Origin of the sequence: Exiguobacterium sp. s101, from assembly GCF_018617835.1 — a bacterium.
GTDB classification, from domain to species: Bacteria; Bacillota; Bacilli; order Exiguobacteriales; family Exiguobacteriaceae; genus Exiguobacterium; species Exiguobacterium marinum.
This window is the reverse complement of the sequence record NZ_JACSKX010000002.1, coordinates 1-57,671: the sequence shown is the minus strand read 5'-3', so window position 1 is coordinate 57,671 and position 57,671 is coordinate 1. Positions and strand designations below refer to the sequence as shown.

Genomic DNA, 57,671 nt, shown 5'->3' with positions numbered 1-57,671 from the left:
CGTATGCGATGACCGCGGTGCGTATATCCGTGGTACGTCGCCAACCCACCTCCAATCGCTCAAACAAAAAATCTCCCCGCCCCACATGCCCGATCGGACATGAAGGACGAGGAGATTCCCCGTGTTGCCACCTTCGTTGAAAGACGCCTTGTCTTCCCACTCATCGCGAACCATCATTCGCTGTCCCCGATAACGGGAGGACCCGTCAGAGCCTACATGTCGGTCTGAACGCTCAAAAGCCCATTCACGCAAGGCACGACACCGGTTCGCATCGACCACCGGCTTTCTGAAGACGTCCCTTCGCGCTACTCTTCTTTCTCATCGCGAGTTCGTATGAATGTTATCGTTACTTTAATGGGATAAAGATGCATTGTCAAGCATCATTTGACCGAAGGGTGCTCCACCTGACGTTTGCCGATGAACGTGAACGTGATCCCCAACGCCAGGAGGGGAAGGAGCCACCACTTTGTAAAGAAGAAGAGGGTGCCTCGATACATGAACCACTCTAGGACCCAATAGGCGAAAAGCGTGGTCAAGGGAGCGATAGACAAACGCTTCAGGCGCAGTGCGATGGCGACCCCTAGTCCGATTGTAAGCGTTGGGACAATCACGAGTTGCCATAGGAACGGGTCGATATAGTGAAACATGGAGAGTCCTCCTTAAAACGATTTGTATCCTAGGAAGTACGGATGCCACATCGGGTCATGGATCGAGTTGATTTGAAGCATCTCGCCCCCGGCATGGATGAAGAGCTCATCATCGAGCATGATGCCGATGTGCGATGGACCGGATTTATACGTGCCGGCGAAGAAGACGATGTCCCCGCGACGACCACTTGTTTCTTGTCCGTGTCCTGATAGATGTTGATTGCGGCGAGCGCATAGCGGCGGCCTGTCTTCGTGTAGCGCGGCATCTTGTCTGCGAGCACGTCGCGTTTCATATAGACGTAGACGCCGTCCTTGAAGAGGCGGGCAGTGTCTCCGATGGTGCCATAGACGCTCATCTGTTCGCCACGGACGAGGGAGCCGATGATCTTACCGGCAGCATCGAGCGTATCCGTTTCTGTCTGGGTGTAACGTGTGACGGCATATCGGACGTCGTCAGTTTGAACGAATCCGTTCTATGTATCGACCGTGACGGACGTATGCGTCTCGGTCACGTCATGGATCTCGACCCGTCTCGGCTCATCCGTCACGAGCAGGACGATTGATTCCTCCGGGTAGGCATAGAGGGTCATGCCGGCACGAAGCATGGCATCTGACCCGACCGCTTGAGTGGGGAGTGTCCAAGAGAATGTAAAGAGTAAGAGCAAACTGAAGATTCGTTTCAACATTTCCACCTCGATTCATGAAATTTACATTTTTTAGTATATATGTAGTCGATGTGAAATAGGTTGCATATTTCGATAAGAGGGAAATGATTGAGTCATTCGATGTTCTGCATTCCACTCGTTCGTTTGCGATTATCTGTGCTATGATGGACGGGGAAAGGAAGGGACAACTATGGAGACACTCAACATGAAACAACTTTCTGACGACCGGTCGGCCCATCAAGTGGCCGGCGATCTCGACGCGATGCGGACGCTCATGCACGACTCGTTCCGATATGTCGATTCGAGCGGGCGTCAGTTCGATAAAGAGACGTTCTTGGACCAGTACGTCGACCCGACGGCGATTCAATGGATCGCACAGGAGACGGTGACGTTCGACGAGACGGTACGCGGCGACCTCGCCGTCGCCCAACTCTTGCTCGAGGAGAAGTTCATCCTCGGCACGAACGCCTACGAAGGTCGCTTCTGGATGCTTCATCTTTATACGAAAGAAGATGGCGTCTGGTTATGGCAAGGCGGACAAGCGACGATGATCAACGAAGGATAATAAGCGTTTAGACACTCCAAATCGATGGAGTGTTTTTTTATAAAATGAAGGAAATGTGAATTTGAAAAATATATGACTATTTTAGAAAAATTATGTACCCTTTTGAAAAAGGACAGATTATAATAATTTTGTAAACGATTGTCATTATTCCTGAGGAGGACCCAAATTCATTATGAAACAACCAAAATATGCAGCTCTTTTCTTAGCGACTACGCTCGCATTCGGAGGAATCGTTCCTTCAACAGCCGTCAACGCGGAGACGACTGAAGACGTCACAGCACCTGACGCCCCTGTGTTATCAGCACCACTCCACACGTCGAACTCACTCACGATCACAGGTGAGGTCGCAGCGAAAGCGGAGATCATGATCAACAGTAAGACGTACGTCCGTACGATTTTAGAAGGTGGCGAGGCCGTCTTCAAGATGTCTCCACAGTCGGTCGGCAAAGTGATTGATGTCCGTCTCGTCGACCTGAGCGGCAACATCAGTGAGACGACGCGTGCGATCGTCGCTGAAGACCCGGAAGCACGTCCTGATGCACCGGTCATCAAACCGTTGACGGAGACATCGCGCGAAGTGCGTGTCGTCGGGGAGCCGGGACAATACGTCGAGCTCATGATCGGCGACAAGACGTATAAAGGGAAGTTCGATGCGAACGGTCTCTATCGTCGTGGGATTGTAGCTCAACCTGCTTACTCGTGGCTCTCGGCGAAGACGGTCACGACGAAAGGTGCGACGAGCGACATGTCAAAACGTAGCGTCTACAAAGACCGGTACGCACCGAAACCGGCAACGTTGACAAAATCGGTGACGGCATCGATGCGTGGCGTTTACGGTAAGGCAGAACCATATTCGACGGCCATCGTCACAATCGGCAGCAAAACGTACACGGCACCGGTCATGTCACACGGTGGGTTCATCGTCCCAATCCCTGCTCAAAAGATGGGACAGAAGATGTCACTCGTCATCCGCGACGGTGCAGGCAACGTCAGTAAACCAAAAGCAATCACGGTGCAACACGCACTCTATCACAACTTCCATCGTGTCTATATTGAAGGCATGAAGTTGACGCTCCATAAAGAAGCATTCCGTTCAAGTGGTGACACGCGCTACGCCGAGACATTCGCACCGGCCTTTCTCGGTCATCCATCTAAATCAAACCTGAACTTCCTGCTCAACTACTTTGCGGAAGATGGGGAAATCGCAGGGTTTGAGAAGATGACACTCCGCGTTGGGCGCGCGACATACTCACAAAATATCTCAGAAGATGATGTGACGTACGAAATGTATGATGACGGTTCGATTGAAGAGTCGTTCCTATTCGACCCGAGCACGAAACTCATCAACTTCGTCGACAAGTACGTCCGTCCGGAAAATCGGATCGTCGTCACAATCGAAGGTAGCGAATACGATGTAGAGTTCAACTTATCAGGTGCGGAAAAACGCGCCTTCATCCAATCGCTTCAATACGCAGGTTACTAATAAGGGACCGGTGGAAACACCGGTCTTTTGTATGCGAAGATCTCTCTCCTTATAGTAAGAAAGACGATTCGACGAATAGATTGAAACAATGTCGAAACATTTTTGTTACATTTTTGAAACATGAACCGATAAATACCGTAGAACGATGTGGGGCACATGCTCCAGAACATATGAAAGAGGGGAAAACATGAAAGCACGATTCAAGCAACTCGTGGCGATGGTGACGGTTCTCGTCCTCGTCCTTTCGTTCCTGCCGCCAGCACTCGCTGACAGCGGAAACGGAATGACCGATGCCACATTACTCACTCCGGGGGAAGCGGTCGAATTCACGACCGGCACGGACCCGGTCAACACGTATTGGTTCAAGATGGAACGAGAGACGTCCGCGATGACACATATGGAAGTCACGTTCGAATCTTCGAAGCTCGCGAACATCAGCGTCTACCCGAGCGCCGACATGGCGGCGAAGGATGAGACGTTCGACCGTTACCGCGCGAGCGCGACGAAGGAAGAGGAAGAACAGACGGCCAAGATCGACTTCCCGTTCGCATGGGAAGGTCCATACTACATCAAGGTCGAGTATATGCCGATGGAACTCGGCGAAGAGATGATGGACATGCCGACAGAAGAGGTACCGGAAGGCGAAGAGCCACCGGCACCAGACCTCTCGATGTTCGCGTCAGACATCAAGCTCGTCGTCAACCCGGTCAAACTCCCGGTCAAATACGAGCAGGTCGGCGGAGACATGTGTGCCGTCGAATCGATCGTCCAACCGGCACCGGAACGTGACTCGATGCTCAAGCTCATCCGTCGCGTCCAAAGTGAAGTACTCGGCACGTCACAGGAAGGTCGCGATTTGTCGGCCCTTTACTACCGTGCTTCACCGTATATCGTCAAGGCGATCACGTTTGACGGTGAGAAGCGCAAAGCTGCCTTCACCGACTTGAAGACGCTCCGTCCGTTGCTGACGGCACTCGTCGACAAGAAGGCGTATACACTCAAAACCCAGGACGCCTCGGCGATCAACCGTCTCCACGCCTTGGTCGACGCAAGCGTACCGACCGCGTTGCAAGGCGAAATCGGCGAGATCGCGACAGCGCTCGAGATGGACTCGCTCGCCGGGACTCCGGTGACGGACCTCTTTGGCAAAATCGGGATGACGATTCAAACGGACGGCAGTGACGCACCGCGTTACATCGTCAAATACAAATCGTCACCAAGCACGTCGATTGGCAAGATGAACGCGATGAGCGACGTCTCGGCCGAGCGCATCGCCATCGGGAAGCCGTCTGACTACTTCGCGCTCGTCGATGTGGAAGAAGCGTCGACGAAGATGCAGGCACAGGCGAAGTCGACGCTCGAGTCGGACCGTAACGTCGAGTATATCGAACCGGTCCAGACGTATGAGTCGTTCGCGACCGACGTCAGCCTCGACTACCAATGGGCGATTAACGAGAAGTCGGTCCTCGAGCCGTTCGCGAATGCAGGGATCGGTCTTGACAAGTATGAGGCATTGAACTTGCCGAAGCGGTCGATCAAAGTGGCCGTCCTCGACACAGGGGTCGACCATCGTCTCCTTGACCTAAAAGGCAAGGTCGATGTCGCAAACGCGAAAAACTTCGTCGACCCGAACGGGGAAGGCGACGCGATCGATGACCACGGTCACGGGACACACGTCGCCGGCGTCATCGGCGCGACACGTGACAACGGCGTCTCGATGCGCGGGATCGTCCCGAACGTCTCGATCCTGCCGGTGAAAGTGCTCGATGCGGGCGGTTCTGGCGACACGGACCAAATCGCACTCGGGATCAAGTATGCGGTCGACGCAGGGGCGAAAGTCATCAATATGAGCCTCGGCGGCAACGAAAGCCGTACGCTCGGTTACATGTTGAAGTATGCGTATGACCGTGGCGTCGTCATCGTGGCGGCGACAGGGAACGATGCGCAGTCTCGCGTGTCGTACCCGGCATCATCGAAATATACGATCTCAGTCGGCGCGACGAACGCCTTCGGAATCGTCTCGGATTATTCGAACTACGGTATCGGGGTTGATGTTGTCGCACCGGGCTCGAAAGTAGCGAGTCTCGTACCGGACGGGAACGTCGTCTATATGGACGGGACGAGCATGGCGACGCCACACGTCGCTGCAGCCGTCGCGCTCCTCAAGTCGTATCACCCAGATCTTTCGGTTGAAGACGTACGGACGCTCTTGCAGCGGACGGCGGACCCGATCGCCTTCTCGGGTGGGGACGCACCGTACGACCCACGCATGAGTGACGGGTTCGAGTATGTGTTAGAAGAATTGGGGATGACGCTCCCGGCGTACTACAACCCGGTAAGCGGATTCGGGAAGGCGAACGTCTATCGCGCCGAGTCGATGCTCAAATTGAACGCCTCTGGCGCGAAAGCACAGGACAACTCGTCGACGTTCAAGGCGAAAGTCGCGTCGGGGACAAGTGTGCGCGTGTATAAAGGAGAGAAGTTGATCGGACGAGGGACGTCGAAACAGACGATGGCGGCCTTCTCGATTCAACCGCAAAAAGCAGGGACGCTCCTTCGCGTCGTCTATACGAACGGGAAGTATGAGACGAGCGAACGTGTCGTCGTGAAAGCCGGCGCACGTCCAGGGCAACCGACGGTGAACATGCTCCGTTCTGGTGCGAAGTCGGTCACGGGTCGAGGTGAAGCCGGGATGCGTGTCGTCGTCCGCAACAGTAAGTATCAATTATTAGGACGCGGGACAGTCCTTCCGAACGGTACGTTCTCTGTGAAGACACGTGCGCTCAAAAAGAGTGAGACGATCAACGTCCACATCGAGGACTTGAAAGGTCGCCCGGGCAAGATGACGAAGGTGACTGTACGATAAGACTGTATGATAGAAGAGAGACGGGTATGCCGAGTGATCGGGATACCCGTTTTTGGTTTTTCGAGGAAATGAGCAAAATAAAAAGGGGATGAACCCCTTTTTGTCAGTAGGCGATTGTCTCGCCTCTTTGGGTGTAAGAGAGATAGACGTTCGAAGCGTTGACGAAGTCGATATCTTGTTTGGTGTAAGGGGTATCGAGCTCGATCCATCCTTCCTCGACTTGATACAAGATCACTGCATGCGTGACTCCGTCCCCGATGATGGCGTTGTCGATTCCGGCCAAGTCGTAGACGAGCGACTTAACTTGTGCACCCGCATCGCAGTCTGTTTTGCGACGGAATAAGTCATCGTAGGCAGACTTGACGCGGTCATCCCCGACGACAGCGTCTGCTTCGTATTTAGAGCTCAAATGAATATAGAAGCGATGGACCCGGTTCATTTTTTCATAAGTTTTGAACGAGATGTCGCCACGAAAGACATGTTCTAATGACATCTCGGCACTCAAGAGACCCGCATTGTCGCGTGAACGAAACGATGGGTCGTTCGGTCTTTCGTCCCTCTCTCGCCGTCTAAGACGCGATAGACGTATTCATTAAGACCGAACTCGGGCGAATCATACTTCGCATCAAATTCCGCCTTCACCCGTTTGTATACCGCATCATACTCGGCTTGCGTATCGACACCATACGTATGACTCCCATAGACTGTCCGAGAGATTTGTTTGTTTGAAGGTGGCGTACTTATATATTTAGAAGGTAGCCAACCGGTCTTCCCGCCGACGCGTACGCGAGACCACTTGCCATATTCCCCGGTCTTGACGGCGCGATCTCCGAAGCGGACCATTGTGATCTGTTTTCCTTTCGTGGACCACGTCGAGAACAAGGAAGTCGTTTGTTTCACGAGATGAGTGTCAGTCGAGGAAGGTACGGCTGGCATGAGCGCATCTGACGGGACCTATCCCGTTCTTCCTTTATACGTGATCTTCGTCCAACTGCCGGACGTCGCATTTTGATAGACGGTCGTACCGAACGTGAGCGGGAAGACGACCTTCGCCTACTTCGACCGTGAGGCGTACACTTTCGTATACTCTGTGGTCACCCGTTCAGCCGTCCCGGTCGTCGATGCTGGTTTGGCTTGAACAGTTAGATTGGTTACGAGAACGAACTCGATCGGTGAGAGGACGAGGCAACCGATCAATCCGAACGAGATGGATGCTTTCAGTAGTTGTCGCATAGTCAAATCTCCTTTAAGACTTCATTGATTTCAGTATAGGGCAATCTATGACGACACATCTGTTACGTTTCAGACGAAAAGGGAACGGTTTTTCAGTTTCTCGTGACGGGATCAGCGATACATGAATCGAACCAGTTCAAAAATTATGGATAGGCAAATAGTCCTCGCAGCCATAATCAATCCGAACTAGCCATCTGTCATCCTGTAGTTGGAATAAGGAATGATATTTTGGATAACTTTGGTTTTTTGAAAGAGGTCAATGATTTTTAATTTGGAAATATGTATGGATTAGAATGTACTTTAAAAATCGATATTGTAAATTAAATACTATAGGCAATTAATGGTATAAAAATGGTTTTCAACGAGTATTCTTGTCTAAATCGCATAAAATCAACAAAAATCGACTCCTTTCGACATTTACAAAATAGGTAAATCTAAAAATGAATTAAACTAAAATCTCCAAAATTCAAAAACGTTACCAATTTTGCGAAAAAAAACGCTTGTGTCGCTTGGGAGTGTTATGTATATTATGGATGTAAGGTTTTCCAAGAACAGTCTTGGTAAATTGTTCAAGATGATTCTTGAAAAGACTTCTACCGGGGGAGAACGCCTGGTCTACAGAAGAGTCGGTTACATAAACATTAGCACTTTATTCATTGTTATGGATACATGGCTCCGAACGAGATCGGTTGGGCAAGGACGGTAGAAAAACCTATCTACCTAAGGGAGGATTTTCATCAGATGGCTAAGAAGAAACAATTCGTTACTGCAGCGGCAGCGTTCGCAGTAGCAGCATCAGCAGTAGCGCCTGCAATTACGGCAGACGCAGCAATGAAGACAGTACGTCTTTCATCAGATTATGTACGCGTAGGGGACCTCGACGCGACACTTGACAAAGAGTACAAAGGCAGCGAGATCTACTGGTACAAATCTTCAGTAGACATGAACAAACTTGGTGTATTCCAAACTGCTAAAGGTTTTGTTAAAGGCCAAGGCATCCGTGTTGAGAAGCGCGTCCGCGTCTTGAACCACGCACAAGAAATCAAACCAGAATCTGAATTCGTATTCGAGCAAGGCGTACCTGTTTCAGGGATCCGCGTTCAACCTGTACTCTTCGCTGACGGTAACGAATATGCGAAACCACTCTCAGTAGCTGGATTCAACACAGATAAAGTTGGGGAGTTCGAAGGAACACTCACTTACGCTAACCGCGCTTACGGCGTTGTTACAAAAACAGTTAAATACAAAGTAGTTGCTACGAAAGTAGAGCTTTCTGAAGTGAAGCACGAAGTGAAAGACGACATGTTGTCTGTCTCTGCTGACGTGAAGAACCTTAAAGACGGCGAAAAAGTTGAACTCGTAATCTTCCCAGGAAAAGACGAGTCGAAAGCACTTCCAGCGATCGAAGCTGAAATCAAAGACGGTAAAGTCATGGCTTCTGCTAAAGACATCCCAGCTGGTACGCACTCATTCATCCTTCGCTCTGGCGATGTGAAGACTGCAGCTATGGACTTCACTGTTGAAGCACTTGAGCTCAAAGAACTCAAAGCAGCTACTTCAAAAACACTCGAAGTTAAATTCAACAAAGCGGTTGATACTTCTAAAGCAGCATTCGCATTGACTAAAGATGGATTCAAATCAAACATTGCAGCAATCACTTGGAACGAAGATAAGACTGTTGCAACACTTGAATTGACAAGCAAAATCACAAAAGGTGAATATGCACTTTCTGTAACAGGTGCTTCAGACAAAGCGCTTACAGCTTCTGTTAAAACTGAAGATGAAAAAGTAGCTGGTCTTGAAATCCTTTCAGACATCGCGCCAATCACTTCTGATACAACAGCTAAAGTTGGATTCAAGATTGAAAACCAATATGGTGAGGACATCACGAAACTTAACGCTGCTGGGTTGACTGTTTCTGCAGCAGGAGCTGATGATGCAGAAGCTAATGCAGATGGTTCAATCACATTAGAGGGCGTTGAAAAAGATGACAAAGTCGTTATCACATTAATCAACGGAGCAACTGCTACGACAACAACGAAAACAGTAACAGTTTCCGCTGAATCAATGGCTGCTGATGTTGAAATCGGTGCTCTTTACAACAAAGATGGTAAGACACTTACTGAAGGTCAAGATGTAACTAAAGATAAGTTCTTGTTACCAGTTGTTGTTAAAGATCAATATGGTAAAGAAATCAAAGATGTTAAGCGTCTTAACGGCGAAAACGCTGAAATCATTTTGACTAACACTAACAAAGGTGTAGTTGAATTTGGTGAATTTGCACTCGAAACAATCAATGGTAAAGAAGTAGTAGTATTACCTGTTTCGAAAGCAGCAGCATTTGGAGAAGCTAGCTTAATCTTGATTGCGAAATCAAATGGTAAGAACGCTCAAACTTCAGTTAAAGTTGCAGAGGGCTTCCGTACTGATGCTGTTACTCTTGGAGCACCAACTTCAATCGTAACTGCTGGTAAGGATGTATACTTCCCACTCACAGTTTTTGATAAGCAAGGAAATGCAGTAACTGATCTTAAGCTTGTAGGAACTGATGCACCATACGGTGTTAAAGTATCTAGCGGAACTGTAGTACTTAAAGACGGCGCACTCTTCGTCAAAGTGGCTGGTAAAGTCGGCAACGCAAATAATGTTGTTGAAGGACAACCAGTGACAGTTGTTGTTACATCATCAACTAGCAAAGTTGCTACTCAGACTGTTATCGCTAAAGAAGCTATCAAACCACGTGTGATCACAGGGTTGTCTTCTAAAGTAAGCACAGCTATCCGTAACCAAGCAGATGCGAAAGTTGAATTAACTGCTAAAGACTTCATCGTTGAAGATCAATACGGTCAAATTATTCCTGCTGATGAAGTTGGAGCTTATCTTGCAGCAAACGAATTAGACATTAAAGCGACTATTGATGCAGACGCACCATTCTCTGTAGATTCTGACAATGATTCAATCGGAGATGCAAGCGAGAAATTGACAATTGCTTACAAAGCAGGTGAAACGAAAGTTGCTTCAAATGTAACATTCGCATTTGTTGGTAAACCTGAGAGCGCATTCTCTAAAAAATTCACAGTTGTTAAAGACAGTGAGTTCGCTTCATACAAAGTATCTGATGTTGCTCCAATCTACCTTAACAAAGGTGCGAATGCAGAAGCGACTTCAATTCCTGCAGGATACGAGCGCTCAATTGAAGTAAAAGCTGTTACTGCTTCTGGTGGAGAAGTGAAGTTGATTGCTGGAACAGACTATACAGTTAAGTCTTCAGTTCTTGCATTGACGAGTGGTTCGGACAATGTTATTGATGCTGATGATGCTGATGCAGTAACTTTCGCAGCTAACGCTACAACTGCTACTGCTAAAGTAACGATCACTATCAACGCAACTGGTGAAGAAATCGTTAAAGAAATTACTTTCTCTAACGTTGCTCCTAAAGTTGAAAAAGTTAATGTTGTTGCAAACGGTGATGCAAATGCCTTTATTTCAGGTGATGAGTTAGACGCATTCTCAGCTGTTGAATTTGCTGGACCTAATGAATTCAATCTTGATGAATTCTTTAACCTTGCGGACGTAGTCGTAACTGACCAATATGGTCAAATGGCTCAAGTCGAAGACGAAGACAAAGTTACTGGAGAATCTGCGGCTCTCAAAGCGGTTGTTGATGGATTGACTTCAACACTTACTTTGTCTAAAGTATCTGGTGATGTATCATTCTTCTCAAACGGTACTGAAAAAGCTTACGCAACAGGCGACGCAGAGGCGGCATTTAATGCTCGTTACAACTTGAACGGTTACTCAGCTTCACCAATCAAGATCACTGCAACTGAAGAGTTTGACGTTGAAACTCCTTAATAAAATTAAACGAAACGTTGTCCGCTAACTCGAGGTCTATCTGACCTCGAGGATCCGGACGGGAGTATTCCTAACTATCATGTTGAATTGAATGGTGTGATTCCATTCCTCATCCAACAGTCAACGATGAGTGTCTAATCCTCCTGGGTCCAATCACACGCTGATACGTGTGAGGGGCTAAGTCAGGTGAAGTCGTACTCGAAGCAGTCGAGGCGGGACTCTTTAAAAAGTAACTATGATCAGGTCAACGAATCCATGTAGGCAGAATGAATCGATCGTCTTCGCGAATCGCTAGGAGTTCGAAGATGATTCTCCCGAATGCAATGTCGGGTTGAGGAAAGTGCGAATTGACTGTTAATCGCTTTCTTGCTCATATCTGAATAGTGGAGGTCTACGGTTACTAAAAATAGGGATAAACATGATGGAACGTTTGAAGTCTTTACGAACGAGGTGAATCAGCACCCGTGACGTCGTAAAGATGGCAGCAGGTTCATAGTAGCGTCGATCACTAGCCGTTTGTACTTATGTGGTAACACATAGGGAGGGTAAAACTGGTGGGAGCGAAGGAACCTAGTCAGTCAGAAACAGTTGCTTATTTCCCCAAAAATGAGAAAACTGATTGATGACGACACAAATTAGTAGTCACTCTGATGATCTCTTAGACCACCTCTTTCCAAATTGGAGAGAGGTGGTTTTATTGTGGTTAAAATTTTAGAATTAAAGGGAAATTAAAATACCAATAAAATACATAAATTAGGACTTGTATCTATAAGAAAATATTGGTAGATTAGATTTAGGGGAAATAAGCAATTTAAACTATGATTGACGGCACGCCGTATGCGCTGAAAGGCGCACGTATGGTGTAGGCCCGAACCGAAATCTGAGTCTATTGACTCGGTATAAGACGGGAATAGCGTAGTATATGTATCTTCGTTAGAAACATTTAATGCTGCTGTCTCTAATTCAGCAGTTAAAAAAATTGTGATTAATAATAACATTCAAGGTAATTTAAATGTTACGCGTAAAGTGGACATTGACTTGAATGGGCGGACAATCACAGGCAACGTTTCGTTTGATACAGAGGAAAGCGGAACGATCACTCTTTCAAAAGGCACAATTACTGGTAATCTTACTGTAGATACGCCAAGCGTGAGCTTTACCAACTCAGCAACTGTAAACGGTACAACTACGATTACTGATGTAGCAGACAACACGTTTACAAACAACGGTCTCCTCAACATCGTTATTATTCAGGATGCAACAGGAACGCCACGTTTCATCAACGGTCAAAACAGCCAGATTCAAAACCTTGTGATTGACACTGTGCAACCTGTGAACCTCCAAGGTGGATTCACAAAAGTTACTGTGAAACAAAATACACAATTGAACTTGGCTAACGGTTCGGTAATCAATGATTTAAACACGGATGCAAACGTTCAAGCATCAGTTTCTGGTGGGACTGTAGAAACTACTACTGGTGAAGGTAAAGCTGTGGTTGATACAGAAGCAATGGAGAAAATCAATTCAACATCTGATAAAGATGAATTAAAAGAAGTGATTGAAACATCTGCTCAGGCATTACAATTAGATTTGACGTCTTATGACAAATTGTATAATTCAGATGTGCTTGGTGATAAAGGTCAGGGTGATCGCCAAATGGCAGTCATCACAGACATCCTTGCGAACCGTAATGAAGAAGAACCTTGGACAATTGCTCGTTTCAAAGAGTTGTTCAATGCAGCTGTCGAAAACCGTACTGCTACTCAAGATGCTTTGGTCTCTGTGAACAGTGCAGAAAAGGTAGAGGATCTTAATGTTAATGACTTCATCGGTAAAGTTGCAATTGCCTATGAAAAAAACCAAGAGATTCTTCCATTAGTCAGTGGAAACAATAATTCTAAAGACGTTGTAATTGGTTTGAAACAAGCGATTGCTGATTTTAAAAAAATCCAAGATCCTAATACCGAAAATGAGATTTTGATAACAGTATTTAACGAAGGTAAAGACTATACGTCATGGAACCAAATGGCTCAAGCTTTCTTTAAAGCGATGCCACCTGTACAATCGGCGGAATGAGTAACCTATCTTTAATCGGTATCAGCAATATTGCTGATACCGGTTTTTATATGTTTAAAAATGGATTAATACCCTTTATTTGTTATAGTGAATATGGGGAAATAAGCAAGGACTGACGGCACGCCGTATGCGCTGAAAGGCGCACGTGCGGTGTAGGTCCAAATCGAAATTTGAGTCTTTTGACTCGATATAAGATGGGAATAGCGCAGCAATCCAAGCTATTAATGCAGCAGCAACGAAATCGGAGATGGTCAGTGCGTTAGAAACAAACGCAACGGGTTTAGGAATCAATGTTTCAGCAGATTCTTATGCGAGTCTCGATACAGGTAAGAAACAATCTGTAGCTAACTTTGTACTCGAGCGCAAAGGTGCGGGGTATCAAGCTGAATCAGTTGTACGTCATACGTTCAACGCAGGTCTCGCTTATGAAACGGCAAAAGTTACGTTCTCAACTAAGTTAAAATCTGACGTTACTTCAACCGATGTCGAAACAATGAAAGCAGCTTATCAGGCAGTCGTGACATTTGATGGTACGTCGTCGTCTGTCATCACAGCGAATGTAGCAGTGTTGGACAAGGTCATTGGTGCTGGAAATGAAGCGGCATTGGCTAAATTGAATGAGTTTGCTGATCTAAATGGTCAAGTGTCTCCTTCGGATAATACTTACACGATCAACGTGGATAGTTTGACGAAATTCTTAGAAGAGTTCGATCAGTATCTCACTTCATCACAAATTTAATTTCTTTATGCGACTCTAGCTCTTGCTAGAGTCGTTTTTGCGTATTCAGGAACAGACAAGTGATAACGGATTTGAAAATCTACAATCAAGATAAGTCCTAGAATTTGAGAAAATCATTCTCTTTTTTCTATAAAATGTAAAATGGGTATTGCTAATTTATGTATACTAATAACGGGTAAATAAGCAAGGACTGACGGCACGCCGTATGCGCTGAAAGGCGCACGTGCGGTGTAGGCCTGACTCGAAAGCCGTTATGTGGTATAAGGCAGGAATAGCGTAGTGAAAACGACTTCGGTCGCAACACTCACTCAATTAAACGATGCGCTCCAAGATACTACTGTACAGCGAATTCGTTTGTTGAACGATATTGTAGGTAATCTTTCACTCACACGTAAGGTCGATTTAGCATTAAACGGATTCAAGGTGACTGGCAATGTGGGGATCAACCATAATGAAGCCGGTACGGTTACGATTGGAGCTGGGACGATTGAAGGTGATTTGACCGTCAACACTCCAAATGCGACAGTGATTAACAAAGCGAACGTGACAGGTACAGTTTTGATTAAAGATGTAGCAGAAAGTACGTTTGACAACAGTGGATATTTAGCTGAGCTTCGGTTAGAAGATACGAATGGAGCACGGATTATTAACCGTCAGGCTGAATTGGTAAAAGTAATAACAATTGATACATCGGCTTCCGTAAATCTCGAAGGAGAATTTGACGAGGTGAATGTATTGAAACAAGCATTTCTCACGTTCGGTCCGCAATCCAAAATCGAGACCATTTCAGCGGCTGACGATGTGATGGTTCAAGTCGTCAAACCAGAAGATGTAGTCATTAACCATGTGCCAGTGAAATTCAATCCTATCGTTCTCTCGCAAAATGAACTTGCGATTCAAAAAGATATTCGACAATTGTTAAGAGAAATTGAAATTTTGTTAAATGATGATTTATCTAAAGATGATGTTGTGGAGAATATTTTCGAAAAGTTTCAGAGTGTGAACACGCTATTAATGTCACTAAATAGTGACGAGGTAGGAGAAAAAGACGATTCGTTTGAGTATAAACGTTTAGCACTGGCCTACTGGAATATGAATAATGAGTTCCAGAAACAATTACCTACTCCACAAGCTTTAGAAGACGCTATGAAGACGTTCGTTCCAATCATTCAAAACGCTGAGAATGAGATTGGTGCGTATATTTCTCTACCTACTGAGCCTGAAGGAATTTACTTCTACATTTCGTCAGAGGATATTCAAGGCAACAAATATATGATTCCTGACCGTCCCGACAAAAACGGCGAGGTTCGACATGTCGTGATAACATACACGTTCCAAACAAATTATAAACATCTGTCCAAGACGATTATTTTGCATATTCCACATGGAGATGAAGCAATCACATACGAGTATGCAAAGGAAGGTCAACATTTTCCACAATATGATTACATCACAAGTTCGAAATTTGAGTTTGGTATGCTAAACTCGTATCACATTATGTTTGAAGAAGGTTCTACTGTTCAAGAATTACTCGATTCACCACTCTTCAATTCTTCTGAACCTAAAATGAAACTGACTCCATTCCAATATGTGCGCGAGGATGTGTTGATTACCGAAGCATATCAGGCAGTCTTTAACTCTAAATTCAACAGTCGTATGTTGATTGTTGAGAAAACAGACGCTATTTCAGAAGAAACCGTAGGATATATCCCAGTTGAGGATGGCGGGGTCATGATAGACTTAAAGAATAATATATTATTTGTAAAAGGTGATCTACTTACATCGAAAGTCTCAAAAGCTATCGAAGAAGCATATCCTACTATGTATCCGAATGAAGTATACGGGAATTTAAATTTTGCGAACCTGCTTGCTGCAGATGAGATTCTGAAAACAGATATGCAACTCGCAGTCATAGGTGATTACAATTCACTTGGCATGTATCTCCTACGCTTAAAACAGGACGGAGAGAGATGAATTATAAAACTCGCTACTCTGATTCGATTAGAACTCTTTAAATAATTACACTATTAAAGATTGATAGAACATTAGGAAACTGAGTCTACCTAGGCTCAGTTTCTTTTTGTAAATCATTAAAAGGATTTAAGCTCTTCTTAACAAGTTTTTTGATAAACTAAAAGGGTATTGAAAATATTGTAAATGGTATGGTGATGATATGGGATGGATCCATTCGATACAACGATTCTTTATGATACGACGTGTCTTACCGCATTTAAAACATGACGTGAATGTTTTACAAATCGGCTTGGACAATTTGAAGGAGCAGATGGTGGCATGGGAAGTTTCCAAGTCGCTCATTTCTCTAGAAGAAGTGATGCAGGAGAAAGGACGCTTTCATCATGTTTATGAACTGAGTGAACGAGGGTTCCTACTAGATGAGACAACACAAACCAAATTGAAACATGAGGACGGTTCGCTCCCATCTTCAGTCGTTTCACTGAACACTGCATACGTTCATGTATCAGGTGAGTTGTTGAATGTTTGGCGAGAACTCGATGAACGAGTCGAACGAATCAATCAACGACTCCTTACATATTATGAGCAGATGGCGTCTTTTCATCGCGACGTCGAAGCGGCGCGATGTCATTATATCGGTAACTCATTACGGAAACGACTTCTCGGCGATTATCGAGGCGTATACGACTTCTTTAAAGACGATTCTGTTCCGGAAGCGACTTCGTTCATACACCTTTATCGTGGCCTTGATCGACAGGTGGAAGACTGGAATGAAACATATGTGACCGAAGAGTTGAAGCGTACCCAATCTTTCTTTGACTCAATTGACGAGAAGTCGCTCGATGCCCAACAACGACGTGCGGTCATTGTCAATGAGGATGCGAACCTCGTCGTCGCAGGTGCCGGGTCTGGGAAGACGTTGACGATTGCTGCGAAAGTGAAATACTTGGTTGAACGAAAACAAGTACAGCCTCATGAAATCTTGTTAATTTCGTTCACTAAGAAGTCAGCCGAAGAGATGAAGGAGCGAATCTGCGAACGGCTTTATATCCCTGTGGAGGTTAAGACGTTCCATGGTCTTGGGATGGGGATCATTGCCGAAGGTCGAAAACAAAAACCGCAAGTCGAGGACGAATTGAAAAAAGTTATCCGTGATTATTGTATGCATCAGTTCTATGAACATCCGCATCGTATGAAAGAGCTGATCGACTTCTTCGGGTACTATTTCTACATTCCAAAAGGGATTGAAGAGTTTGATACGGCCGGGGAATATCACGACTACAATAAGCATGTGGATTTAGAACCGTTACGCAGTAAAGTATGGAAATCCCTCTCAGCTGCTGAGATGATTGCCACACAACAAAGACAGAAGATCACGATTCAAGAAGAGAAGGTCAAGAGTCTCGAAGAGGTCATGATTGCGAACTTCTTATTCTTGAACGGCATCGAATATGAATATGAGAAGAACTACCCTTATCAGACAGCGACTCGGTATCATCGTCAGTATCAACCGGACTTTTATCTGCCAGAATACGATTTGTACTTAGAACACTTCGGAATCAACCGGGACAATCGTGCCCCGTGGCTCAGTCCAATCGAGGAACAGAAGTATCTCGACGGAATGGAGTGGAAACGACAGCTGCATCGTGAACACGGAACGAAGCTGATGGAGACGTATTCATATTACCGGCAAGAAGGGAATTTGTTAGATCAACTACGGTTGAAGTTATTGAAGCAAGGTGTTGTCTTCCGGGAAGTGGACCCGAAAGTAGTATTCGAAAAGTTATATCGTACGAAACAAAAGAGTCATTTTAACGACTTCGTCGATTTTGTGTCAAGCTTTCTTCAATTGTTTAAATCGAACCATTATATGGAGTCTCAATTTGATGTCTTCGCACAGAGTTTGAACAAGAAGGATTTGTTTCATTACCAACGAGCACTCCTCTTTTTTCGTCTCGTCAAACCGATGTACCAGATGTATGAGGAGCATCTACGACGAGCAAACAAAATCGACTTCAATGACATGATCAACGAAGCGACCTCGATTGTTTCGTCCGATGCCGTCCATTTGCCGTACAAATATATCATCATCGATGAGTACCAGGATGTCTCCGTCAGTCGCTATCGTCTGATTAAAGCGATACGGAAGAAGACGACGGCGACCATCCTATGCGTGGGAGATGACTGGCAGTCCATTTATCGGTTTGCGGGGTCTGATTTGAGTCTGTTCACAGATTTTGAACGTTATTTCGGGAAGAGTGCTCTATTAAAAATTGAGAACACGTACCGCAACTCACAACAATTAATCGATATCGCTGGTCGATTCGTGATGAAGAACAAGCGTCAAATCCGAAAGAACCTCTCTTCGGGAAAACGACTGACCACACCTGTTCGCGTGATGGGGATCAAGGGGAAGAACGACTTTGAAGTCGCCTTACGTAGAGCGCTTGATCAAATCGTTCAATCACATGGTCCGGAGTCGGACGTACTACTCGTCGGACGGAACAACTTTGACATCAAGTCAATTGAGGGGAGCGCTTCATTTCGAGTGAAGCACATGAAAGATGAAGTGCAAGTGATAGACCGGACGCATCCGAATCTTCGAATCTCCTTTTTGACGGCTCACCGTTCAAAGGGGCTCGAAGCAGAGAACGTTATCTTGATCAATACGGCAAACAGTAAGAATGGCTTCCCGAATAAGATTATGGATGACCCGCTATTGTCATTCGTCCTTCAGAAACAAGAAGAATTGGAGTTTGGAGAAGAACGTCGTCTGTTCTATGTGGCGTTGACACGGACGAAACATACGACGTATGTGCTGACGCCGGATGACCGCATGTCGACCTTTGTCAAAGAGTTGATCAAAGAACAGCAAGTCCCGTATGAAATGGGAATCGAGGAGGGCAAAAGCATACGGGATAATCCGAAATGCCCTCGCTGTTTGGATGGTCACTTGGTCATTCGGGAACGGGCAAATCGAAAGTCGACGTTTGTCGGTTGCAGTCACTACCCGGGCTGTGACTACACGGCGAATCATCCAAGTATTATTCATAATCCGATTGTCTGTCCATCATGTAGGGGATATCTTGTGCTACGGAACGGGAAGAACGGGAAGTTTTATGGATGTTTGAACTTCCCGCTCTGTAAACATACGATGGAGCGAGAAGATGTGGAGCAGATGAAGCGGGTTGAGAAGAGAATGAATTGAAGGAATGGAATCGCCGATGGCGGTTCTTTTCTTTTGATATTTGAACTACGAATTAAGAGGGGGGAGAAAAGTCTAAGGGATCGAAATATCAATTCAGATGAATTCTATGATATATGCAATCGATGTGGTAGGTCCCAAACCATCAAGAGTGGCTGAATTGGGTTTATCTTTGTGCGTTGCATTCGTGAGAATTGATATTGGATCCAAAGCAACGATGGTAGTGGAGCTTAAAAGTTTCGTGGTTACGGTGTTCAGTCTCAAAAAAACGACAATCAAACAACTAAACGCCCAATCGTTAGTCGAACTCAAACGGGTTCGTCTTTTATGTGTCTGATCATTTTGTCACTTCCTGTCGAACGAAAGACCTATAGCCAACACAATTAATTCCCCTTTTTTATTAAAAACAAACAGAATGTTTGTTACAATAACGTTACACTAATGTTATATATAGGTATTAATTGAATTCCAATCCATAATACAATGTTCTGTTTCCACACAATTCAAGTGAAGGATTTGGAACTTTTAATCATTCTACTCATCTATTACGAAGGAGCTGTGTCCATTGAACGATGTTCTTTTTTACGTCTTATTGTTACTGGCGCTTCCGACCCTCGGTTTTATCTTAAATTCGTTTGTCACACTGTCACGAGTTGTGAAACAACGAATCCATCGTCGTTTCCCATTCACTGAGCAATTGTCATTCCGCTCAAAATAATGAAAGATTATTGTCTATTTGACTGTTCTTGACAGATTCCGCTAGATCCTCTTACGTCACTTACGTTGAGGGTTTTTACGCGTTCATTTCAGCACATTCATTCCCATAATATTTAAAAGTCGGACATCGTCATGATACCCCTTATGCTAAGGTTAAAGGGTAAGACTTCACTGATAATGGCAAAACTACGCGAAAGCGAGTGACGCAAAGCTATAGGGCCTGTAAAATGGCAGCCAGTTTCCAAAGGAGGTTTGTCTCGTGAAGAAATTCTTCGCAGGGATGTTGGTATTGTTGTTCGCACTGATTGTGGTGCGACCTGCCGTCGCAGATGCGACGAGCGCGCGTGTCGATACACGGACGGGGAAAGTCGACGTGTACATCTCAAATAAGGACAAAGGATCGTTCAAGTTCGAGGTGCGACAAGGCAAGCAGGTCCGTACTTACGATGTCTATAGAGGGAAGAATCATTTCAACGTCAACTATGGGAATGGGGACTATTCATTCACGCTTTACTAGTCATCGGACGGGAAACGCTATAAACGCTTCTACCGCCTTCAGAAAACGGTCCGCCTCGTCCATTCGACGGCACCGTATCTTCATTCCACCCAACATGTTTCCATTGATTCTGCGACATCGCGTCTCGCCTCGTCGTTGTCACGTTCATCTTACTCCACTTCGATACAAACGCTCGTGACGAGCCGTCACGTCAACCGACTCGTTGACTATGACGACAACAAGCTCATGAAGCTCTCATCGACTTATCTGCCGAATAACGCCGACACGATTCGGACGAAACGGGGGATCTGCTATGACTTCGCGTCACTAAACGCAGCGCTCCTTCGTGCCCAAGGCATCCCGACCCGTCTCGTGATGGGGACGGCGAAAGGCGTCGACGGCTATCATGCGTGGAACGAAGTATTCGTGAGTGGCAAGTGGCGTGTCATCGATGTGACGCGTGAAGTGACCGAGCGACGGACGACGACGTATCGTAGCACCTCTGACTATCGTGCCACACTCTATGACTGAATGACGACCAAGGTCTCTTCCGAGAAGGCGACCTTTTTTTGGTATGTTCTTTGAGGCGAATCTCCTTGTTCCACGTTTGTGATGTCTGCAAACAAAGACGCAGGAGGAAACGCACATGAAACGATGGTTATCCATGGTCTTGACCATATTGCTCGTCATGCAGCCGTTCGCTGTCTCGCGAATGGCGTATGCGGAAGGGGACCCGGTCATCACGGACCCGCAGCCACCGGACAACCCGGTCATGACGATCACCGAAAATATTTTGAAATCGTACACGATTCGGACGACGACAACGGAAAACGTTGAGGTGAGTACGGTCACGCCCGATTCGATCGTCGAGATCAACTACAACTGGTCGATCTCGAACGGGCACAGTTATACGGACGGGTCGACGTTCACGTTCCAAATGCCGAGTGAGTTGAAAGTGTATGACGCGGTCACGAACGCACCGCTCAACTTTAACGGTCAGTCGATGGGAACATACTCGCTCGCCCTTGACGGGACAGCGACGATGACATTCAACGACAATGTTTACAAATACTCAAACATCGAAGGGACGATTCAAGCTCTGACGCAAGTGAAAGAGACGACCGAAATCTCAGAAGAGCGGACGGTCACGATCACCCCAATCGAAAACCAGCTCTCGCAAACGTTACCGGTCGGATTGAAGACGCCAGGGAAAGACATCACGAAAGCCGGTGTCGCCGACCGACCGTACAACCCGAGCTCGATCGAATGGACGGTCGAGTTGAACAAAGGGCTGAAGCAGATCGAGGATGCCCGCTGGACGGACGTGATCCCTGCAGGTCTGGCGTATCGCGCCGACAGCATGACGGTGACGCGACTCGTCATGGCGATGGACGGGAGCGTTCTCCGCGAAGAGGCGGTGACGGGTCTCACCGTCGACACCACGGATGGTCTCGCCATCGACTTCGGGACGATCCAAAACGCTTATCGCCTCACCTTTATAACGGATATCCTCGATGAAGAGGTGGCGACGTTCAACAATGTCACGAACCTCGAAGGGACGTCGTTCGATAAGGCGACGGCCTCGGCGACGGTCGCTGTCGGACGTGGGACGGAGCTCGAGAAACGGACGCCGAATTATGATGATGTCACCCAGACGATTGAATGGGTGTCGGACATCAACTTCCGGCAACGGAATTTGAGTTCGCTCACGGTGAAGGATTTGTTCACCGACACGCATGAACTAGATGGGCTCACGTTATTTGAAGTGACACTCGATGCCAACGGGAACATCGCGAATCGAGTTGAGGTTCCTGTGACGACAAGCAAAATCACGGACACAGGGCTCGAAGGATTCACGTTCGACCTGCCGAAGAACGGGACAGCGTATCAACTCGTGTATGAAACACAAGCGAAAAACCGTATCGTCTCCTCAGGCAGTGTGACGAACACGATTGAAGTGAACGGCTGGAAGAAGTCGGCGACCCAGTCGATCGGGCAAGCTGTCTTACGAAAGACGCACAAGGCACCAAACTATGCGGCTGAAACAATCGAGTGGACGCTCGAGTTGAACCGGGATAAACGCGTGATGAACGATGGCGTCATCACGGATACGTTCCCGAACGAGGGCTTGATGTTCATCGAGGACTCGCTTTCAATCAGCGGGTTGACGAAAGGCACGGACTATACGGTCACGCCTGACGTGAACGGCTTCACGATCAACTTCAACACGCAATTGACGGAACGACACCTGATCACATATCAAACAGCATTCGATTATCGCGAGCGTCTGGACGCGAACAATACGAGCTTCGTCAACGAGGCGACCGTCAATTGGGATAACGAATTAGCGGAAGCGCGCACGGTGACGACGAAGGACTCTGTCGATCCGGCCTCGAACACGCGCAACAACGGATTCAAAGGGGGCACGTATAACGCCGTCACGAAGGACATCACTTGGAAAATCGGGATCAACTACCACGAGTATGCGACGACGAACCTGACCGTCACCGACACGTGGGAAGGGACGCAAGTACCGGACAAGGATTCCTTCACTGTCGCGAAGATGACACGCGGAAGTGGGGCGAACGCCTACTCGGTCGATGCGACCCCGATCCCGGCGTCCGCGTATAACGTCGTGTGGAGCGACACAGGCTTCGTGTTGACGTTCAACGAGCCGACGGATGGCGCGTACGTCATCACATATGACACGAACATCGACGATACGAAAATCGCACCGTCCTATAAAAACACGGCCATCGTCACAGACGGAGAGACCGAGCTCGGCAATTTGCCGGCGACGGTGACGATTCGTCACGGTGGCGAATATAACGAGAAACGAGGCGTCCAACAAGGAAAGCTCATCGCCTGGACGATCGACATCAACTTCGGACAATCATCGCTACAAAACGTTGTCATTCGTGACGTCCCATCGAACAATCAGGACGTCCTGCTCGATTCATTAAGCGTCTATGAGACGACGGTCGCCCCGAACGGCAAGGTGACGAAGGCAGGGAAGCTGTCGACGGATGCGTACACGGTCAGAGCAATCCAAGAGATGGGCGAGTTCGAACTATCGTTCAACGACCCGATTAATCGCCCGTACATCTTAGAGTATGACTCATATATCTTGGCCGCGGTCGGAACGGACATCACGAACGACGTCTATGTGACGGCGGATAAGGTATCCGAGAACACGACGACGAAACAATCGAAGGTCCGAGTCGCCCGCACGTCCGGAATGGGGACGGCGAGTGGAGAGCTCGGTGAATTGACGATTACGAAGACGGATGAGTTGAGCGAGAAGAACTTAAGTGGGGCCTCGTTCGACTTGGTTGACACCGGTAGTGGCCGTACCGTCCGTCGCGGCACGACAGGAACCGATGGGACCTTGACGTTCGGTCGTCTCCTTTACGGGGACTATCGTCTAGTCGAGACGAAAGCGCCGGACGGTTACTTGATCGCGACGGCATCCCGCAACATCACGATTGACGATGTGAACGAGGCGACGACCGTCAAAAACGACACGATTCGTCAAGACGTCGAATTGACGAAGACGTCGACTTCCGGCAAGGTACTCGAAGGAGCAGAGTTCACGTTATATGACGCTTCGGACAACATCGTCCGCCAAGGACTCGTGACGGACAAGGACGGCAAAATCACCGTGAAAGGCCTCGAGCCGGGCATGTATGCCTTCGTTGAGACGAAGGCGCCGACGGATCATCTCCTCGATGCGAAGAAGCATGGCTTCTCCATCGTGAAAGACCAATTGACGACAACGACAGTCGGTGTACAGAACCAGCCGTTCAAGTCAATCGAAGTGACGAAAGTCGACTGGAAGACGGGCTTGGCGCTCCCAGGTGCCGTCTTTGACTTGAAAGACACGAACGGAACCACGCTCCGCACGGGGCTCGCGGCCGATGCGTTCGGTGTCCTATTGATTGAGGACCTCGACCTCGGCACGTACCAGCTCGTCGAGACGAAGGCGCCGGACGGATACGTGTTACCTGAAAAGGCGTATACGTTCACGGTGACGCTCGAGAGTGACGCCGTTCAAAAGGACAACGTCAAAAACGAGACGATGAAGCGTGTGAAGTTGACGAAAGTGGATAAAGACACGAACGCCACGCTTCAAGGCGCCGTCTTCACGTTATATAACGACAAGAACGAAGTCGTCCGTGACAACGTGACGACGGGAGCAGACGGGACGGTCGTCGTCGACCGCCTAGACATCGGCACGTACACGTTCATCGAGAAGACCGCACCGACCGGCTACATCTTAGACAAGACGCCTCATGCGTTCACGGTCGAGTACGGGCAAGACATCGATGAACAGATCACCATCACGAACGAACAACAAAAGTCGGTCCGTCTCATCAAAACGGACGTAATCAACGGGTCACGTCTCGCCAATGCGACGTTCTCGCTCTATCGACAGGACGGTGTCCTCGTCGAGGCGGGCTTGAAGACGGATGCGAACGGGGAGATTTTGGTCGACCGATTGAACCCGGGCGAGTACTACTTCCAAGAGACGGTCGCACCGTCTGGGTACATGCTCGACATGACGGCCCGTCCGTTCACGCTCGTACGCGGGACGAACGATGTCACAGAAGTGATTGCGACGAACGATTCATACAAATCGGTCCGGATGACGAAAGTCGACTCGGAGACGGGCGACCGTCTAGCGGGGGCGACGTTCAATCTCGTCAATTCGTTTGGGACGACGATCCGCGCCGGACTCGTGACGGACGCGACAGGTGAGATTTATGTCGGCGGACTCACACCGAGCAGCTATGCGTTCGTCGAGACGAAAGCGCCGGACGGTTACTTGCTCGATTCGAAAGAGCACACGTTCATCGTGGCATCTCGTCAAGTAGCACCGACGACACTCACTGTCACGAATGAACAGAAAAAGTCAGTCCGACTCACGAAGACGGACGTCACGACAGGAAACGTGCTTCCGAGTGCGACATTTGACTTGATCGATGCGTCGGGTGACGTTGTCCGTGCAGGACTTGTCACAGATGCGTCTGGAGAGATCTTCGTCCGTGACCTCGAACCGGGCGACTACGCGTTCGTCGAGACGAAGGCACCAGAAGGTTATATCTTAGATACGACAAAACACGAGTTCACGCTCACACGCGGAACGAATGAAGTCCTCGCGGTCAATGTGACGAACGACCTGTACAAAACGGTGCGACTCGTCAAGACGGACAGCGAGACCGGTAATGTGTTGGCCGGTGCGACGTTCAAGCTGTTGAACGGTGATAGCGAAGTCGTGAAAGCGGACCTCGTCACGAATGAAGACGGAGAGATTGTCGTCGAGGGGCTCGTTCCAGGCGACTATCAGTTCGTCGAGACGAAGGCACCGAAGGGGTACTTCTTAGATGAGTCACCGTATGCATTCACGTTCGAGCGCGGAGATGTCGAGAAGACGGTCAAGGTAGAGAACGACCGCATCAAGACACTCCTCGTCAAGAAGGTCGACAGTGAGACGGGTGAACCGCTCGAAGGGGCCACGTTCACGTTGACCGATTCAACCGGTAAGGTGATCACTCTCACGACGGATGCGTCGGGTGAAGCGCGCGTGACCGACTTGAGACTCGGCACGTACACGCTCGTGGAAACCGAGGCGACATGGACAATCCGATTCGAGCGTGGTGGTGCGAACGAACAACAGATCACTGTAGAAAACACAGCAGAGTATTTCGAATTTGAAGAGACAGAAATCCCTGGCGGTGCCGGAGGAGGCGGTTACGATGACGCCGACTCTGAATCGACACTCGGTGCAGGCGGCAGCAAGAAACCGACATTGACGGAGCGACTCCCATTCTTAGGTGGCGAATCGTCGAATGGTTGGTTGATCGGCTTGGTGCTTCTCGCCATCGGGGTCGGGTTCCTGTGGACGACAAGACGGAAGACGGCATAAACATGAAAACAGGTCCTTTACGCGAACATGGCGTAAAGGACCTGTTTGTTTACATCGGCACACTAATCTGTTTCATTTCTTTATTCGACAGCGTGTACGTCACGATGTAGTTCGAACCGGATACTTTCACACTCGCCGACCGGATCGTCGTCTTCGACTGGTCGAGTCGGATGAGCGTGAGGTAGCGCACGTCTTTCCCGGTGTTATACGAGATGACTTGTGGACGCGGCTTCCACTCGTAATCCTCGACGGCGACGAAGCTCGTGCTGTTGCGCATCGACGAATTTTTTAGATTGAGCTGCATGAGTTGGATCGTCCGGCCGTTCGAGTCGCCATAGACGACTTTCTGGGTCGCCATCGAGCTTTGGAGCAGTTTCAGACCTTCCGCAAGGTGGAATCGCTGCACGAACTTCTCCTGTGTCGGGGAGCTGATCCGGTCATAGACGACGAGCGTCTGCGCCTTGTCATAGACGAGCGTCCGGCGATGGGTCGCCCCTTTGCCGATGAGTTTGCTTTCACCCATCGCGAGGAGTGACGGACCGAGGTTTTTGACGGTGACGATCTTACTCTTCTCGCGCATCGACGTGCTCAAGTCGAGATTCGACCCGTCCCGATGGACCGTATTGTGAGCATCGACCCCGAAGACGCGTTGTCGTTCCGGGCGGTTCGTGTAGCCGTAGCGACCCGTCTCGATGATGAAGTCGCGGCCGAGCCCGTACAAGTCGATGCTCAAATCGTCGGCGTGCTTATGGGCGTTGCTGTGATAGCCCGCCGTCATCATCACTTGCGTCGCCTGATTGAAGGCGCGTGGTGGGGCGGACCAATATTCGCGCATGAAGCTATATTGCGTGCTGATTTTCTTTACCTTGAGCGGTGGGCGTGACCCTACCTTCCCTCCCGAGACCGCGTAGGCGAGCTGTGGGAAGTCCTCGATATGCGGGATGATCGACGTCATGCGTCGTGCCCCGGACGTGTCCCCGAAGATTGGGAGCGTCCCGTTCGGCTTCACCATATACGTCAGCTGTTTCGGCATATATTCGACACGTTTCATGCTCGACGGGAGCGTGAAGCGGTTGTCGTCTGCCCAGATGACGAAGCGGTCGAGCACGTGATACATATACGCCTGATAGCCTGGTGAATGCTCGAGATGGACGGCGTCCGACGTGATGCTGTGGCGAATCTGTTTGTCGAGCCGGCTGTCAGCGATGGTTTTCCATCTCGCGCTTTGGTCGAACTGCGGGAACGTCTGCGCGATCGCCGTGAGCGCCATGTCCTGGAACACCCCGTGGTTATGTTCATACTTATAAAAACTCGATGTCGCGAGCAACGTGCCATGCTCATGGAGCGTCCGCAGCATGAGACCCGTGAATGCCGTGTCTTTGTAAAGGGACGACGACTTATACACGTCCCAGAAGTTCAACAAGTGGAACGTCCGGACCGATGTGCCGTGGTCGTTATACGGCCAACGGTACTGTTTGTAGTAGGCGACGGGGTGGGCTTTCGTCCAACTCTTCACGACGCGCATCCCGTATTTCAAATATGCGGTGTCGCCTGTCGCATTGTAGGCTTGCGTCAGTTGGTTCAACACCGTCAAATAGTGGATCTGGAATGGATACGAGTTGCTTGATGAGCTCGGGATGTCCCGGTGCCAGTCGAACGTGTCGATGTTTGGGACCGACAGACGATGCGGGGTGGACGGGACGTACCAATCCCCGCGAAGGGCCCGGTTCGCGTAATCAATCGCCTTCGCTTCACTGAGACGCTCGTATTCATAAGGGGCATGCGGTGCCATTTGTCGCATGTATTCGTGCGCCAGTCGTACCGTCCCACTCGATGTCAAGTTCGAACGGGTGATGGGGGCGGCTAGTAAAAGCTTCGCCTGACTCTTCTTTATGTACACCTTCTTTCCACCGCTCAGGGCGACATAGTACCAGCCGGACGTACTGATTGCCGCATAGCGCTTCGTCGTCGAGTAGGTCGCCACTTTCGTCAACTTCCCATTCTTCATCTCATAGACGATGTCGTTCGGGACAGAGCGGATGTGGAACGGGTTCGTCGCAGCCTGAGCGGAGTCGGTCGGGGTGACAGATCCCCACGCGCCGATCAAGACGAGGACGAGTAAGATTCGTTTCATAGATACACCTCAAAAATTGGATTTACTTCTTTTTCAAAGTATACCATGAGGTGAATTTATTCCCTTAATTTTCTATATTTTTAATTTCGAATAAGGACTGTATTTGACCTGTCAAAAAAAATAGACTACCGAGACGGCGATTAGATCGAGGTGATAAAGTGACTCAGTGAGGACGGTCTAAAGCGTGCAGATTGTGAAGGGGGAAATACATTGAAACATGTCAGCTTGTTCCTACTACTTTTCTTTATTACTGCAATGTTTATTTACGTTGTATCTTTGACAGCCCCGCAACTTCTCGTGCCAATCGTGTATCTTGCGATTGCCGCATTGATTGGAATCATCGGATATCTATTGAAGGTATATGTGATGAAAAGATGATCAAAAATCCGGTCCCTCGTGGACCGGATTTTTTATGTTCCTGTATTCATTCCAACGTCAGTCTTTCCACAGCATCCCGCAGATGATCCTCGCGCACACGGATATAGCGCCGGGTCGTCTTCGGCTCGCTATGGCCGAGCAGTTCGGACAACGTTGTCTCCTTGACGCCCTTGTCATAGAGATGTGACGTGAAGGCGTGCCTTAGCGTGTGCGACGTGACGGATGTACCGAGCACGTCCTCGGCGGCACGTTTCAGGTGACGGTTGATCGTCGTCTTGCAGATGAGCTCGCCGCGGGCACTCGGGAAGACATATGGTGAATCGATGCATCGGCGCTCTTCCTCGAGGTACGTCGTCATCATCGCATGAGCCGCATCGTTCAGTGGGACCTTGCGCGGTTTCCCCGTCTTCGATTCGTGGATGTACAGGAGACGCGCATTCAAATCGATGGCATCAAGTGTCAGTTGCCTTACCTCGTTGATGCGCATCCCCGTATGCAGCTGGAGCGTCAAAAACGTTCGGTACAGCGGGACGTCGATTGCATCGATGACTCGGTGTAAGTCGCTTGGTGTAGGGACGTCCGAAGGTGTCCGTTCCGTCACTTTCACGCGAAGTTGATGGAATGGATTGTGCGTGACGAGCTGCTCGGTGATGGCCCAGTCATACAAACCACGGAGTGCGCTCAAGTAATTGTTGATTGTCACCGGTTGACATCCTTCGGAGCGAAGGGCATTGATATACGGCATGACGTCCTGCCTCGTCTTGAAGTCATCGAGGGTTCGGTTCTGTCCCATGATTCTTTCGAAACGGGCGAACTTATAGGTCGCCTGGCTAACCGTGTTGTCCGATTTTCCGGTCATGCGTAAGTAGTGGACGTGTTGGTCGACAGCGTCTTTCATGTGTAGGGTCATCTTCATTCTCCTCTTACTCGTTGTCCTCACGGAGCATCCGCTGGAGTTCGGCCTTGTAGGCGCGGAGGCGGCTCGGGGAGTACCCGAGTGAGGCTTCAGTTCCGTGAAGCATATGGCAGAGTAAGGTGAAATGACGATTTGGTAAAGTGGAACGCTTGTCGTCTAGCCAAAGGGACAGCGGCACCTCGCTCTTATCGATTTGCTCGGGGAGTCGTTCACTCGTCACCTCGTGCTGGAGCGTCTTCGCCTGCTTGGCACGCTCGTTTAAGATCGCCCCACGGATGCGGATGAAACAGTACGTTTTCCCTAGCGTCTTGCCGTCTTGGATGGCTCGCCATAGGGCGATCCGTGCCGTCTGGGCGGCATCGTCGACTTCATTCGGATGGAGATGGAGTTGGCGGATGACGTAAAAGATCATCGGTTCCCACTCTTTGATTTGTTCGTTTGCGTCTGGCATGATGGGCTGCTTTCCCGCGCGCGTCTCAAGTTTCCTAGGTGGTTACAGCATAATGGTTGTTATAGAGAATCCGTGCTTTTGATCCATAAGGCTTGGCGCAAATGGGATACAGCATTTCAAGGCTACTTCCGGTTTGATTTGACGAAACGACACGGTTGGCGAGGTGCGAAAACCGCATAACAACCATTATAGGAGGATGTCCCTCGTTGTTTGAAGGATGTATTCCTATACAACGTAATAAAGAGAGGGGAAATCAATGGTAAATAAGGCTACAAAATTAATTTGCAAATTTGTAGTCATGATTGAAATGGGTTACCATAAAATCAAAGGAGGGTGTCATCGTGAACGCAAACAAAATCATTGTGAACAACATACAATCATGGCTAAGGGATAACGGAAAATCGCAACATTGGTTAGCTCAAGAAATCGGGGTCAGCAAGGCGTTGATTGGTCATATGTTGAATGAGAGTCGCGTCATTCAACCAAAACGAATCGTTGATCTTGTGAATGCACTGGGTTTGACGGTCAATGAATTGACATCGGATGCTTCGATGAAGGAAGAACGCATGACGGTCGAATTGCGAGGCACACTGTCAAATCGACGGGCGAAAATGGAACTCGAGCGTTTGAAATTTGCGATAGAAGATTATGTTGGTCTCAAGAGTGAACGACCATGAAGCCATCGGCACGGATTGCGGAAGACACGGCAGAAGCATTCGCGGCAGATTTTTTAGAGCAAGTCATTGACAGTCACGTTTTCATTGGCGCTTACATCGAGCAGGTGTTAGCCAAACGCGCGAACCTCATTTTTCAATATGTCGAGGACGATACCTATTATGGTGTCGCCATCAAACACATGTCTGGAGAAGCGTTCATCGCATTGAACTCTTACCAACCATTACGCATGCGTTACTTTACCGCAGCCCACGAGTTATGGCACTTGTCTGAAGCGAGCAAGTGGCAAATCGATGGATTCGATCACGAACGAGCGGCCGACCGTTTTGCCGCTGCAATCATGCTACCAAAAAGTATGACAAAAGAAATTTGGGAGAAGCTGAAAGACAATCATGATACGAAGACCGCTATCATCTATTTGGCCGATATGGCTCAAGTCCCTTACGTCGCAGTCGTAAGGCGACTCCGGGAACTACATTACCGATTCTCTGATCTGAGTGAACAGGAATCCGACTGGCGCGAAGAACGGAAGCATCTTGGGATTGCCCCGAGTCCATTGGATCAAGCCCAACGTTTCGAATCATTTTCAGCCTATGAACAAGTGGTCGTCAAAGCGGTAGAAGAAGGACGGTTGACACGTTTGAGTGCCGCCAATAAACTCTCTGTTTATCGTCCTGATTTGGCTCGGGCGTTACAGGAAGATGAAGTCAGTCGTCTACAAGAGGACGCTGCCGATGATTAAGGAGCCGGTGTTCATCGATGCGAACATCATCATTCACGCGGCAAGCTTTCAACAAGCCGACGTCTTTGATTGGATCAACAGTTTGTATGGACAAGTTCTGATTCATGTAGAGGTATTGAATGAACTGAAGATATCTTCTGTCAGACAAAGGGTCGATGCGTTTATACAGGACGGTGAGTGGATGTTGTTCGATCCTGAATCGGAAACATCGATTGCGACGGATGAACTCTATGACCTCTATCTCGTTTATCTGACGGAAGTTCGCCATGCGTTTCAACAACTGGACGAAAAGAAAGTCAGGGAAGGCAGACCGCTCAAACATACGAGCGATTTGGGAGAAATCCATAGTCTTGCGGCCGCGCGATTGATCAGCGCTGGCTTGATCTGTAGCGATGACGCGGACATTCGAGAAGTCATCAAAGACGCCGAACTATATATCGTCAATCAGGATGGAGAGGAAACGCTGATTCATCAGCACACACTCATGGATTTTTGTATTCATTTGAGACGATATGAAGTTGTGAGAAGAAGTGAGATTCGAAAGTTTTTCAAATCGATTCGTCCTCGTGATATGAATTTGCTCGATCAATACCTTGATGAACGATAATCATTCAGCAGAATCCAACGCACGTCCGTTTACGACGTAGCTTGGATTCTTTTTTAGTAGACTTTTCTTCTTGCTAATGTGCTATTCCGAGCGCTCTATACTAGAAGTGATAAAAATATTTGAACAAAAGGGATATTAAGTCCAAATTTTAGTTGTTTAAACTTTATTTGATGGATATAATTTACAGGATAAAATTAAACAGAAACTGTGAGGAATATCATGAAACCTTTGTATACACGATTGTCGAGCGGCGTGCTGAGCGGGATGCTCCTGTTCGCCCCGGTCACGGCCGAAGCGACGGCAAACTCGGACTTTAACGCCCGTGTCGCCCCGTCGACGACGCTCCATCAAATGAAAGATAAGAAGTTGGTCCCGCTCCAGAAGACGAATGCGACGAAAGAGTATCGCATCGTCCGACCGTCCGGCTGGTATTATCTGGCCATGTCTGGCGGCAAGCGCATTTACGTGAAGAAGAGTCAAGCCGAGGTCGTCCCGGCCCGCTCGTTGACGAAGTCACGGATCCAATCGATGACGAACCGTCCGCTCGTTCATACATATATGAAAGAGACCGATGCCCACATCCCGTACGAGTATGATCGTTTGACGACCGAAGAAGCGAAAATGTATGCGGACCGAGCGCTCGCTGGCAACTGGTACATCCCGGCGGAGCCGAAACAATTGTCGGTGCCAAACATCGACACGTTCAACTGGCATAAGGACGTGCCGGCTGTCGACAATAACTCGTTCCCGTTCCAAATCCACTATATGACGGTGTTGAACCAATTGACGCAGGCGTATAACGACTCAGGCGACCTCGCCTATCTCCAATATGGCGAGCGTCTCGTCAAAAGCTGGACGAAAGCGCATCCGGCCTATAACTACAAGCGACTCAAATGGGGATACAACGACCAGGGGACAGCGCTTCGCGTCTTCCATCTATTGAACTTCTGGGACGTGTACAAACAGACGTCGCTCAACAAAGACCCGGCGTTCACCGAGCTCATCTTGAAGACGCTGTATGAGCACGGCGAGATTTTGGCATCCGCTGACTTCTATAAAAAAGAGCACAACCATGGAATCTTCCAAGACATGGCGCTCACGGCGATCGCACAGACGTTCCCAGAGTTCGACAAGAGCAAGACGTGGCAGTCCGTCGCGAGCTCGCGTCTACAGGCCCAACTCGCTTTCAGCATCTCGCCGGACGGGGTCCATCTCGAACATTCGCCGTACTATCATGTATACGTGTATCATACGTTGTCACGGTTTATCGAATGGGCTGACGCCAATGCCTTCGTCTTGCCGTCACGGTCTGGTTATATCGAGAAGATGCCGGACCAGCTCACCTATATGTTGAAGCCGAACCGGACGCTCCCGATCTTCGGCGACACGACCGGCTATTTAAAAGATACGAACATCATTCCGAATACCGAGAACTATCCGGAACTCTCCTACGCCGTCAGTGGTGGGGCAGAGGGGACGGTGCCGCAACTGTTGACGAAACAACTCGGCGACCAGTACAGCTTCATGCGTGAATATTGGTCACGTCCACCGGAGTCGTTCTCGGGAGCGACCCAAGTGATGATGACGGCGGGGTACCATAGTACCGCCCACAAGCACGCCGATGACTTGAGCATCGACCTGTACGGGCTCGCCCGTGACTTCATCGTCGAGACGGGACGCTTTGGCTACTCGACGGACCCACGACGACGGGAAGTGCTCAAGGTCGAGGCGCACAACACCGTGCACCGCTACGGGGATGGTCTTGACTTGAGTGCGAGTATGGTCGGCAAGAGCCGGATCGTATCGGTCGAGGACAAGGGCGATACGAGTATCGCCATCGGGGAGAGTGCCCTCGTCGGGAAAGGCGCGACCCATCGCCGGACGCTCGTCTATGACAAGGCGAAGACGCTCGTCGTCTACGACAAGATCACTTCCGAGGCACCGGATATGTTCGTGCAGCGATTCCATCTCGGTGACGGCTTGAAGCCTTACGCCGGCTCGACGGACGCTCAGAACGTGACGTTCCGGGACGACAAGCGCCGGACGATCCAGTTGATGCAGCTCGAGACGGACGAAGAGTCGTACATGTCGATTCAGTCGAGTCACTTGTCTGTCCGCAACTTCGAATGGAAGCCGCGTGAACAAGTCGTCTCGATCGAGTATGGGGATGACGTCCGTTACCTCACGCTCATCCGGATTGACCGGACGAGCACGTCAATCGTCGACGCCTCGTTAGCCGAGCAACCGGAGCAATACGTCGTCACGTATACGCTCTCGAACGGCACGACGAATACGATCAACGTACCGAAATGAGCATGGCCCAGCGAAAGCTGGGCTTTTTTGTGTGAACGACTGGGTAACTCTTGAATCCCACCATTTGCTAAGGTAGAATTTTCAAGTATAACAAATGACAAGTGAGGGAACGAATGGAACATTCAATCGCAAGACTCGTCGCCCAATTTGGCGGCTCGCTCGCGGCACGGGGAAGCCACGGATGGGACGTCGTCATCTCGGCGGGGACGATGCTGTATCAATGGAAAGGAAGACGGGTCGTCCCGGATATGCGACTCGAGACGACCGGGACCGGACGACTTATCCGTCCGTATGGGGAGTATCATGTCGTGCGTCTGAACGGGAAACAGTCGCTCGTCATGTCGTCCGATGCGATGCTCGCCATGAGGCGCCCGCTCACGAAGGCGAGGCTGTCCGACCGGATGGAGCGCCTGCTCGTGCATCAGTACATACAGGACAAGCGACCGATTGACCCGTATCGATATGAACGGCTGACGGACGATCAGGCCGTTCGTTTTGCGGACGGTGTCTTACAAGGCAACTGGTACATCCCGGCAGCACCCGATGCGTTACGCGTCGCCGACGTCGATGCGTTCGATTGGGATCAGATGGTACCGCGGGTGGACAACAACTCCTTCCGTCTCCAGCTCCATTATTTGACGACCGTCCATCAGCTGACTCGTGCCTTCGAGGTGACGGGAGAGACGGCTTATGTGGAACACGCCGCCCGCATCGTCGATAGCTGGCACGCGTGTCATCCAGTTTTTGCGGTCAACCGGAAGCGCGAGGCGTACCATGAGCACGGCACGGCGATCCGCGTGTTCCATCTGCTCGGGTTCTTTGAGGCGTACCGCTGTGCACGGATCGAGCGCGACCCATCGATGACAGAGAAGCTGTTGAAGATGTTGTACGACCATGCCGTCCTGTTGGCGACGCCGACGTTTTATCGGCCGCGTCATAATCACGGGATGTTCCAGGATATGGCGCTCTTCGCGGTCGCTTCCTGTTTCCCGGAGTTCGACCGGAGCCCGGAATGGGAACGGGTCGCCCGCGCGCGTCTCGATGCCCAGATTGACACGAGTCTCGCCGCAGACGGGACGCATCTCGAGCATTCGCCGGGCTATCACGTATACGTCTATCATATGTTGAGACGCTTCGTCGACTGGGCGAACGTGAACGGCTTTCTGTTGTCCGACCGGTTTGACGTCATCGACAGGATGCCGGACCGTCTCGTCCATCTGATCAAGCCGAACCGGACGCTGCCGATGGTCGGGGACACGGGCGGTCAGATTCGGGGACGGCATCTGATTCCGCGTGTCGACTCGTATCCGTCACTCGACTATGCGTTGAGCGGGGGACAGGAAGGGGTTTGTCCGTCTGAACGGATGGTGAACCTCGGCTCGAACTATGCCGTCATGCGTGAATATTGGGCGCATTTAAAGCGTCCCTTCAGTGATGCGACACATATTTTGATGACGGCGGGCTATCACGGCGCAGCCCACAAGCATGCGGACGATCTGAGTCTCGAGCTATATGGACTCGGGCGCGACTTCATCGTCGAGATGGGGCGATATGGGTATGCGGACTGCGAGGAACGCTCGGAGGCGATGCGCGTCACGTCACACAACACGGTGCATCGTCTCGGGGACGAGCTCGACTTGTCGGTCGAGCGGATCGGGGAGAGCGGTATCGTATCCGTCGAACCGATCGGGAAGCAGGTGGTGTCGACAGGGGTGAGCCGTCTCATCGGAAAAGGTGCCCTCCACACTCGGAAGGTCGTCTACGATCAGGCGCGGACGCTCGTCGTCTTTGACCGCATCACGTCACCAGAACCGGACCTGTTCGTCCAGCGCTTCCATGTGGCACCGGGTCTCGACCTCGTCGAAGGATCAACGGAGTCCCAGAACGTCCGGTTCATGGACACGTCGAATCGTGCGATGCAGATCGTCCAACTCATGACGGGGGACGAATCGTACATGACCATCGAAGAAAGTCACGTGTCGGCTCGCGATTTCGAATGGGTGAGCCGTCCACAGGTCGTATCCATCGAATGTGGGACGGACGTCCGCTTCTTGACGCTCATCCGCCTCGACCGGACGAATTCACGCATCGTCCAGACACAAGTGGAAGAAACAGGGGATAGGTACATCGTCTCATATTGGCTTGAGAGCGGGACAAAGCACGTCATCCGGATCCCGTATTGACTCGATTATAAAAAAATAAGACGAATTTGAGTTTTTCCTTGATGATTATTACAAACAATATTACAATAATTGTATAATAGTCATGTATATCATTTACATATGCGATAATGTTTGGATGCATTTAGGGATAAAGTTACATCACCTTTTGAACTAATTCTAGGCAGGGCGCATGGAGGAGGACCAAATGAGTCGCAAGGAAAGACGGATCAAAAAAAGAATGATGAGTGGGCTTCAGGTAACGCTTGTCGCGATGTTGCTTTTGGCGGGGATGTTTTGGACGCGCGCGGCGGACGATGCGGAAGCGAATGACTTCATTCTCCCGTCGACGACCGGCGAACAGTTGACGTTCAGCGGTATGGCGCTTCGCCTTGACCCGAAACGAGGGCCTTACATCCATGGGAATGCTTCCCATTACCCACGTGGATTTAAAGAGGTGTACATCGATCAAAACCGCGGTTATTTGACGGTCAAACGCGACCGCTTTGACTCGGTCGTCTCGATTATCACTGACCCGGATGAGACACTCACGGCCCGTGGAATCACCATCGGTTCATCAGGTGGTGGCGTCATCACGAACCTATACTTCTATCAGAACGGGCGTTTGCTCAACTTGGCAGACCCGAACGATTACGCGCTCGTAGCGGGCGTATACTCGAACGTCTGGTTGACGATTATCAGTCAGCCGAACGGACAATGACATCCTCAGCCGAGGATGTCATTTTTTGTAGGCTTTATTTGTAGAGGGCGAATGCGTGGGCGGTGAATTTGTTCAATCGCCATTTCGAAGCTGACGGTCTCGAACGACCATGATTGATCTTGTCACTTTGTCATAAAGAGGGAATCGTTTTTTGTGGAAATTGTAAAAACCTTTAAAATCTTCAATTTGTGATTGTTTATTGGACGCTTTTCCGTTACGTTAGAACTAGAGCGAATTGTACATATGGGGGAAAAACGGACGACTTTGGGGCAATGGGATTACACATAAGTCGAACGATGTAAGCGCTTTCCTTCCTGTGTCCTGTTCGCAAATCCGAAAGGGGAACTGAACATGGCAAAGAAATCATCACGTAAATTGTATACAGCGCTTGCCGTAGCAGCTGTATCGACGGCGTCACTCACACCGGCTGCTGTCACAGAAGCTGCACCGAAAGTACCGGTCGCGAAAGCGAAATCAGCATACGTATACAAAGGGGATTTAGATGCAGCACTCGACGCTACATATAAAGGGGCACGAGTTCACTGGTACAAATCAAGTGTCGACCTTGAAAAACTTGGAACGTTCCAAACCGCACGTGGGATTGTCCTCGGTAAAGGGATGTATATCGAGAAGCGTGTTCGCGTCCTCGACCATCCGATTGAAATTCTCCCACCGTCTGAGCCACTCGTGTTCAAACAAGGGAAGCCGGCAGTTGGTATCTTGAAACAAGACGTACGATTCGCAAGCGGTACTTACGAAAAACCGGTTCGTTGGAGCGGAATCAACACAGATGAAGTCGGCGAATTCGTCGCGACGGCTACATACAAAAACCGTGGAAAAACAATCACACTCGAAGTCCCGTATACAGTAGAAGGATACAAGCTCTCGATCATGCATACGAACGACACGCACGCGGCGCTCAAGTACGCACCGAACCGTGCGACGGCGATCAAGCAAGTTCGTGCCGAGAAGCCGGATAGCCTCTTGATCGACGCAGGGGACGTCTTCTCAGGATCGCTCTACTTCAACGAGTTCAAAGGTCAAGCCGACCTCAAGCTCATGAACTACATGAAATACGACTTGATGGTACCAGGTAACCATGAATTCGACCTCGGTACAGAGCAAGGACATAAAGAACTTGCTGACTTCGTCCGCTATGCGAACTTCCCGTTCGTCAGCTCGAACGTGGACTATTCAAAAGACCAGTACATGAAGAACCTCTACCGCGACGAAACGACACATAAAGCGTACAATGGTCGCTTATATGAAGGTGTCATCAAAGTCGTCGACGGGGAGAAGGTCGGATTCTTCGGTTTGACGACGGAAGAAACGGCGTCAATCGCAAGTCCGGGGCCGATCGAATTCCAAAGTTACATCGCTGAAGCACAAAAAGCAGTCGACGCATTCGAAGAGATGGGTGTCGATCAAATCGTAGCCGTCTCGCACCTTGGCTATAACGACAACCCAGCGTTCGACAACGACTTGTTGCTTGCTGAAAACGTGGACGGCATCGACGTCATCGTCGGTGGTCACACGCATACTCGTTTGAAAGAGCCTGTCCTTATCACAGAAGGTAAGGCTGAGCCAACGGTCATCGTTCAAGCGGATCAATACAGCAATTTCCTCGGAACGGTTGATGTTGAGTTCGACAAAGACGGAAAAGTCATCAAACATGCGGGTAGCTTGATTGATGTGAAAGCACTTCAACCGGACCCATACGCGGTCTCACTTCTCGCACCGTTTAAAGAAGTCGTGGATGCAATCAGTGAAGACCCAATCGGTGTGTCACTCACAGCACCACTCGAAAACCCGCGTGATGAAGGTACTGTGACTGCTCCAAGTGTACGCAAAAACGAAACGGCACTTGGTAACTTGATCACAGACGGCATGTTCACAAAAGCGAAAGAATATGATGCAGACGTGATTGGTGCCGTTCAAAACGGTGGTGGAATTCGTGCGGCAATCGATGCGGGTCCTGTCACGACAGGTGAAGTATTGACGACACTTCCATTCGGAAACACGCTTGCCATCATGGACTTGAAAGGTAGCGAGTTGAAAGCGGCGTTTGAGCGCAGTGTTGGCATTTATCCAATCGAGAACGGTGGATTCCTTCACGTGTCTGGATTCAAAGTATTGTTCGACAGCTCAAAACCGGCTGGCGAGCGTATCGTTAGCTTGCAGTACGACAACGGAACAGATTTCGTCGATGTCGAAGATGCGACGAGCTACAAAGTGGCGACGAACTTCTTCACAGCGCAAGGTGGAGACAACTATGTTGAGTTTGAAACGGCATTCAAAGACGGCCGTGTCAACGACCTCGGTCTCATCGACTGGGAGAACTTCCGCGATCACTTGATCAGCCTCGGTGAAGAAGTCACACCGGCTGTTGAAGGACGAATCGTTGACGTGAACGCAGCAGAGTAAGTGAATAACTGTTTTGGGGACGGATCCACTTGTGGGTCCGTCTTTTTTGATGTAGAACGCCAATTTGTACAGTTGTCATCAAATTGCGACCGACATATAACTCTGTTAAGATACGATAAGATGAAGAAATACTGATTACTTAAAAAAGGTGGAGCGGACGTATGGATGTAAAAGCGACGCTACGCGACGTGCAAGCGCATATCGCGTGGTTAAAAGAAGAAAAAGAACGAGTCAACCGAAAAGAGGCGTTAGACGGGGATGACTTGATTACCTTAGATGAACTTCCTTCTTTGTCGAGACAGGCGCAACGCCCGCGTCTAGATGACAAACTGTTCGAGGAACAACAAACCGCATTACAGGCAGAGCTCGAAGCAGCTCGGAAACGCCTCCCAGAGCTTGATGTGACACGCATCCAGTCGAACGGGAGCAGTTTTTATGAGAAGGTGAATGTGCATGTCGCGTTCGTCGGACCGGTCAAGCGGGCCCGTGAGCTCGAACGTCTTTGTCACACCCATTACTTTGAGAACGTGACAGGCTTTTTAGAGTTGCTTGAAGCAGAAGATATTGACTTCCTGCTCATCTCGGCGGCGCTCACAGAAGAGGAGACGACCGCATTCCATCACATGGGGACACCACGCTCGCACTCCCGTCACTGGCTCGGCAATCTCATTCGCAAGGCGAAACAAAAGGAAATCCGTGTCGTCTTCGAGACGACGCTCGATACGAATCATTTCGACCGCTTCTCTTCACTTGCCGCACAATGTGACTATATCTTCACGGCGAACGAGGAGCGGGTGACAGATTATATAGAAGAAGTCGGACATGAACGGGTCTTTGTCATTCGTCCTGGCGTCGATCCGCTGCATTTCAACCCGATCGGGATGACGCGTGGCAAGACGGACCGCGTCGTCGTGACGAATCATTTCCCTGTATATCGTTTCGCCAAAGATTTGGAGACGCTCGCGCAAGGCGTCCGCAATGCGAATAAAGAACTCTATGTGATACGTGAGGCGAATGAAACGAAAGGGTCACTCGCACCGAAATCGCTTCAAGATGTCCTCGTCCATGGGGAACAAGAGGATATGGAGAAGCTGAAAGAGACATCGAACTGGGTTCTTCACGTCAACGAAGTGAAGCATAGTCCGACGATGAGTGCACAAGCCATCTATGAGGCGCAGGCTCGCGGACAACTCGTCTTGACGAATTACAACGTCGCCGTCAACAACGACTTCCCGAACGTGTTCATCGCGACGAGTGCCTTGGACGCGCAAGGAATCTTAGAAATGTTCAAGACAGACGAAGAGCGTCTGGAGCATCAATTGTCTGGTGTCCGTACGATTTTCTCGAACCATACGATGTATGACCGCTTCAGCGAGATGATGTTCATTCTCGGCATCCACCACGAAGTCCGTCGCGACGTCCTCGTCATCGGTCGCGGTGATGTGACGGCGATGCGCGAACAGTTCGAACGCCAATCGTATCCACATAAACGCTTCGTCGCCGAAGCGGACTTACAAGAGGTCGACCTACGCACTGCCGACTTTGTGACAGTGTTTGACGACCGTCACCACTATCTCGACTACTATGTGGAAGACATGGTCAACGCCTTCAAGTACACGGACGTCTCGTTCGTGACGAAAGGGCAGGACCCAATCCATGAGTTCGTGGAGGACTATGCTGACGTGGCCTTGACGATGTTCGTAGCAGGTGACGTGTCGCTTGAGACGATTCAAGAAGGCCGCCGTATCGAAGGACAAGGTTATGCCATCGATCGTTTCGAATTGCTCGCGGCAGACGATGTGCCCGTCCCGAACGAAGCGGGCGACTATCAACTATCAATGATCGTACCGATTTACAACAACGGTCGCTATCTATACAACAAATGTTTCTCAAGCCTTCGTCGCAGCTCGATGTTTGAAGACATGGAGATTTGGCTCGTCGACGACGGGTCGACGGACCGAGAGACGATCGGCTATATCGAACGCCTCGTCCGGAAATATCCGAACGTTTACACGTACTCGTTCAACGATGGCGGCAGCGGCAGCGCCTCACGTCCACGCAACAAAGGGGTGGAGCTCGCGACGACGCCATACATCGCCTTCCTTGACCCGGACAATGAAGCGGTCAACGACGGCTATGCGGCACTGTTCCGTGTCATGAAAGAAGATGATGCGCTCGACCTCTCTGTCGGCAGTATGTTGAAGCTTGCGAACCGGGAAGCGATGATCGAACTAGAGGACCTCGAAAAAGATGGCGTTCGTGTCATCGAAGACCCGAGAGCGTACTTGCTCGAGCACAACTTCAAGGTGCAAAGTATCCAGACGATGGTCATCAAAAAAGACTTCATCGAGAAGCACGATTTGAAACAGGTCATCGGCGCCGTCGGCCAAGACTCGCTCTTCTTCCAAGAGATGTTCTTAAGCGCAGGACGGGTCGCCCTGCTCGACTTGACGATTCATGACTATTACGCGGCCGTCGCCGGTTCGACGGTCAATACGATCACGAAGAAATACTTTATGAAGTGTGTCATCCGGGAGACGGCACGGGCGAAAGCGTTCGCTCGCGAAGGCGTACTCGACCAATACCGTTCGACTCGATTCGAACGTTTCTTCTCGATGTGGTATCTGGTCTTCTTACGTCGCAGCAAGCCGGAAGAGTTTTTCGACAACGCCGGGATGCTTTATGAAATCATCGAACAGTATCGTCCGATGGAACTAGAGACGCCGATCGTGAAACAGTTCGTCGACTTATATGAATCAGGACAAAAAGAAGAATTGAAGCGTCTCTATTTTGACGCATACTTGTGAGGTGAGACCATGAGCAATGAACTTGAAAAAGAAATCGGATTGTTGAAGCAGCGAATCAAACTTCAAGAAGAAGAGATTCGTCATTTGAAACATGATGAACGGTTGTTACGACAAAAACATCGTCGCCTCGTTCAAAAGTATGGCGACCTTCTCTATACGTTTGAATGGACTGTGAAGACGTTTGAGAAGAAAGAACAAGCGCTAACAGACGTGAAACGTAAATATGATGTGTTGAACAAGAAGTATCGTCGCCTTGTGCAATCAAAAGCTGGTAAAGCGATTTTGAAAGCGCAGGCTGTCGCACGACGCATTCGCAAATAAAGAATCGAATTCGAGAGAATCGATGATTTGGAGGATATGAGGATGGATTGGCAGAAAAAAGCACGTCGCGCCGCTTACCTTGGGGTACAACGGTCGAAGCGACTCGGTCGTAAAGTGTTGAAGCGACCGAACAAATCGCATCAACTACGAGAAGTCGTACCGAACTGGTATACACGTTCACCTTACGTACATGTCGAAGGGACGGACCTTGTCTTTACCGGTGACGAACCGGTCATCTTGACGTTCCGACCGAATGCAAGTTCAGACATCATCTCGGCGAACGATTTGGTCGAATCAGGTCAAAAGACGTTCACGGCCCTAATGCGCGTCAAATCACGTGAAGGATTGATGCCGACGCTACAGTTGGAAATCGTTCGAAAAGGTGGCAGAAAGCGTTTTGTGACCGTACAGGACGGCGACCAAGTCGATGTGACACTCGGAATGGGTGAACAGATTGTCCGGGCGCATTTGAATGTGGAAGGGAAAGGGGCGTTCAGCCTCGTCGAGCTCACGCTCGGCACACGTTCGCTTTGGACAGTGGAAGGGACGGCTGCGAACATTTCGCTCGACGCCTTTGATTTCCGTTATCCGCTTACGTCGACGTCACTCCACTCCCTCAAACCACAAAGTGAGATTGCTCACTTCGACGCTGACACGCTCGTCGTACGTGCCGAAGGAAACCAATACACACATTACGGTGTCGACGAGGTTGCGTTGCCGAACGTCGATACGAAACGTGGCATCGATTTTGAGACGGGTGACATGGATGACGACTTGTATCGCTTCTATTTGAAAGGGGACCGCACGGGGACAGCGGACGCGTCGCTATTTATTGCGACGTATACAGTGTCCGGGCAGGACCGTTTGATCGAAGTGCCACTCGGACTGAGCGGTATCGTCCGCATCGCACCGTCACACCGTTCCATCCGTTATTTCGTTCGCGTGAACGGGGCGGGGACGCTCGAGAACTTGAACATCGGGATGATTCGCGAGAAGAGTGTCCGTCGCGAAGACATTTTGTCGCTCAAGCCGGACATGTGGACGATCCCGGCACCGGACCTCATCAAATTGAAGAGCCGTGATGACCAGCTCGTCGTCAACTTGAAAGGTGAGGACGATCAGCGCCGCTACATCTCGTACGCCGAGATGAACAACAGCTTCAAGTTGCTTCCGACAGAGTTTCCATATGAAGTGAAGGCGAACAGTCGTTACCGTGTCACACTCGACGGTGTCGCCGATGAAGATGCGAACGTCGTCCTCTACATCATCGCCTACTCGGCGACAGAGCGTCAGATCATGCAACAAGTTCAAATCGGAAGCGAGAAAGTCTTCTATTTCGACCGAGGGATCCGCTTCCTTCGTTTTGCCCTCCGCGTCGACGGTGTCGGTGAGGCACGAATCGACCGCATCCGTGTGGCCGAGGAACTCGTCAGCGACGGTACGGAAAACCCGACGTGGATGGACGTGCGCGAGGCGCGCTTCTTCGCACCGGTCCCACGTGAGCTTCATGAACTGAAGGTCGCAGCCATCTTCGATGAGTTCACGATGGCATCCTACAAGCCAGAATGCCAGCTCATCACGTTCACACCAGATAATTGGAAGACGGTGCTCCTCGATGAGCAACCGGACGTCCTCGTCGTTGAATCGGCGTGGAAAGGGAACGCCGGCGCATGGGAGAAGAAAATCGTCAAATACGGCACGAACACGTGGGAAGAGCTCGACGCACTCCTCGCTTGGTGCCGTTATCACAATATCCCGACCGTCTTCTGGAATAAAGAGGACCCGATTCACTACGACCGTTTCATCGAGACGGCGAAGCGATTCGACTATGTGTATACGACCGACATGAACCGTGTCCCGAATTATAAAGAGGATTGTGGTCATGACCGGGTCGATGCGTTACCGTTCGCGGCCCAGCCGAAAGAACATAACCCGATCCGCTTACCAGGGATTCGTGAACCATATGCCTGCTTCGCCGGTTCGTATTATGCGAACCGTCACGAATCGCGGAAAGCCGACATGGACCGCTTGTTCGCGGCGGCGGACAAATATGGTCTAGCGATTTACGACCGCAACTATGCGGTCAACCAACGCGGGGAGAGCGACCAGCTCCAATTCCCAGAACAGTTCCGTCATTCCATTCGCGGTAGTTTGAAATATAACCAGATTGCCAAGGCGTATAAAGGGTATAAAGTCATGTTGAACGTCAACTCGGTCAACGACTCACCGACGATGTTCTCACGTCGTGTCTTTGAAGGGCTTGCCTGTGCGACACCGGTCGTCAGCACCCGTTCGGTCGGAGTCGATGCCATGCTTGGGGATTACGTCTTCCTCGACGATGGGGAGTCTGACTTAGACGAGACGTTCCGCCGTTTGATGACGGATGACTCGTTCTATGAGGACATCGCGATGCGGGGGATGCGTCACGTGTTGACGTATCACACGTATACGCAACGTCTTGCGAAAATCGTCCAAGACGTCGGCATCCCGTACCGTGTCGACCATGAGAAGATTGTCGTCGTCGCCTTCATCAAGTCGCGCGAAGAGGCAGAGCGTGTCGTCAGTCAGTTCGAGGCACAGAACTACGAGCATAAACACCTCATGATGTTCCTCGATAAGTTCGAGAATCACATCGATGTGTACAACACGTACAACACGCCGTCGATCTCGACGTATATGCGCAGCTACTTGACGCACTACACGTCGTTCACGGAGATGGTCGAGTCGTACGATTGGGTCGCCCACTTGAAGTCGGACGATTATTACGGCCCGAACTACTTGAGCGATTATCTGCTCGCGGCACGCTATGCGGAAGCGGATATTCTCACGAAAGAGGATTACTATACGTATGACGGCAAGCTCGCCAAACAAGATCACGATGAATCGTATCGATACGTGTTTGACGCGACACCGTCCCGCTCGCTCGTGCAGCCGTCGGCACTCCGTTTCTATACGGTCGAAGAGGCGCTTCACCTCTTTGAAGCGGACGAGAGCTTGAATGAGCTCGCCCGTTCCGGCAAGCGCATCTTCAGTGTCGACCCGTATCAATACGTGAAAGCCGGTGCCGCCATGGATGAAGCGGACCTTCAGGAGGTAACATTATGACGAAGCAACCGCTACGGATCCTCGTATACGGGGACGTCAATTTGAACTTGATCGACGGCTCGGCTATCTGGCTTACGTCGGTCGTGCATATGTTGAATCAGGACCCGAACATCGAGGTCGACGTGCTCTTGAAGCGCTCAATCGTGAAACCGGAAGTGACGGCGTCAATCAAACAGCTCGACCGCGTCCGCTTCATCGACGTCTTCACGGAAGACTCGATGAAGAAAGACGAGCCATATTATGAGAAGAAGGTGCTCCAGCCAGAAGAGGCGGCCCAACTCATCCACGAGCTCGTCGAGACGAAACAGTATGACATGGCGTTCATCCGTGGGTTCCAGCTCGCCTATGCGCTCTCGGATTATGAACATACGATGAAAAAGACGTGGACTTATCTCACGGATTTCACGCATGATTCATCGTCCGCGTCACAGGAAGAGTTGGCACGTCTGAAGAAGATTGCGGACCGCTCGGCGCGCATGCTCTGTCAGACGGCGGAGATGAAGGCGTACTTCGAGACGTTTTTACAGACGCCGAAGCCGTTCCTCATCTTGAACCCGATGATTCCGAACATGCGCGAGGCGACGCCGACGTTCAAGCGTCAGGCGAAACGTCTCGTCTATACAGGGAAGTTCGCGCCACTTTGGTACTCGGCTGAGATTCTCGATGCACTCGAGAAAGTATGGGCTCGGATGCCGGACGTCGAGTTGAAGGTGGCGGGGGACAAGTTCAACCAAGACCCGAACAACCCGAACTTCCGTAAAGAAGTGACACACCGTCTCCAGACAGATGAGGGGATTCACTGGTTGAAAGGCATCCCGCGTGCGGACGTCGAGACGCTCATCGAAGAGAGCGATATCGGCATCTCATGGCGTCACCCGGACCTTGACGACAGCCTTGAGTTGTCGACGAAGCTCCTCGAATACGGGGCGCTCGGGAAGCCGGTCCTTCTCAACCGCAACAAGATGCACGAGATGCTGCTCGGGTCGAGCTATCCGCTCTTCGTCAACTCGGAAGATGAGTTCGTCGAAAAGGTCGAGCTCGCCTTCACACATCCCGCCATTTATAAGGATGCGGCGGAACGTCTGTACAATATGGCGAAAAACTACACGTTCGCGAGTACGTTTGAACGTCTGCATGACGCCATCTGGGAGATGCAGAAGACGACCATCCTCTTTGCGGGTCACGACTTGAAGTTTATCCGCATGTTCATGGAGCGCTTCGAGGCTGACCCGAACTATCGGATCCTTGTCGACGAGTGGGACGGACACAAGATTCATGATGTGAATCACAGTAAAGCATGTCTCGCGCAAGCGGACGTCATTTTCTGTGAGTGGGGACTCGGCAACGCCGTTTGGTACTCGCAACATAAGTTGCCGCATCAGCGTCTCATCGTCCGGATTCACCGTCAGGAGAAAGAAACACCATTTCCACGGGAATATGCGCTCGACAACATCGACCGCATCATCCTCGTCTCGCCGTATATGTTAGAAGAGATGCACCGACTCTTTGGGATTCCGCGTCATCAGATGACCGTGATCTATAACGCCGTCGATGCGGATAAACTCGACAAGCCGAAACGAGCGGACGATTTGACGTTCCGTCTCGGGATGATCGGCATGAACCCGAAACTGAAGCGTCCGGACCTGGCGCTCGACGTCCTCGAAGAGTTGCTGAAGACGGACAAGCGATACCAGCTCCACTTTAAAGGGCACCATCCAAAAGATGTCTATTGGATCGGGAAACGTGAAGAGGAGAGTGCGTACTACGAGGCGTTACTGAAACGCATCGAGGAGTCGGACCTTCGCGACCACGTCCATTTCGATGGACACGGAAACGATGTCGACACCTGGCTCCAATCGATTGGCTTCGTCTTCTCGACGAGTGACTTGGAGAGCTTCCATCTCGCGCCGGCCGAAGCGATGGCTGCAGGGTCTTATCCGCTCATCCGTCACTGGACGGGCGCGGAGACGATTTACCCGGACGAACTGCTCGTCACGAATACGATGGAATTTGTCGACACGATCCTCTCTTATAAAGAAGATACCGAGAAGTTGATGACGGACGTGAAAGCCTATCAGGCGTACGCTCGTAAACATTTTGCACTCGATCGTCTCTATCAAGAGATGGAACAAATCATTTCGGGCAAAACACACGAACAATTTGCGACGACATTGTCATGAAAATGTAATTGCACCAAAGAATTGTTCAAGAGTATAATGAGTATTGTTTTATTATCGAATGTGAAATAAAATGATGGACAATGCGCTATTTAAAAAGCGCGTCAAAACATTTGGAGGTTACCACACAATGAAAGTATGTACAGTAGGTCTTGGATATATCGGATTACCGACATCGGCTGTCTTTGCGAACTATGGCGTCGACGTCGTCGGAGTCGATATCTCACAACATGTTGTTGATAAATTGAACCGTGGAGAGATCCACATTGAAGAGCCAGGTCTCGGCGAAATGGTCGCAGACGTCGTGGCAAAAGGGAAGTTCCGTGCATCACTCTCACCAGAGAAAGCAGATGCCTTCATCATCGCTGTGCCAACACCGAACAACGACGACGAGCACAAATCATGTGACTTGACGTACGTCTTGGATGCGACACGCAAAGTGTTGCCATTCGTTGAAAAAGGCAACGTCATCATCGTCGAGTCGACAATCGCACCACGTACGATGGACGACTTCGTCAAACCACTCGTTGAAGAAGCTGGATTCACTGTCGGTGAGGACATCTTCCTCGTACACTGCCCAGAGCGCGTATTGCCTGGACAAATCCTTCAAGAACTCGTGCACAACAACCGGATCGTCGGTGGAATCACGACTGAATGTGCAGAAGCAGGCGCACGCGTCTACGGTACATTCGTTGAAGGCGAAATCGTGAAAACGGATGCGAAGACGGCAGAAATGTCAAAACTCATGGAAAACACGTTCCGTGACGTCAACATCGCACTCGCGAACGAACTTGCGAAAGTATGTAACGACCTTGACATCAACGTACTTGACGTCATCGAGATGGCGAACAAACACCCACGTGTCAACTTGCACAGCCCAGGTCCTGGTGTCGGTGGACACTGCCTGGCGGTCGACCCATACTTCATCGTCGCGAAATCACCGGATCTTGCGAAAATCATCAACTTGTCACGTGAGACGAACGTCTCGATGCCACACTACGTCGCAGACAACGTTCAGAAGTTGACAGCTGGAATCGAAGACGCGAAAGTTGCTGTCTTTGGTGTGACATACAAAGGAAATGTCGACGACATGCGTGAGAGCCCAGCGGTTGAAATCGCTGAAATCTTGCTTGACCGTGGCGTGAACATCTCAGTTCACGACTCACACGTTGAAAAATCAACGTCAAGCCGTTTCGAGCTCGTTTCAAAAGAAGAAGCACTCAAAGACGCGGACCTCGTCCTCGTCCTCGTTGACCACAATGAGTTCAAAGTCCTCGACTTTGCAGAACTCAACGCATCAATGCGTCGTCCGATGATCTTCGACACACGTAACATCGTGAAATCAAACGGTGAAGACGTAGCGGTCGTCAACTACGGCAACCTCTATAAATATACAAAGGAAACGAATCTCGTTCTTTGATTCAGGTGAATGAACATGTTTAAATCCGCGAAAGCTATTCTTTCAGAGCTAAAGTCGAGCTTGTACTTGATTTTCCGTCTCGCGACATATGAGACGCGAAGCAACAACTCGATGCAGTACCTCGGATTTTTATGGGAGTTCGTGACACCGTTATTGCAGATTGGAGTATATTGGTTCGTATTTGGATTTGGTATTCGGAGCGGCAGGCCGGTTGACGGCGTGCCGTTTCTGCCATGGTTGGTCGCAGGGATTGTCGTCTGGTTCTTCGTAGCCTCGGCCATCACTTCGACGGCCCGGTCCGTCTATTCAAAAATCGGCATGGTCTCCAAAATGAGCTTCCCAATCTCGACGATTCCGGCATACGTCTTGCTCGCACTCTTCTATCGCCACGTGGCGTTAGTCGGTGTATCGTTTATCTTGATGTGGGCATTCGGATTCCCGATGGGGCTGCATTCTTTATGGTTTATCTACCTGGCGTTCAGTGCACTCGCACTTCTTTATTCTCTCGCCTTGATTACGTCTGCGCTCACAACGATTGTGCGTGACATTCAAAACCTTCTTCAGTCGATGATGCGGATGTTGATGTATTTGACACCAATCTTTTGGATTCCGCCGGCGAAGCTTGCGAATATCCTACAAATCAACCCGCTCTACTATTTAATCGAAGGATATCGGTCGATGTTCCTCGGAACCGACTGGTTGGCGAATAACTGGGCTTACGGTCTCTACTATTGGGCCGTCGTCCTTGTTCTCTTCTTCGTCGGGTCGATGATTCATTTGCGCTTCCGTCGACACTTCATCGATTACATTTGAGGAGGACCTTATGTACCAGGTTAAATTTGAAAACGTATCGAAACGATATACGCTTTATAACAAACCGTCTGACAAGCTGAAGGAAATTTTCTTCAGTAAAGCAAGTGGCAAACAGTTTTACGCACTTCGCAATGTCACGTTTGAAGTCCCTCCTGGAGAAGTGGTCGGGATCATCGGCATTAACGGGTCAGGCAAGTCGACGATGTCGAACTTGCTGGCTGATGTGATGCCACCGACCCACGGGAAAATCGAACTTCATGGAAAGACGGCGCTGATTGCCATTTCTTCAGGATTGAACGGCAACTTGACGGGGCTCGAGAACATCGAGCTCAAAGGGTTGATGCTCGGGATGACGAAACAAGAGATTATCGATTTGACACCGGCCATCATTGAATTCGCCGATATCGGTGACTTTATCAGTCAACCGGTCAAAACGTATTCGAGTGGGATGAAGTCCCGCCTTGGATTCGCCATCTCAATCAATGTTGACCCGGACATTCTCGTCATCGATGAGGCGCTCTCAGTCGGGGACCAAACGTTCACCGACAAGTGCCTCGCCAAGATGAATGAATTTAAAGATCAAGGGAAGACGATTTTCTTCATCAGTCACTCGGTCTCACAAGTCCGCCAATTCTGTACGCTCGGCCTCTGGCTCGAGTTCGGAGAAGTGCGCGAGTACGGACCGGTCAATGAAGTCGTTGGGGAATACAACAAGTTTTTGAAATGGTTCCGCAACTTGTCAAAAGAACAGCAGGATTCGTTCAAAGCCGACAAGCTCAAACGTCGTACGACGGTCGTCGATGCGACGGAGCTCGGGGAGACGTATATCTTGCCACCTTTGACAGAAGAACAACTACAAACACGCCATTCGTCGGTCGCTGTATCGAGCGAAGCGTGAGCAATTGGGAGGAGGAAGCACGGTGAAGTCAGACCGTGCAAAACGACCTATGAAAAAAGTCATGACCGTCTTTGGGACGCGACCAGAAGCCATCAAAATGGCGCCACTCGTACTTGAGTTGAAAAAACGTGAAGGGGTAGAACCGATTGTTGTCGTGACAGCACAGCACCGTCAAATGCTTGACCAAGTGCTCGAGCTGTTCGAAATCAAACCGGACTACGACCTCGACATCATGAAAGACAAGCAGACGCTTTACGATGTCACATCACGTGTATTGAAAGGGATGGGCGAAGTCATCGCTGAAACGAAACCAGACATCGTCTTAGTCCACGGGGACACGACGACGACATTCGCGGCATCACTCGCAGCCTTCTACAACCAAGTCGCAGTCGGTCACGTTGAGGCTGGCCTGCGCACACACAACAAATATTCACCATTCCCGGAAGAGATGAACCGCCAATTGACGGGTGTCATGGCTGACCTTCATTTCGCACCGACGGAAACGTCGCGTGACAACCTCCTTCGCGAAGGCAAGAACGAAGAGATGATCTTCGTCACAGGAAACACGGCAATCGACGCACTCAAAACGACAGTTCGTGACGACTATGCGAGCGAATTGCTCGACAGCATCCGTTCACAAGGTCGTCGTCTCGTCATGTTGACGGCACACCGTCGTGAGAACTTGGGTGAGCCGATGCGGAACATGTTCCGTGCGGTGCGTCGCTTGATCGAGAAGTATGATGACATTGAAGTCGTGTATCCGGTTCACATGAACCCGGTCGTTCGTGAACTCGCGAACGAGATTCTTCACGATGTCGAACGCGTCCACTTGATCGAACCGCTCGACGTCTTCGACTTCCATAACTATGCGGCGACATCACACTTGATCTTAACGGATTCAGGTGGCGTCCAAGAAGAAGCACCATCTCTCGGTGTACCTGTCCTCGTCCTTCGTGACACGACAGAACGTCCAGAAGGGGTGGCGGCAGGAACGCTCAAACTCGCAGGGATTGAAGAAGAGAATATCTTCTCACTCGCGGATGAGCTCTTGTCTGACGAAACGGCATACAAAGCGATGTCACAAGCATCGAACCCGTACGGTGATGGTGAGGCGTCACGTCGAATCGTCGATGCCATCCTTGCCAACTAAATGAAAGCGAATAGAGTTGTTTTGTGCCCAGCACAGCAACTCTTTTCTATATCATCATTCTAATGATTCGGAGGTGCTTGTATGTCAACGAAGCGAATTCGTCCAGCGATTTATCATTACTATCCGCGCGGACCGCATAAAAACCATATGTCGATGCGCGAAGAAGAATACAAGACAGAAGTCACATTTTTACCACGAGCGTTAACGGACTCGATTTACGTCCAGTTGTTTGATTTAAAGTTTGAGATTCCACCGTCAAAAATCTTTTTGGCAGATGCCAAGATGGATGAGGGGGACGAGATGGAAGTGAAGACCTCGATTTATGTCGAAGGCGATCGCGCTGTTCGATTTGAATTGTATGTCATGCAGTATTCTGACGAGGAGCGTCTTTCAAATAAGCGTTTCTCACTCACATTGAATCCGGGGATGAATCCGATTGAAGAAGTCGTGAAACAGATGGACGGCGCCAAGTATTTCAAGATGTCGTACAAATACATCGTCGAGACGCTTGACCCGATCACAGTACGATTCGATGACCTCTATGTAACGTTCCGCTGAACGTAGCAAGTCTTAAGGGAGAAAGGGACCATTCGGTATGTTATTTAGTTCCACGGTATTTCTATTTTATTTCTTGCCGGTCGTACTATTGCTTTACTTCATATCACCACGCTGGCTGAAGAATACAATCTTACTCATTTCGAGTTTATTCTTCTATGCATGGGGAGAACCACGATTCGTCCTCATCATGCTCGCATCGATCGTCATGAACTATGCGTTCGGCTTCATGGTCGACAAGTATCGTGAAGATGCGAAGAAGATCAAATGGACGATGACGCTCATGCTTCTCGGGAACCTCGGGATGCTCGGTGTCTTCAAATATGCGAGCTTCTTCGTCGAGAACGTCAACTCGGTATTCGGCTTCTCGCTGAATGACCCGGACATTCCACTTCCGCTTGGAATCTCGTTCTTCACGTTCCAAGCGATGAGTTATGTCATCGACGTATATCGGAACGATGGACGCTTACAGAAGAACTTGTTTGATTTGGCGCTCTATGTATCGTTCTTCCCGCAGTTGATTGCCGGACCGATCGTTCGTTATCAAACGGTCGCCGATGAAATCGTGGATCGCCGTGAGACGGTCGATGACTTCGTCTCTGGGATCCAACGTTTCGTCATCGGTTTAGGGAAGAAGATGATTTTGGCGAACAGTTGTGGGTATGTGGCGGACCAAGTGTTCAGTCAATCGGCCGGGGACCTGTCGACGACACTCGCTTGGATCGGAATCATCGCCTACTCGCTCCAAATTTATTTTGATTTTTCAGGTTATTCGGATATGGCCATCGGTCTCGGACGGATGTTCGGGTTCCATTTCCTTGAGAACTTCAATTATCCGTACATTTCGAAATCGGTGTCTGAATTTTGGCGTCGTTGGCACATCTCGCTCGGAAGCTGGTTCCGAGACTACGTGTACATTCCACTCGGCGGGAATCGCCAAGGTCCATGGAAGACGTATCGCAACTTGACGATCGTCTGGTTATTGACCGGCGTATGGCACGGGGCGAGTTGGACATTCATCGCTTGGGGTCTCTACTATGGGGTCTTCATCATGTTCGAACGGGCATTTCTTGGGAAATGGATCGCAGCATGGCCGGCGTGGCTCGCTCATGCGTTCACGTTGTTCGTCGTCGTCATCGGTTGGGTCTTCTTCCGAGCTGATAACTTCACGTACGCCATCGACTATCTTCAAGTCATGTTCGGCTTACACGGTGGCGAAGTGTTCGACCAAACGGCTTACTTCTATCTCGTTCAATACGGGACGGTCCTTCTGTTGGCCACTGTCGCAGCGACACCGCTTCCGAAAATGCTAGTCGCTCATTTCTTGCGTCACGAGGTGGATTCAGATCGACCGGTCCTCGCCGCAAGCGCAGGTCTTGCACGAGCAGCCTATATTTTGCTCATTTTCGGCATTTCGATTTCGTATGTCGTGTCGAGCACATTCAACCCGTTTATTTATTTCCGGTTCTAAGGAGGGCTGACGATGGAACAACAAACCAAAAGCGAACAAGTCCGTTCGAAAGGGCGGCGCATCTCTTGGGTGGTCAACAGTATTCTCTTGCTCGGCTTCCTTGGCACCCTTTTTTATGGGCTCGCCGTCTATGCGTTCGGGACGGAGCAGGAACGTTCTGACAGCGAGGGTCGAATGCTGGCACAACGCCCCGAACCTTCTGTCGAAACCATTATAGACGGGTCGTATATGGAAGAGTTCGAAGCCTCGGCGAACGACCAGGTGTTTGAGCGAAACTTGTGGATTGAGACGCAAGCTTGGGTACAACGTAACGTACTGCAACAACAGATGAATAACGGCGTCATCAGCATCGATGGCTTCTTATATGGTCCGGATGCGAACGAAAGTCAGTATTCATCGCTCGGCGTATTTTTTAAAGCATTCAAAAAAGAGATGGACGATGCCGGCATCCCATCTTACTTCGCCTCGGCACCAAGTAAGCCGGTCTATGCGACACGACAAAACATCTTCCCGGCTTACATCGAGTCGGCGGATGCGGAAAATCGTGACGAGTTACACGAACGGATCGAAGAGAACGGCATCCCGCTCATCGATTTAGAGGATACACTCGGTGACAAACCGGGCGAGGACATCTATTTCAAAACCGATCACCATTGGCGAGCAGAAGGAGCATTCCTCGCATACGGCCAAATCATGGACCGCTTAAGCGAGCAGTTCCCGGGCGCACCTGTGTTGACGGCTGACGATATGGACTTGAAGACGGTCGACGGGACGTTCTATGGGTCACATGCCCGGGAAATCTCGATGCCGTACGTCGAATCGGCGGACACGTTCACGTATCTTGAACCGAAAGACGGATTCACGACGACGGTCTGTCGAAACGGTGACGACTGTGGACACGGTGTCCTCGACAAGGACGTCTTAAAAAACACAGACGACTTCACGAACTATTACAACTTGTTCATGGGTGACAACTATGCCCTTGCAAAAATCACGCAGGACAATCCGAAAAATGACGATCATCTCCTCGTACTGAAAGACTCTTATGCGAACCCGATGCTCGGCTATCTCGGCGAGTCGTTCGGAACGGTATCGGCACTCGATGTCCGCTATTTTGATGACTACGATGTCAGCATTGCGGAATATGCGGAAGAGAACGATGTCGACGCAGTTCTGTTCTTACACAACGACCGAATCACAGGGCTCGGTTCGATGTATCAAGAAGGTCTATGATTGAACCGACCTTTAGAAAAGGCAGGTGCTCGTAGTGAACATATTACTTCCAGTATTCTTTCACTCCGCGATGGGTGGGCTTCATCGGCACATCTTATCATCTGTGAAAGTGCTCATCCGAGAGGGGCATGAGGTGACCGCCGTCTGTAAGCCAGGTCCTTTTGCCGAAGAGATAGAGGCGCTCGGCGGTCAGGTCATCCAAACAGACTATTCCAACGAGGACATCAAACGTGTGATTGATGAGGTGCGGACACAACCGTTCGATGTCGTGTATGCGCATCCCTTCGATTCGCGTCAACTCGGTATCGCGGTGGCAGAGGCGAACGCCATCCCATTCGTTCTCGTCATTCATGGCATGTATGTGGATGAGATCGAGCAGTACCATTCTAGCGTCACACGTGTAGTCGCTGTCTCGGCACAAATCGCGACCCATCTTACCGACCATTGTCCGGCAGTCGAATCGAAGCTCATCGTCATTCCGAACGGAGTCGATGCCGCGTTCATTCCGATGGAGGCGCGTCCTTCGTCAGAGCGTGTCACGGGCTTATTCACCTCGCGGCTAGATGCCGACAAATTGTTTATCCTTGATGTGTTTCTTGACGCGTTGGAAGACGAGCGAGTTCAGCGTTTACCAATCGACTGGCTCATCGTCGGAGACGGGACGCAACGAGAAAAGTATGCATCTCGCTATGAGGAAGCGCTTGAAGGGACTGACCAGACAATCAAATGGCTCGGTTGGTTAGACCAAAGCGACCTCCCTGATGCGATGCATCGCGCCGATTTCGTTATCGGCCCAGGGCGTTCTGCGCTCGAAGGGATGGCGGTCGGCAAACCGACCATTGCCGTCGGGAGCAAAAGCTATCAAGGTCTGGTCACGCCTTCGACGTGGACAGATATCGCGAGCACGAACTTTGGCGGTATCGGGACGAAGTACGACGGATACACCTCGGGACAAATCGGGGATGCGATTCTCGAATTGATGGATGAGGCAACGAGACGGGACCTTGCTCGGTTCTCGTCCGCGCTCGTCGATGAACATTTCCGGGATGAACAGTCGCAACAACGTCTTCTCGATGTGCTCGAGCAAGTGGTGAAAGAGGGCACGTCAGAAATGGATCTAATCGAGCGCTATCCATTCATTCGTTACGATCAACTTCATGCTCGTCGCTCGAATCGGATCTGTACATGGAAGTTGACAGATCGGGAGCAACGACTTGAAGCGATGCGTGATGAATTGGAGGCGACCAAGCAAAAGCTTGAACAACTTCGGTCGACGAACGAGAAACAGTCTTCTGAAATCAACAGGCTACGAATAAAACTTCAACGATGGTCAGATGAGAGTAAATAAAAAATAGCGGAGCCAGCAAGTGGCTCCGCTCAGGCTGTTGACTAACATAAATCATATCGCTCGCCTTTCCGGCGCCCACGCTTTCCGCAGGCAATCCCGGAGCCGCATCGCGACTTGGGTCGCTGCTGGGTCTCCGTTGGATTGCTTTCCTGCAGGAGTCGGGGCGCCGTCGGGCGAGCAACGCAAACGGTCGTCATCTGGCGGCCGTTTGTCTTTTTCTGAGGCCTCGACGGCCGAAGAAAAAGCCCTGGATGGTCTACACTGAGTTGGACATAAATGTGGAGGTCGATTAGACTGATACAAATTATCCATATGAGGAGAGTACCAGACATGACCAAAAGAGCAGCCCGCACTTTCACAGACGAGTTCAAGGAACAAGTCGTCCAACTCTATCTGAACGGAAAAC

General features: G+C 49.9%; 41 protein-coding genes, 1 pseudogene, 1 riboswitch and 1 other annotated feature (1 of these 44 running past the window's edge). Of the genes and pseudogenes, 33 read left to right on the top strand and 9 right to left on the bottom strand.

Features of this window, described 5'->3' with window-relative positions:
* Positions 1-103 carry the 3' end of a DUF3885 domain-containing protein gene (locus KNO76_RS02390; RefSeq protein ID WP_214882128.1) on the top strand. Its footprint begins 476 nt before the window's first position, so only the last 103 of its 579 coding nucleotides appear in the window; its start codon lies beyond the left edge, outside the window; the stop codon is at positions 101-103.
* Positions 100-331 (bottom strand) — a binding site (T-box leader). It overlaps the preceding gene by 4 nt.
* A gap of 49 nt (positions 332-380) precedes the next feature.
* Here the strand turns inward: KNO76_RS02390 and KNO76_RS02385 are convergent.
* The 3 genes from KNO76_RS02385 to KNO76_RS02375 all read right to left on the bottom strand — a co-directional run bounded on the left by KNO76_RS02385 (position 381) and on the right by KNO76_RS02375 (position 1,330).
* A complete protein-coding gene (locus KNO76_RS02385; protein WP_214882125.1) occupies positions 381-647 on the bottom strand; it encodes a hypothetical protein in 267 nt (88 codons plus the stop codon).
* 12 nt (positions 648-659) lie between these two features.
* Positions 660-818 carry an NlpC/P60 family protein gene (locus KNO76_RS02380; protein WP_214703511.1) on the bottom strand — a complete coding sequence of 53 codons (159 nt, stop codon included), beginning with the start codon at positions 816-818 and terminating at the stop codon, positions 660-662.
* A gap of 302 nt (positions 819-1,120) precedes the next feature.
* Entirely contained in the window at positions 1,121-1,330 is a 210-nt protein-coding gene (locus tag KNO76_RS02375) for a hypothetical protein (protein WP_214882122.1), read from the bottom strand.
* Positions 1,331-1,502: 172 nt separating this feature from the next.
* Between KNO76_RS02375 and KNO76_RS02370 the strand changes: the two genes are divergently transcribed.
* The 3 genes from KNO76_RS02370 (at position 1,503) to KNO76_RS02360 (ending at position 6,226) form a co-directional block, all read left to right on the top strand.
* Complete coding sequence (locus KNO76_RS02370; RefSeq protein WP_251127851.1) at positions 1,503-1,877, top strand: nuclear transport factor 2 family protein; 375 nt, start codon at positions 1,503-1,505, stop codon at positions 1,875-1,877.
* A 172-nt stretch (positions 1,878-2,049) separates the two neighbouring features.
* Complete coding sequence (locus KNO76_RS02365) at positions 2,050-3,360, top strand: Ig-like domain-containing protein (RefSeq protein WP_214882119.1); 1,311 nt, start codon at positions 2,050-2,052, stop codon at positions 3,358-3,360.
* Between the two features lie 187 nt (positions 3,361-3,547).
* A complete protein-coding gene (locus KNO76_RS02360; protein WP_214882116.1) occupies positions 3,548-6,226 on the top strand; it encodes a S8 family peptidase in 2,679 nt (892 codons plus the stop codon).
* Between the two features lie 103 nt (positions 6,227-6,329).
* On the opposite strand, the gene KNO76_RS02355 is transcribed toward KNO76_RS02360, so the two are convergent.
* From KNO76_RS02355 to KNO76_RS02345, 3 genes are all read right to left on the bottom strand, one after another.
* Positions 6,330-6,719, bottom strand: coding sequence for a hypothetical protein (locus tag KNO76_RS02355; protein WP_214882114.1), 390 nt, complete (start codon positions 6,717-6,719; stop codon positions 6,330-6,332).
* Between the two features lie 8 nt (positions 6,720-6,727).
* Entirely contained in the window at positions 6,728-7,162 is a 435-nt protein-coding gene (locus KNO76_RS02350; protein ID WP_214882111.1) for an SH3 domain-containing protein, read from the bottom strand.
* 117 nt (positions 7,163-7,279) lie between these two features.
* The gene (locus KNO76_RS02345; protein ID WP_214882108.1) at positions 7,280-7,459 is read right to left on the bottom strand and encodes a hypothetical protein; all 180 of its coding nucleotides are present in this window, start codon (positions 7,457-7,459) and stop codon (positions 7,280-7,282) included.
* A gap of 741 nt (positions 7,460-8,200) precedes the next feature.
* Between KNO76_RS02345 and KNO76_RS13975 the strand changes: the two genes are divergently transcribed.
* The 9 genes from KNO76_RS13975 to KNO76_RS02305 all read left to right on the top strand — a co-directional run bounded on the left by KNO76_RS13975 (position 8,201) and on the right by KNO76_RS02305 (position 26,447).
* Complete coding sequence (locus KNO76_RS13975) at positions 8,201-11,314, top strand: hypothetical protein (protein ID WP_251127850.1); 3,114 nt, start codon at positions 8,201-8,203, stop codon at positions 11,312-11,314.
* Positions 11,315-12,295: 981 nt separating this feature from the next.
* Complete coding sequence (locus KNO76_RS02335) at positions 12,296-13,390, top strand: hypothetical protein (RefSeq protein ID WP_214882105.1); 1,095 nt, start codon at positions 12,296-12,298, stop codon at positions 13,388-13,390.
* Between the two features lie 247 nt (positions 13,391-13,637).
* Positions 13,638-14,129, top strand: a complete 492-nt coding sequence (locus tag KNO76_RS02330) for a hypothetical protein (protein ID WP_214882091.1) — start codon at positions 13,638-13,640, stop codon at positions 14,127-14,129.
* A gap of 279 nt (positions 14,130-14,408) precedes the next feature.
* Complete coding sequence (locus KNO76_RS02325) at positions 14,409-16,103, top strand: hypothetical protein (protein WP_214882088.1); 1,695 nt, start codon at positions 14,409-14,411, stop codon at positions 16,101-16,103.
* Positions 16,104-16,302: 199 nt separating this feature from the next.
* Complete coding sequence (locus tag KNO76_RS02320; protein ID WP_214882085.1) at positions 16,303-19,311, top strand: UvrD-helicase domain-containing protein; 3,009 nt, start codon at positions 16,303-16,305, stop codon at positions 19,309-19,311.
* Between the two features lie 562 nt (positions 19,312-19,873).
* Positions 19,874-20,026, top strand: a complete 153-nt coding sequence (locus tag KNO76_RS02315; protein WP_214882082.1) for a hypothetical protein — start codon at positions 19,874-19,876, stop codon at positions 20,024-20,026.
* Between the two features lie 168 nt (positions 20,027-20,194).
* Positions 20,195-20,271, top strand: a riboswitch (cyclic di-GMP riboswitch).
* A gap of 13 nt (positions 20,272-20,284) precedes the next feature.
* Entirely contained in the window at positions 20,285-20,542 is a 258-nt protein-coding gene (locus KNO76_RS13970; protein WP_251127849.1) for a hypothetical protein, read from the top strand.
* Between the two features lie 102 nt (positions 20,543-20,644).
* Positions 20,645-21,052: a transglutaminase-like domain-containing protein gene (locus KNO76_RS13965; RefSeq protein WP_353047865.1), complete on the top strand. Its 408-nt coding sequence runs from the start codon at positions 20,645-20,647 to the stop codon at positions 21,050-21,052.
* Positions 21,053-21,167: 115 nt separating this feature from the next.
* A complete protein-coding gene (locus tag KNO76_RS02305; protein WP_214882079.1) occupies positions 21,168-26,447 on the top strand; it encodes a SpaA isopeptide-forming pilin-related protein in 5,280 nt (1,759 codons plus the stop codon).
* A gap of 49 nt (positions 26,448-26,496) precedes the next feature.
* On the opposite strand, the gene KNO76_RS02300 is transcribed toward KNO76_RS02305, so the two are convergent.
* The gene (locus KNO76_RS02300) at positions 26,497-28,581 is read right to left on the bottom strand and encodes a heparinase II/III domain-containing protein (protein WP_214882076.1); all 2,085 of its coding nucleotides are present in this window, start codon (positions 28,579-28,581) and stop codon (positions 26,497-26,499) included.
* A 210-nt stretch (positions 28,582-28,791) separates the two neighbouring features.
* On the opposite strand from KNO76_RS02300, the gene KNO76_RS02295 reads away from it, so the two are divergent.
* Entirely contained in the window at positions 28,792-28,959 is a 168-nt protein-coding gene (locus tag KNO76_RS02295) for a hypothetical protein (protein ID WP_214774674.1), read from the top strand.
* Positions 28,960-29,005: 46 nt separating this feature from the next.
* On the opposite strand, the gene KNO76_RS02290 is transcribed toward KNO76_RS02295, so the two are convergent.
* Together KNO76_RS02290 and KNO76_RS02285 are read right to left on the bottom strand one after the other, a co-directional pair.
* Complete coding sequence (locus tag KNO76_RS02290; protein WP_214882074.1) at positions 29,006-29,869, bottom strand: tyrosine-type recombinase/integrase; 864 nt, start codon at positions 29,867-29,869, stop codon at positions 29,006-29,008.
* 13 nt (positions 29,870-29,882) lie between these two features.
* Positions 29,883-30,326, bottom strand: a complete 444-nt coding sequence (locus KNO76_RS02285; protein ID WP_026825271.1) for a sigma factor — start codon at positions 30,324-30,326, stop codon at positions 29,883-29,885.
* Between the two features lie 341 nt (positions 30,327-30,667).
* Between KNO76_RS02285 and KNO76_RS14130 the strand changes: the two genes are divergently transcribed.
* The 19 genes and pseudogenes from KNO76_RS14130 to KNO76_RS02190 all read left to right on the top strand — a co-directional run bounded on the left by KNO76_RS14130 (position 30,668) and on the right by KNO76_RS02190 (position 57,265).
* Positions 30,668-31,003: a helix-turn-helix domain-containing protein gene (locus KNO76_RS14130; RefSeq protein WP_214882071.1), complete on the top strand. Its 336-nt coding sequence runs from the start codon at positions 30,668-30,670 to the stop codon at positions 31,001-31,003.
* Complete coding sequence (locus KNO76_RS02275; RefSeq protein WP_214882069.1) at positions 31,000-31,743, top strand: ImmA/IrrE family metallo-endopeptidase; 744 nt, start codon at positions 31,000-31,002, stop codon at positions 31,741-31,743. Before KNO76_RS14130 ends, KNO76_RS02275 begins: the two co-directional genes overlap by 4 nt.
* Positions 31,736-32,350: a hypothetical protein gene (locus tag KNO76_RS02270; protein ID WP_214703303.1), complete on the top strand. Its 615-nt coding sequence runs from the start codon at positions 31,736-31,738 to the stop codon at positions 32,348-32,350. Before KNO76_RS02275 ends, KNO76_RS02270 begins: the two co-directional genes overlap by 8 nt.
* A gap of 219 nt (positions 32,351-32,569) precedes the next feature.
* Positions 32,570-34,663: a heparinase II/III family protein gene (locus tag KNO76_RS02265; protein ID WP_214882066.1), complete on the top strand. Its 2,094-nt coding sequence runs from the start codon at positions 32,570-32,572 to the stop codon at positions 34,661-34,663.
* 113 nt (positions 34,664-34,776) lie between these two features.
* Complete coding sequence (locus tag KNO76_RS02260; protein ID WP_214882063.1) at positions 34,777-36,846, top strand: heparinase II/III family protein; 2,070 nt, start codon at positions 34,777-34,779, stop codon at positions 36,844-36,846.
* A 184-nt stretch (positions 36,847-37,030) separates the two neighbouring features.
* A complete protein-coding gene (locus tag KNO76_RS02255; RefSeq protein ID WP_214882061.1) occupies positions 37,031-37,543 on the top strand; it encodes a hypothetical protein in 513 nt (170 codons plus the stop codon).
* A 351-nt stretch (positions 37,544-37,894) separates the two neighbouring features.
* Positions 37,895-39,967: a bifunctional metallophosphatase/5'-nucleotidase gene (locus KNO76_RS02250; RefSeq protein ID WP_214882059.1), complete on the top strand. Its 2,073-nt coding sequence runs from the start codon at positions 37,895-37,897 to the stop codon at positions 39,965-39,967.
* Positions 39,968-40,128: 161 nt separating this feature from the next.
* Positions 40,129-42,774: a glycosyltransferase gene (locus KNO76_RS02245; protein ID WP_214882057.1), complete on the top strand. Its 2,646-nt coding sequence runs from the start codon at positions 40,129-40,131 to the stop codon at positions 42,772-42,774.
* A 9-nt stretch (positions 42,775-42,783) separates the two neighbouring features.
* On the top strand, positions 42,784-43,095 hold the full coding sequence (locus tag KNO76_RS02240; protein WP_026825281.1) for a hypothetical protein: 312 nt from the start codon (positions 42,784-42,786) through the stop codon (positions 43,093-43,095).
* A 42-nt stretch (positions 43,096-43,137) separates the two neighbouring features.
* Positions 43,138-46,200 (top strand): CgeB family protein, encoded by a 3,063-nt coding sequence (locus tag KNO76_RS02235; protein ID WP_214882054.1) that lies wholly within the window; start codon positions 43,138-43,140, stop codon positions 46,198-46,200.
* A complete protein-coding gene (locus tag KNO76_RS02230; RefSeq protein WP_214882052.1) occupies positions 46,197-48,380 on the top strand; it encodes a glycosyltransferase in 2,184 nt (727 codons plus the stop codon). The genes KNO76_RS02235 and KNO76_RS02230 overlap by 4 nt, the downstream gene beginning before the upstream one ends.
* Before the next feature lie 127 nt (positions 48,381-48,507).
* Positions 48,508-49,797 carry a nucleotide sugar dehydrogenase gene (locus KNO76_RS02225; protein ID WP_214882036.1) on the top strand — a complete coding sequence of 430 codons (1,290 nt, stop codon included), beginning with the start codon at positions 48,508-48,510 and terminating at the stop codon, positions 49,795-49,797.
* A 15-nt stretch (positions 49,798-49,812) separates the two neighbouring features.
* Entirely contained in the window at positions 49,813-50,610 is a 798-nt protein-coding gene (locus KNO76_RS02220; RefSeq protein WP_251125101.1) for an ABC transporter permease, read from the top strand.
* A gap of 10 nt (positions 50,611-50,620) precedes the next feature.
* A pseudogene (gene tagH / locus KNO76_RS02215) lies at positions 50,621-51,394 on the top strand (teichoic acids export ABC transporter ATP-binding subunit TagH); the annotation flags it as partial.
* A gap of 163 nt (positions 51,395-51,557) precedes the next feature.
* Positions 51,558-52,658 carry a non-hydrolyzing UDP-N-acetylglucosamine 2-epimerase gene (gene wecB, locus KNO76_RS02210; RefSeq protein WP_012727108.1) on the top strand — a complete coding sequence of 367 codons (1,101 nt, stop codon included), beginning with the start codon at positions 51,558-51,560 and terminating at the stop codon, positions 52,656-52,658.
* Positions 52,659-52,739: 81 nt separating this feature from the next.
* Positions 52,740-53,216, top strand: coding sequence for a hypothetical protein (locus tag KNO76_RS02205; RefSeq protein ID WP_214882033.1), 477 nt, complete (start codon positions 52,740-52,742; stop codon positions 53,214-53,216).
* Positions 53,217-53,253: 37 nt separating this feature from the next.
* Positions 53,254-54,684 (top strand): MBOAT family O-acyltransferase, encoded by a 1,431-nt coding sequence (locus tag KNO76_RS02200; protein ID WP_214882031.1) that lies wholly within the window; start codon positions 53,254-53,256, stop codon positions 54,682-54,684.
* Between the two features lie 12 nt (positions 54,685-54,696).
* Positions 54,697-55,917 carry a DHHW family protein gene (locus KNO76_RS02195; RefSeq protein ID WP_214882029.1) on the top strand — a complete coding sequence of 407 codons (1,221 nt, stop codon included), beginning with the start codon at positions 54,697-54,699 and terminating at the stop codon, positions 55,915-55,917.
* A gap of 34 nt (positions 55,918-55,951) precedes the next feature.
* A complete protein-coding gene (locus tag KNO76_RS02190) occupies positions 55,952-57,265 on the top strand; it encodes a glycosyltransferase family 4 protein (protein WP_214882027.1) in 1,314 nt (437 codons plus the stop codon).
* The last annotated feature ends 406 nt before the right edge of the window (positions 57,266-57,671 follow it).

Bases quoted from the DNA above. Each gene is read 5' to 3' on its own strand.
- KNO76_RS02200 (WP_214882031.1), top strand. From the start codon at position 53,254: ATGTTATTTAGTTCCACGGTATTTCTATTTTATTTCTTGCCGGTCGTA.
- KNO76_RS02255 (WP_214882061.1), top strand. From the start codon at position 37,031: ATGAGTCGCAAGGAAAGACGGATCAAAAAAAGAATGATGAGTGGGCTT.
- wecB (WP_012727108.1), top strand. From the start codon at position 51,558: ATGAAAAAAGTCATGACCGTCTTTGGGACGCGACCAGAAGCCATCAAA.
- KNO76_RS02355 (WP_214882114.1), bottom strand. From the start codon at position 6,719: ATGTCATTAGAACATGTCTTTCGTGGCGACATCTCGTTCAAAACTTAT.
- KNO76_RS02285 (WP_026825271.1), bottom strand. From the start codon at position 30,326: ATGCCAGACGCAAACGAACAAATCAAAGAGTGGGAACCGATGATCTTT.
- KNO76_RS02365 (WP_214882119.1), top strand. From the start codon at position 2,050: ATGAAACAACCAAAATATGCAGCTCTTTTCTTAGCGACTACGCTCGCA.
- KNO76_RS02385 (WP_214882125.1), bottom strand. From the start codon at position 647: ATGTTTCACTATATCGACCCGTTCCTATGGCAACTCGTGATTGTCCCA.
- KNO76_RS02270 (WP_214703303.1), top strand. From the start codon at position 31,736: ATGATTAAGGAGCCGGTGTTCATCGATGCGAACATCATCATTCACGCG.
- KNO76_RS02370 (WP_251127851.1), top strand. From the start codon at position 1,503: ATGGAGACACTCAACATGAAACAACTTTCTGACGACCGGTCGGCCCAT.
- KNO76_RS02230 (WP_214882052.1), top strand. From the start codon at position 46,197: ATGACGAAGCAACCGCTACGGATCCTCGTATACGGGGACGTCAATTTG.
- KNO76_RS02345 (WP_214882108.1), bottom strand. From the start codon at position 7,459: ATGCGACAACTACTGAAAGCATCCATCTCGTTCGGATTGATCGGTTGC.
- KNO76_RS02350 (WP_214882111.1), bottom strand. From the start codon at position 7,162: ATGCCAGCCGTACCTTCCTCGACTGACACTCATCTCGTGAAACAAACG.
- KNO76_RS02290 (WP_214882074.1), bottom strand. From the start codon at position 29,869: ATGACCCTACACATGAAAGACGCTGTCGACCAACACGTCCACTACTTA.
- KNO76_RS02235 (WP_214882054.1), top strand. From the start codon at position 43,138: ATGGATTGGCAGAAAAAAGCACGTCGCGCCGCTTACCTTGGGGTACAA.
- KNO76_RS02245 (WP_214882057.1), top strand. From the start codon at position 40,129: ATGGATGTAAAAGCGACGCTACGCGACGTGCAAGCGCATATCGCGTGG.
- KNO76_RS02360 (WP_214882116.1), top strand. From the start codon at position 3,548: ATGAAAGCACGATTCAAGCAACTCGTGGCGATGGTGACGGTTCTCGTC.
- KNO76_RS02195 (WP_214882029.1), top strand. From the start codon at position 54,697: ATGGAACAACAAACCAAAAGCGAACAAGTCCGTTCGAAAGGGCGGCGC.
- KNO76_RS02305 (WP_214882079.1), top strand. From the start codon at position 21,168: ATGAAACGATGGTTATCCATGGTCTTGACCATATTGCTCGTCATGCAG.
- KNO76_RS02330 (WP_214882091.1), top strand. From the start codon at position 13,638: ATGGTCAGTGCGTTAGAAACAAACGCAACGGGTTTAGGAATCAATGTT.
- KNO76_RS02225 (WP_214882036.1), top strand. From the start codon at position 48,508: ATGAAAGTATGTACAGTAGGTCTTGGATATATCGGATTACCGACATCG.
- KNO76_RS02250 (WP_214882059.1), top strand. From the start codon at position 37,895: ATGGCAAAGAAATCATCACGTAAATTGTATACAGCGCTTGCCGTAGCA.
- KNO76_RS02320 (WP_214882085.1), top strand. From the start codon at position 16,303: ATGGGATGGATCCATTCGATACAACGATTCTTTATGATACGACGTGTC.
- KNO76_RS13975 (WP_251127850.1), top strand. From the start codon at position 8,201: ATGGCTAAGAAGAAACAATTCGTTACTGCAGCGGCAGCGTTCGCAGTA.
- KNO76_RS02220 (WP_251125101.1), top strand. From the start codon at position 49,813: ATGTTTAAATCCGCGAAAGCTATTCTTTCAGAGCTAAAGTCGAGCTTG.
- KNO76_RS02260 (WP_214882063.1), top strand. From the start codon at position 34,777: ATGGAACATTCAATCGCAAGACTCGTCGCCCAATTTGGCGGCTCGCTC.
- KNO76_RS02300 (WP_214882076.1), bottom strand. From the start codon at position 28,581: ATGAAACGAATCTTACTCGTCCTCGTCTTGATCGGCGCGTGGGGATCT.
- KNO76_RS02205 (WP_214882033.1), top strand. From the start codon at position 52,740: ATGTCAACGAAGCGAATTCGTCCAGCGATTTATCATTACTATCCGCGC.
- KNO76_RS02240 (WP_026825281.1), top strand. From the start codon at position 42,784: ATGAGCAATGAACTTGAAAAAGAAATCGGATTGTTGAAGCAGCGAATC.
- KNO76_RS02265 (WP_214882066.1), top strand. From the start codon at position 32,570: ATGAAACCTTTGTATACACGATTGTCGAGCGGCGTGCTGAGCGGGATG.
- KNO76_RS02275 (WP_214882069.1), top strand. From the start codon at position 31,000: ATGAAGCCATCGGCACGGATTGCGGAAGACACGGCAGAAGCATTCGCG.